Origin of the sequence: Rhizobium etli CFN 42 (genome assembly GCF_000092045.1) — a bacterium.
GTDB lineage: Bacteria > Pseudomonadota > Alphaproteobacteria > Rhizobiales > Rhizobiaceae > Rhizobium > Rhizobium etli.
This window is the reverse complement of record NC_007761.1, coordinates 3,455,608-3,512,214: the sequence shown is the minus strand read 5'-3', so window position 1 is coordinate 3,512,214 and position 56,607 is coordinate 3,455,608. Positions and strand designations below refer to the sequence as shown.

55 protein-coding genes and 1 pseudogene (2 of these 56 cut by a window edge) are annotated in these 56,607 nt (G+C 61.1%); 37 read left to right on the top strand and 19 right to left on the bottom strand.

Annotated elements, in window-relative coordinates:
- Positions 1-428, top strand: partial view of an IlvD/Edd family dehydratase gene (locus tag RHE_RS17115; RefSeq protein WP_011426579.1) — the end only. The gene continues 1,357 nt to the left of window position 1, outside the view; only the last 428 of its 1,785 coding nucleotides appear in the window; its start codon lies beyond the left edge, outside the window; the stop codon is at positions 426-428.
- Positions 429-755: 327 nt separating this feature from the next.
- Positions 756-1,604, top strand: coding sequence for a GNAT family N-acetyltransferase (locus tag RHE_RS17110; RefSeq protein WP_011426578.1), 849 nt, complete (start codon positions 756-758; stop codon positions 1,602-1,604).
- Between the two features lie 3 nt (positions 1,605-1,607).
- Here RHE_RS17110 and RHE_RS17105 read toward each other — a convergent pair whose 3' ends face one another.
- Positions 1,608-2,525 (bottom strand): DMT family transporter, encoded by a 918-nt coding sequence (locus tag RHE_RS17105; RefSeq protein ID WP_020922115.1) that lies wholly within the window; start codon positions 2,523-2,525, stop codon positions 1,608-1,610.
- Between the two features lie 191 nt (positions 2,526-2,716).
- Here RHE_RS17105 and RHE_RS17100 point away from each other — a divergent pair, with 191 nt between their 5' ends.
- Positions 2,717-4,015: an adenylosuccinate synthase gene (locus tag RHE_RS17100; RefSeq protein ID WP_011426576.1), complete on the top strand. Its 1,299-nt coding sequence runs from the start codon at positions 2,717-2,719 to the stop codon at positions 4,013-4,015.
- Between the two features lie 60 nt (positions 4,016-4,075).
- Positions 4,076-6,562 (top strand): RodZ family helix-turn-helix domain-containing protein, encoded by a 2,487-nt coding sequence (locus RHE_RS17095; protein ID WP_011426575.1) that lies wholly within the window; start codon positions 4,076-4,078, stop codon positions 6,560-6,562.
- Between the two features lie 223 nt (positions 6,563-6,785).
- Here the strand turns inward: RHE_RS17095 and rpoH are convergent, their stop codons facing one another.
- Together rpoH and RHE_RS17085 are read right to left on the bottom strand one after the other, a co-directional pair.
- Positions 6,786-7,694 carry an RNA polymerase sigma factor RpoH gene (gene rpoH / locus RHE_RS17090; protein ID WP_011426574.1) on the bottom strand — a complete coding sequence of 303 codons (909 nt, stop codon included), beginning with the start codon at positions 7,692-7,694 and terminating at the stop codon, positions 6,786-6,788.
- A 190-nt stretch (positions 7,695-7,884) separates the two neighbouring features.
- Positions 7,885-8,910 (bottom strand): RluA family pseudouridine synthase, encoded by a 1,026-nt coding sequence (locus RHE_RS17085; protein WP_042118958.1) that lies wholly within the window; start codon positions 8,908-8,910, stop codon positions 7,885-7,887.
- 41 nt (positions 8,911-8,951) lie between these two features.
- On the opposite strand from RHE_RS17085, the gene RHE_RS17080 reads away from it, so the two are divergent.
- A complete protein-coding gene (locus RHE_RS17080; protein ID WP_011426572.1) occupies positions 8,952-9,335 on the top strand; it encodes a hypothetical protein in 384 nt (127 codons plus the stop codon).
- 6 nt (positions 9,336-9,341) lie between these two features.
- Positions 9,342-10,163 (top strand): TrmH family RNA methyltransferase, encoded by an 822-nt coding sequence (locus tag RHE_RS17075; RefSeq protein WP_011426571.1) that lies wholly within the window; start codon positions 9,342-9,344, stop codon positions 10,161-10,163.
- A 3-nt stretch (positions 10,164-10,166) separates the two neighbouring features.
- Here RHE_RS17075 and RHE_RS17070 read toward each other — a convergent pair whose 3' ends face one another.
- Both RHE_RS17070 and RHE_RS17065 read right to left on the bottom strand, forming a co-directional pair.
- Positions 10,167-11,327: a coiled-coil domain-containing protein gene (locus RHE_RS17070; RefSeq protein ID WP_042118956.1), complete on the bottom strand. Its 1,161-nt coding sequence runs from the start codon at positions 11,325-11,327 to the stop codon at positions 10,167-10,169.
- Positions 11,328-11,443: 116 nt separating this feature from the next.
- Complete coding sequence (locus RHE_RS17065) at positions 11,444-12,031, bottom strand: DUF1134 domain-containing protein (protein WP_011426569.1); 588 nt, start codon at positions 12,029-12,031, stop codon at positions 11,444-11,446.
- A gap of 194 nt (positions 12,032-12,225) precedes the next feature.
- On the opposite strand from RHE_RS17065, the gene chpT reads away from it, so the two are divergent.
- Positions 12,226-12,873 (top strand): histidine phosphotransferase ChpT, encoded by a 648-nt coding sequence (gene chpT / locus RHE_RS17060; RefSeq protein WP_011426568.1) that lies wholly within the window; start codon positions 12,226-12,228, stop codon positions 12,871-12,873.
- A 118-nt stretch (positions 12,874-12,991) separates the two neighbouring features.
- On the top strand, positions 12,992-13,354 hold the full coding sequence (locus tag RHE_RS17055) for a response regulator (RefSeq protein ID WP_011426567.1): 363 nt from the start codon (positions 12,992-12,994) through the stop codon (positions 13,352-13,354).
- A 177-nt stretch (positions 13,355-13,531) separates the two neighbouring features.
- Here the strand turns inward: RHE_RS17055 and ctrA are convergent, their stop codons facing one another.
- Positions 13,532-14,233 (bottom strand): response regulator transcription factor CtrA, encoded by a 702-nt coding sequence (gene ctrA / locus RHE_RS17050; RefSeq protein WP_007533606.1) that lies wholly within the window; start codon positions 14,231-14,233, stop codon positions 13,532-13,534.
- A gap of 437 nt (positions 14,234-14,670) precedes the next feature.
- Between ctrA and RHE_RS17045 the strand changes: the two genes are divergently transcribed.
- Positions 14,671-15,024 carry a hypothetical protein gene (locus RHE_RS17045; RefSeq protein ID WP_011426566.1) on the top strand — a complete coding sequence of 118 codons (354 nt, stop codon included), beginning with the start codon at positions 14,671-14,673 and terminating at the stop codon, positions 15,022-15,024.
- A gap of 156 nt (positions 15,025-15,180) precedes the next feature.
- Here the strand turns inward: RHE_RS17045 and RHE_RS17040 are convergent, their stop codons facing one another.
- The gene (locus tag RHE_RS17040) at positions 15,181-15,459 is read right to left on the bottom strand and encodes a GNAT family N-acetyltransferase (protein WP_041678741.1); all 279 of its coding nucleotides are present in this window, start codon (positions 15,457-15,459) and stop codon (positions 15,181-15,183) included.
- 136 nt (positions 15,460-15,595) lie between these two features.
- On the opposite strand from RHE_RS17040, the gene RHE_RS17035 reads away from it, so the two are divergent.
- Positions 15,596-16,063 (top strand): paraquat-inducible protein A, encoded by a 468-nt coding sequence (locus tag RHE_RS17035; protein ID WP_042118954.1) that lies wholly within the window; start codon positions 15,596-15,598, stop codon positions 16,061-16,063.
- 19 nt (positions 16,064-16,082) lie between these two features.
- Here the strand turns inward: RHE_RS17035 and sciP are convergent, their stop codons facing one another.
- Entirely contained in the window at positions 16,083-16,358 is a 276-nt protein-coding gene (gene sciP / locus RHE_RS17030; RefSeq protein ID WP_007533628.1) for a CtrA inhibitor SciP, read from the bottom strand.
- Positions 16,359-16,464: 106 nt separating this feature from the next.
- On the opposite strand from sciP, the gene RHE_RS17025 reads away from it, so the two are divergent.
- The gene (locus RHE_RS17025; RefSeq protein ID WP_011426562.1) at positions 16,465-16,914 is read left to right on the top strand and encodes a hypothetical protein; all 450 of its coding nucleotides are present in this window, start codon (positions 16,465-16,467) and stop codon (positions 16,912-16,914) included.
- 99 nt (positions 16,915-17,013) lie between these two features.
- Here RHE_RS17025 and RHE_RS17020 read toward each other — a convergent pair whose 3' ends face one another.
- Positions 17,014-17,736 carry a sugar transferase gene (locus tag RHE_RS17020; RefSeq protein ID WP_020922107.1) on the bottom strand — a complete coding sequence of 241 codons (723 nt, stop codon included), beginning with the start codon at positions 17,734-17,736 and terminating at the stop codon, positions 17,014-17,016.
- A gap of 557 nt (positions 17,737-18,293) precedes the next feature.
- Entirely contained in the window at positions 18,294-19,091 is a 798-nt protein-coding gene (gene cysQ / locus RHE_RS17015; protein WP_011426560.1) for a 3'(2'),5'-bisphosphate nucleotidase CysQ, read from the bottom strand.
- Positions 19,092-19,626: 535 nt separating this feature from the next.
- On the opposite strand from cysQ, the gene RHE_RS17010 reads away from it, so the two are divergent.
- From RHE_RS17010 to RHE_RS16985, 6 genes are all read left to right on the top strand, one after another.
- On the top strand, positions 19,627-20,529 hold the full coding sequence (locus tag RHE_RS17010) for a branched-chain amino acid ABC transporter permease (RefSeq protein ID WP_011426559.1): 903 nt from the start codon (positions 19,627-19,629) through the stop codon (positions 20,527-20,529).
- Positions 20,530-20,533: 4 nt separating this feature from the next.
- Positions 20,534-21,925, top strand: coding sequence for a high-affinity branched-chain amino acid ABC transporter permease LivM (gene livM / locus RHE_RS17005; RefSeq protein ID WP_011426558.1), 1,392 nt, complete (start codon positions 20,534-20,536; stop codon positions 21,923-21,925).
- Entirely contained in the window at positions 21,925-22,800 is an 876-nt protein-coding gene (locus RHE_RS17000) for an ABC transporter ATP-binding protein (protein WP_011426557.1), read from the top strand. The genes livM and RHE_RS17000 overlap by 1 nt, the downstream gene beginning before the upstream one ends.
- Positions 22,800-23,543 (top strand): ABC transporter ATP-binding protein, encoded by a 744-nt coding sequence (locus tag RHE_RS16995; protein ID WP_011426556.1) that lies wholly within the window; start codon positions 22,800-22,802, stop codon positions 23,541-23,543. Before RHE_RS17000 ends, RHE_RS16995 begins: the two co-directional genes overlap by 1 nt.
- 19 nt (positions 23,544-23,562) lie before the next feature.
- Positions 23,563-23,916, top strand: a complete 354-nt coding sequence (locus RHE_RS16990; protein ID WP_011426555.1) for a DUF6867 family protein — start codon at positions 23,563-23,565, stop codon at positions 23,914-23,916.
- 120 nt (positions 23,917-24,036) lie between these two features.
- Positions 24,037-25,158: a branched-chain amino acid ABC transporter substrate-binding protein gene (locus RHE_RS16985; protein WP_011426554.1), complete on the top strand. Its 1,122-nt coding sequence runs from the start codon at positions 24,037-24,039 to the stop codon at positions 25,156-25,158.
- A gap of 176 nt (positions 25,159-25,334) precedes the next feature.
- On the opposite strand, the gene RHE_RS16980 is transcribed toward RHE_RS16985, so the two are convergent.
- Together RHE_RS16980 and RHE_RS16975 are read right to left on the bottom strand one after the other, a co-directional pair.
- Positions 25,335-26,252 carry a response regulator gene (locus RHE_RS16980; protein ID WP_011426553.1) on the bottom strand — a complete coding sequence of 306 codons (918 nt, stop codon included), beginning with the start codon at positions 26,250-26,252 and terminating at the stop codon, positions 25,335-25,337.
- Positions 26,245-29,629, bottom strand: a pseudogene (locus tag RHE_RS16975) (hybrid sensor histidine kinase/response regulator). Before RHE_RS16975 ends, RHE_RS16980 begins: the two are co-directional and overlap by 8 nt.
- A 178-nt stretch (positions 29,630-29,807) precedes the next feature.
- Between RHE_RS16975 and RHE_RS16970 the strand changes: the two are divergent.
- From RHE_RS16970 to ureG, 19 genes are all read left to right on the top strand, one after another.
- Positions 29,808-31,712 (top strand): acid phosphatase, encoded by a 1,905-nt coding sequence (locus RHE_RS16970; protein ID WP_042118950.1) that lies wholly within the window; start codon positions 29,808-29,810, stop codon positions 31,710-31,712.
- A gap of 181 nt (positions 31,713-31,893) precedes the next feature.
- Positions 31,894-33,186: an urea ABC transporter substrate-binding protein gene (urtA, locus tag RHE_RS16965; protein WP_011426551.1), complete on the top strand. Its 1,293-nt coding sequence runs from the start codon at positions 31,894-31,896 to the stop codon at positions 33,184-33,186.
- A gap of 109 nt (positions 33,187-33,295) precedes the next feature.
- Positions 33,296-34,912, top strand: a complete 1,617-nt coding sequence (urtB, locus tag RHE_RS16960; protein WP_011426550.1) for an urea ABC transporter permease subunit UrtB — start codon at positions 33,296-33,298, stop codon at positions 34,910-34,912.
- Complete coding sequence (gene urtC / locus RHE_RS16955; protein ID WP_011426549.1) at positions 34,909-36,072, top strand: urea ABC transporter permease subunit UrtC; 1,164 nt, start codon at positions 34,909-34,911, stop codon at positions 36,070-36,072. Before urtB ends, urtC begins: the two co-directional genes overlap by 4 nt.
- 5 nt (positions 36,073-36,077) lie before the next feature.
- Entirely contained in the window at positions 36,078-36,833 is a 756-nt protein-coding gene (gene urtD, locus RHE_RS16950) for an urea ABC transporter ATP-binding protein UrtD (RefSeq protein WP_011426548.1), read from the top strand.
- Between the two features lie 75 nt (positions 36,834-36,908).
- A complete protein-coding gene (locus RHE_RS16945; protein ID WP_011426547.1) occupies positions 36,909-37,427 on the top strand; it encodes a hypothetical protein in 519 nt (172 codons plus the stop codon).
- Between the two features lie 19 nt (positions 37,428-37,446).
- A complete protein-coding gene (gene urtE, locus RHE_RS16940; protein WP_011426546.1) occupies positions 37,447-38,142 on the top strand; it encodes an urea ABC transporter ATP-binding subunit UrtE in 696 nt (231 codons plus the stop codon).
- 147 nt (positions 38,143-38,289) lie between these two features.
- Positions 38,290-39,111, top strand: coding sequence for an urease accessory protein UreD (locus RHE_RS16935; protein ID WP_042118949.1), 822 nt, complete (start codon positions 38,290-38,292; stop codon positions 39,109-39,111).
- Between the two features lie 28 nt (positions 39,112-39,139).
- Positions 39,140-39,442, top strand: a complete 303-nt coding sequence (locus RHE_RS16930; protein ID WP_011426544.1) for an urease subunit gamma — start codon at positions 39,140-39,142, stop codon at positions 39,440-39,442.
- A gap of 9 nt (positions 39,443-39,451) precedes the next feature.
- Complete coding sequence (locus RHE_RS16925) at positions 39,452-39,703, top strand: DUF1272 domain-containing protein (RefSeq protein ID WP_011426543.1); 252 nt, start codon at positions 39,452-39,454, stop codon at positions 39,701-39,703.
- Between the two features lie 10 nt (positions 39,704-39,713).
- Positions 39,714-40,019 (top strand): urease subunit beta, encoded by a 306-nt coding sequence (locus tag RHE_RS16920; protein ID WP_011426542.1) that lies wholly within the window; start codon positions 39,714-39,716, stop codon positions 40,017-40,019.
- 17 nt (positions 40,020-40,036) lie between these two features.
- Positions 40,037-40,441, top strand: coding sequence for a lysozyme inhibitor LprI family protein (locus tag RHE_RS16915; RefSeq protein ID WP_011426541.1), 405 nt, complete (start codon positions 40,037-40,039; stop codon positions 40,439-40,441).
- Positions 40,442-40,457: 16 nt separating this feature from the next.
- Positions 40,458-41,081 carry a Urease operon accessory protein gene (locus tag RHE_RS16910; RefSeq protein ID WP_187331731.1) on the top strand — a complete coding sequence of 208 codons (624 nt, stop codon included), beginning with the start codon at positions 40,458-40,460 and terminating at the stop codon, positions 41,079-41,081.
- A gap of 3 nt (positions 41,082-41,084) precedes the next feature.
- Entirely contained in the window at positions 41,085-42,797 is a 1,713-nt protein-coding gene (ureC, locus tag RHE_RS16905; protein ID WP_011426539.1) for an urease subunit alpha, read from the top strand.
- A gap of 32 nt (positions 42,798-42,829) precedes the next feature.
- A complete protein-coding gene (locus tag RHE_RS16900; RefSeq protein ID WP_011426538.1) occupies positions 42,830-43,501 on the top strand; it encodes a TIGR02117 family protein in 672 nt (223 codons plus the stop codon).
- Between the two features lie 331 nt (positions 43,502-43,832).
- Entirely contained in the window at positions 43,833-44,696 is an 864-nt protein-coding gene (locus RHE_RS16895; protein ID WP_020922092.1) for a GGDEF domain-containing protein, read from the top strand.
- 88 nt (positions 44,697-44,784) lie between these two features.
- Positions 44,785-45,366 (top strand): urease accessory protein UreE, encoded by a 582-nt coding sequence (gene ureE, locus RHE_RS16890; RefSeq protein ID WP_020922091.1) that lies wholly within the window; start codon positions 44,785-44,787, stop codon positions 45,364-45,366.
- A gap of 5 nt (positions 45,367-45,371) precedes the next feature.
- Positions 45,372-46,043, top strand: a complete 672-nt coding sequence (locus tag RHE_RS16885; protein WP_011426535.1) for an urease accessory protein UreF — start codon at positions 45,372-45,374, stop codon at positions 46,041-46,043.
- Positions 46,044-46,131: 88 nt separating this feature from the next.
- Positions 46,132-46,743: an urease accessory protein UreG gene (gene ureG, locus RHE_RS16880; RefSeq protein ID WP_011426534.1), complete on the top strand. Its 612-nt coding sequence runs from the start codon at positions 46,132-46,134 to the stop codon at positions 46,741-46,743.
- Positions 46,744-46,841: 98 nt separating this feature from the next.
- Here the strand turns inward: ureG and RHE_RS16875 are convergent, their stop codons facing one another.
- The 6 genes from RHE_RS16875 to RHE_RS16850 all read right to left on the bottom strand — a co-directional run bounded on the left by RHE_RS16875 (position 46,842) and on the right by RHE_RS16850 (position 55,859).
- Entirely contained in the window at positions 46,842-50,162 is a 3,321-nt protein-coding gene (locus RHE_RS16875) for an efflux RND transporter permease subunit (RefSeq protein WP_011426533.1), read from the bottom strand.
- A 13-nt stretch (positions 50,163-50,175) separates the two neighbouring features.
- The gene (locus RHE_RS16870; RefSeq protein WP_011426532.1) at positions 50,176-51,366 is read right to left on the bottom strand and encodes an efflux RND transporter periplasmic adaptor subunit; all 1,191 of its coding nucleotides are present in this window, start codon (positions 51,364-51,366) and stop codon (positions 50,176-50,178) included.
- A 388-nt stretch (positions 51,367-51,754) separates the two neighbouring features.
- A complete protein-coding gene (locus RHE_RS16865; protein WP_020922088.1) occupies positions 51,755-52,726 on the bottom strand; it encodes an ABC transporter substrate-binding protein in 972 nt (323 codons plus the stop codon).
- A gap of 59 nt (positions 52,727-52,785) precedes the next feature.
- Positions 52,786-53,913, bottom strand: a complete 1,128-nt coding sequence (locus RHE_RS16860) for an ABC transporter permease (RefSeq protein WP_011426530.1) — start codon at positions 53,911-53,913, stop codon at positions 52,786-52,788.
- Positions 53,910-54,839, bottom strand: coding sequence for an ABC transporter permease (locus RHE_RS16855; protein ID WP_011426529.1), 930 nt, complete (start codon positions 54,837-54,839; stop codon positions 53,910-53,912). The genes RHE_RS16860 and RHE_RS16855 overlap by 4 nt, the downstream gene beginning before the upstream one ends.
- 234 nt (positions 54,840-55,073) lie before the next feature.
- Positions 55,074-55,859 carry an ABC transporter ATP-binding protein gene (locus RHE_RS16850; RefSeq protein WP_011426528.1) on the bottom strand — a complete coding sequence of 262 codons (786 nt, stop codon included), beginning with the start codon at positions 55,857-55,859 and terminating at the stop codon, positions 55,074-55,076.
- A 94-nt stretch (positions 55,860-55,953) separates the two neighbouring features.
- On the opposite strand from RHE_RS16850, the gene RHE_RS16845 reads away from it, so the two are divergent.
- Positions 55,954-56,367 (top strand): cupin domain-containing protein, encoded by a 414-nt coding sequence (locus RHE_RS16845; RefSeq protein ID WP_011426527.1) that lies wholly within the window; start codon positions 55,954-55,956, stop codon positions 56,365-56,367.
- A 58-nt stretch (positions 56,368-56,425) separates the two neighbouring features.
- Here the strand turns inward: RHE_RS16845 and hydA are convergent, their stop codons facing one another.
- Positions 56,426-56,607: the 3' portion of a dihydropyrimidinase gene (hydA, locus tag RHE_RS16840; RefSeq protein ID WP_011426526.1), read on the bottom strand. Its footprint extends 1,273 nt past the window's final position; the window shows 182 of its 1,455 coding nt (coding positions 1,274-1,455); its start codon lies beyond the right edge, outside the window; it ends in the stop codon at positions 56,426-56,428.

Below are 56,607 nucleotides of genomic sequence, written 5' to 3'. Positions count from 1 at the left end.
TCCGCGGCGCGGGGCCGCTCGGCTGGCCGGGTTCGGCCGAGGTCGTCAACATGCAGCCGCCGGATCATCTGTTGAAGCGCGGCATCCGCAGCCTGCCGACGATCGGCGACGGCCGTCAGTCGGGCACCGCCGACAGCCCCTCGATCCTCAACGCATCACCGGAAAGTGCGGCCGGGGGCGGCCTCGCCTGGCTTCGCACCGGCGATATCATCCGCATCGACTTCAACCAGGGGCGCTGCGACATGCTCGTCAGCGACGCCGAGATCGAGCGGCGCAAGGGTGACGGTATTCCGCCGGTGCCGGCGGATGCGACGCCGTGGCAGCAGATCTACCGCCGTTCGGTCACGCAACTGTCGGACGGCGCGGTTCTGGAAGGGGCTTCGGAGTTCCGCCGGATCGCAAAAAAACCGCCTCGGCACAACCATTGATCTGGCGCAGGGCAGCGATAGTGGCTGATTCCGAAATGCTTCCTCGTCCTCCGGGTTGAGTAAGCGAGAGATTTCGGCGCGACATTTATTCGCGCCGGCAGGAAGATTATTGGGCGCCAAGTAATTTTCTTGAGCTTGCAACGGCATTGTTTCATGGTAATGCGGAAACGAAGCTTACTGCATTGCATCGAAAACGTTTATACGCGTGGTCAGGACCATCGGCGCTGCTTCTCGATCATTCTCAGGTGCGATCGGGGAGCGGTGATCTGACAATTGCTTTGCCGTTGGCGGGATGGACTTGCGGGACATTCAATCTGGGAAGGTCGCATGAATTCGGAATTTGCCGTTCGTTCGATGCGGCCCGGCGAATTGGAACTCGTGCTCGAATGGGCGCGTCAGGAGGGGTGGAATCCGGGTCTCGACGATTCGTTTGCATTCCTCGAAGCCGATCCGTCGGGATTTTTCGTCGGCTCCGTCGGTGAAGTCCCCGTCGGCTCGATCTCGGTCGTCAAGTATGGCGACAGCTTCGCCTTTCTCGGCCTCTACATCGTTCACCCGGATTTCCGCGGCAAGGGTTACGGCAAGGCGATCTGGGAAGCGGGGATCGCCACGGCGGAAGGTCGGACGATCGGTCTCGACGGCGTTGCCGCGCAGCAGGGGAATTACCGAAAGGCGGGCTTTGAGCCCGCCTATTCCACTATTCGCTACGGCGGCGTTCCCACCTCGCTGCCGGGCTCGACCCTCGTCGCGCAGCCGGTGCTGGATTCACGCCTGGAAGGGCTGCAGCGTTATGATGCGGCGATCTTTCCGCAGCCGCGGGATGCCTTCCTCGCCGCCTGGTGCACCGGCCGTAAGGGGCGCCGCACGGCCGTGGTCCGCAAAAGCCACAAGATCCGAGGCTACGGCACGATCCGCCGCTGCTACGAGGGCTATAAGATCGGCCCGCTTTTCGCCAGCGATGCAGACAGCGCCGCGGCGCTGCTTGCCGAATTGATCCCCGAAGCAAACGGCGCTCAGATATTCATCGATATTCCCGCCGAAAATCGCGAGGCGATCGCGCTTGCCGAAAGCATGCGCCTTCAGCCGGGGTTCGAGACAATGCGGATGTATCGCGGACCGGCCCCGGCGATCCCGCTGAGACACGTCTTCGGCGTGACGACGCTGGAGCTTGGTTAAGCTCTAATCCACTGGTGAGGCAGGCACGGTGGGGGCGGACGCTTTCGGCCGGCCCTTTTCGGCGATTGCGATGCCGCCGAGCGTCAGCATCAGGGCTACCATATGAAAGGACTGAAGCCTTTCTCCGATCAGTACGACAGAGAGGAGTGTTCCGAACACCGGCACGAGATTGATGAAGAGACCGGCGCGGTTGGCGCCGATAGCCTCGACGCCTTTGATATAAAGGATCTGCGCCAGCAATGAGGGGAAGATCGCCGTATAGAAGGTGATGCTCCAGCCGGCTTGGTCCGGCCACTGCGCAGCGCCGCGGCCGATCTCCCAAAGAAGCAGCGGAAGCGAAGTGAGCATGGCGGCGAGGGCGGGGAAGGCCATCAGCGTGCGCCAATCGACCGTCGGTTTCCAGCGCAGGAAGATGGTGTAGAGCGCATAGGCGGCAATGGCGATCAGCATCAGCCCGTCGCCGCGGTTGAGCTGCAACTGCAGCAGCGTGGCGAGGTGGCCATGGGCGGCCGTCAGCGCCACGCCCAGTAGCGTCATGCCGAAGCCGAGACATTGCGCCAGCGAGATGCCGGTGCGGAAAAAGAAGAAATTCAACAGGAAGATCAGCATCGGAATGCCGGCTTGCTCGATGGCGACGTTGATCGCCGTCGTATATTGCACCGCCGAGTAGAGCATGGCGTTGAAGAGTGTATAGCCGATGGCGCCGTAGCAAAGGAGCAGCGGCAGGTTTTTCCTCGCCACGGGCCAATCCTTCTTCAGTTGCGGCACGGATATCAAGGCGATGAGCGCGACGGCGAGGAACCAACGCAGAAAGGTCAGCATCATCGGGCTGATATGGCCGACTGCAAGTTTGCCGGCGACGGAGTTGCCGCCCCAGCAGAGGGTCGCGATGACGAGGCAGATATAGGCTGTGGCTTGCAAGAGCGTTCTTCCTCGTCTTCTGCGATCGATAATCGGCTTTTTCCCAGGGGAAATAGACTGCCGGCTGCTGATTTGTCACGTAAAAAGCCCAATCGGCTGTGACAACAGGGTCGCTTTCCCAAAAACAAAGCTTTATAGATGCGCGGGTTTGAGCAGGTGTGCGGTTTTCCGCCGGTAACAGGAAGAGTTGGATGACGAACGTAGTCGTGGTCGGTTCGCAATGGGGTGACGAAGGCAAAGGCAAGATTGTCGATTGGCTTTCCGAACGTGCGGATATTGTCGTGCGCTTTCAGGGCGGACATAATGCCGGCCATACGCTCGTCATCGACGGCACGAGCTACAAGCTCTCGCTGCTGCCCTCCGGCGTCGTGCGCCCCGGCAAGATGGCGGTGATCGGCAACGGCGTCGTCGTCGATCCGCACGCGCTGATCGCCGAGATCGAAAAGCTGTCCGCCCAGGGCGTGACGATCACCCCTGATAATCTGCGGATCGCCGACAATGCGACGCTCATCCTGTCGCTGCACCGCGAGCTGGACGCGATGCGCGAGGATGCGGCGTCCAACAGCGGCACCAAGATCGGCACGACGCGCCGCGGCATCGGCCCGGCCTATGAAGACAAGGTCGGGCGCCGCGCCATCCGCGTGATGGATCTTGCCGATCTCGACAGCCTTCCCGGCAAGGTCGATCGGATCCTCACGCATCACAACGCACTTCGCCGCGGCCTCGGTGTCGCCGAAGTCAGCCACCAGACCATCATGGACGAACTGACCTCAGTCGCCGAACGGGTGCTGCCGTTCCGCGATACCGTCTGGCTTTTCCTCGACAAGGAGCGCCGCAAGGGCGCCCGCATCCTCTTCGAGGGTGCACAGGGCAGCCTGCTCGATATCGATCACGGCACCTATCCTTTCGTCACCTCCTCGAACACCGTGGCTGGTCAGGCGGCGGCCGGTTCCGGCATGGGGCCGGGTTCACTGGGCTATATCCTCGGCATCACCAAGGCCTATACGACCCGCGTCGGCGAAGGCCCGTTCCCGACGGAGCTGACCGACGAAATCGGCCAGTTCCTGGGTGAAAAGGGGCATGAGTTCGGTACCGTGACGGGGCGCAAGCGTCGCTGCGGCTGGTTCGACGCAGCACTGGTGCGCCAGTCGGTTGCCACCAACGGCATTACCGGCATCGCACTTACCAAGCTCGATGTGCTCGACGGTCTCGAGGAGTTGAAAATCTGCGTCGGTTATATGCTCGACGGCGAACAGATTGATCATCTTCCCGCAAGCCAGGGAGCGCAAGCTAGGGTCGAACCAATCTATGTCACGCTTGAGGGATGGAAGGAATCGACCGTCGGCGCCCGCAGTTGGGCGGATCTTCCGGCACAGGCGATCAAGTATGTTCGCCAGGTCGAAGAATTGATCGGGGCACCGGTCGCGCTCCTTTCCACCAGTCCGGAGCGGGACGACACGATACTTGTGACCGATCCGTTTGAGGATTAAGGTCACCGGTCACTGTGGAGGACAGTTCGGCAGAAGGCCGGACTTCTTGAGAAAGTACTGATGGCGGATTTTATTGCAGTCATTCGGCGGGCCGTCGACGGCCTGGCCGAAAATACCCCCGAGATGCGGGTGAAAGTCTACGAACGTGCTCGCGGCGCGGTGCAGCGGCAGCTCGAGAACATGAAGCCGCGTCCGCCGGAAGCCATGCTGCAACGCCAGCTCGAAAAGCTCGAGGCCGCCATTCGCGAGGTGGAGGCTGAACACTCCGAAGCGTTGCCCCTCGATGAGGCAACCGACGCCGGTGCTGCGCCGGAAACCTTGGAAGAACAAGCGGTTGCTGACGAAAGCACGTCGCCGCCTGCGCCCCAGACAACTGTCGACGAGCCGGCCGGTGAAGCGGATGTGGGATCGCCGACGGCCGAGGCAACCCGCGAGCCAGACCACCTGGAAGCCGACGCACGGCAGGAAACTGAGGAGGAGGTCGCGGCCGAGGAGCCCCTTTCCGCGGAACCTGAGCCCGAACAAACACCTGTTTCCGCTGAGACAGCTGCACCCGTCGAGACCTATTGGCATCCCTCGCATGAGGAGGAGGCGCCGGCCGAGGAATGGCATGCCGGCGAGGCGCGTGACGTCGCCGCCGAAGAAATGCAGCCGGAACATCACGGCTTCGAAACGCCGCCTGCCGATCATTCCTACGAGGAAGCCGACGAGCATCGTGCCGATGAGCAGCATCCCGTGGCGGCCGAGGAGATCGCGGCCGAACCGGCGATGGCGGAAAGCCATGAGCCGAAGGCCGAGGCGGCTTACGAGTCCATCGAGTCGTTTCAGCCGATCACACGCGGCATGGAGCATGCATCCAACCGGCTCGTGGAGCCGGTCGCCGATTTCGATCGTGCGCAGGAATTCGTCGAACATAGCCGCGAGGAGCCGCTGCAGGCCGATGCTGCCGGACATTTCGATCCTGTCTGGGCCGAGCCTGCCGTCGAGACGCCGGCTCCGGCGCCCAAGGATGCCGAGACCGAATGGGCCGAACAGGAGCTCCGGCAATATTCGGAAACGGCGCCGGTTACCGCCGACGCTTCGGCGCGTGCCTTCGAAGACGTGATATCGAGTCTCGAGAAAATGACGCCCGCCGCTGTCATGCCGGTCGCCAAGGAAGCTTTTTCCTGGGAGAAAGCTGCCTTCGACGACCTGCCGCCGATCGAGGCGGGCACCGACAAGAAAACGCCGGTTTCCTCGCATTTCGACGACGTTGATATCTTTGCGGAGGTGCACGACGGCAAGCCTACACCCCCCGCCGGCGCGCCGAGCGAGGGGTGGCGCGAAGCGAAGGCGCTGCGTGGCTATGACCGCCGCGGTCCGATCGCCACTGACGATGACGACGCCAATCCGGCGATGGATATCGATCAGATCGTCGCCTCGAAGCTGCAGGGCAAGAATTTCCGCATGGAACCGAAGCGACGCCGCTTCGGCATCGGCACGATAATCACTCTCCTCTTCGCACTTATCCTGATCGGTGGCGGCGCCTATGCCGGCTGGATGAACAGAGAAGCGCTGGTGGCGATGGTCGATGGGCTTGTCAGCTCGGCGCCATCGCAAGCTACGAGGAACGAGGCGGCAATGACGCCGGCGGGGTCCGAGACGCCGGCCCAGACCACGCCGACGCCAGCTCAGCCAGCTGCGCCGGAAGCGCAGAATACGCCGCCGGCACCGGCACAGCCGAACCAGCAAGTGGCGTCATTGAACAATGACGGCGCGGCGGCCAATTCCAAATTTACGCAACGACTGCTTTCCGACGGGACTGAAGTCGACAGCGGCCCGGCGACGGTGCCGGGAACGCCGACTGCTGAAGGCAAATCGGTGGCCGAACAGAACGTCGCGGCGGCGGATACGCCGGCCGCCAGTGCGCAAGGCGATGCGGCCCCGCCCGAGACACTGACGCCGAATGGTCCTGCGGCTTCGCCGCAGCAGGCTGCGCCGGTTGGCTCGTCGGAAAAAATGTTCCTCTACGAGGAGCGTATCGGGCAGAGCTCGCCGACGGCGATCGAGGGAACTGTTGTCTGGAGCGTCCAGCACGAGGCCGGCCAGAACGGCCGGCAGGAAGCGACGATACAGGGCAATGTCACCGTTCCCGAGCGCAACCTTTCGGCTCTCGTCACCTTCAAGCGCAATTCCGATCCGTCGCTGCCGGCGAGCCATCTCGTCGAGATCGTCTTTTCGGTGCCGCCCAACTTTGAAGGCGGCAGCATCGAAAGTGTCCAGCGCATCTCGATGAAGCGCACCGAGCAGGATCGCGGCGACGCGCTGATCGCGGTTCCGGCCAAGATTACCGATGATTTCCACATGATCGCGCTCAACGACTACCCCGATGCGCGCAAGGCAAATCTCGATCTGCTGTCGACCCGCAACTGGATCGATATTCCGATCACCTACCGCAACGGCCGCCGCGCGCTGCTGACGATGGAGAAGGGTGGCACGGGAACGAATGCCTTCAATACAGCCATCAAGGAGTGGACTGCACTCGGGGATGTCTCGACGAGCCAGTGATGGCGGATGCTTCGTTTTTCTTGAGACATTTGTTGTCGGGCGAACTTAACCGCTTGCTCCCTCTTCTCCCCGCTGGGGAGAAGAGATTCGTTGTAACGTCCTGCCTTGCTAAGACATCTGCGGACAGGTTGGATGATGGCGCACCGCACGTTCCAATTGACAAAACAAAAACGCCACCTCCCGCATCCGGAAGGTGGCGTTTCCAACTGTACGTTCAATTCTATCAGGCCGTGGCTTCGACGACGCGGATGGCCTTGGCGCGTTCCAAGGCCTCCTTGCGAACAGCATCCTGCACCTTTTCAAAGGCGCGGACTTCGATCTGGCGGACGCGTTCGCGGCTGATGTCGAACTCGGCTGAGAGATCTTCCAGCGTCACCGGATCCTCGGCAAGGCGGCGGGCCTCGAAGATGCGGCGCTCGCGTTCATTCAGAACACTCATCGCTTTCGCCAGCATGCGCCGGCGGGTTTCGAGCTCATCCTGTTCGATCAGCACGTCTTCCTGGCTCTCGTGGTCGTCCACAAGCCAATCCTGCCATTGACCGCTGTCGCCTTCGGCCGCCTTGATCGGCGCGTTCAGCGAGGCATCGCCGGAGAGACGGCGGTTCATCGAGATGACCTCCTCCTCCGAGACGTTCAACTTAGTGGCGATTTCGGAGACGTGTTCCGGCTTCAGGTCGCCGTCGTCGATCGCCTGGATGCGGCCCTTCAGCCGGCGCAAGTTGAAGAACAGGCGCTTCTGGTTGGCCGTCGTGCCCATTTTCACCGCCGACCACGACCGCAGGATATATTCCTGGATCGAGGCCTTGATCCACCACATGGCGTAGGTGGCGAGGCGGAAGCCGCGTTCGGGATCGAATTTCTTGACGGCCTGCATCAGACCGACATTGCCTTCAGAGACGACTTCGCCGATCGGCAGGCCGTAGCCGCGATAGCCCATCGCGATCTTCGCGACGAGGCGAAGATGGCTGGTGACGAGCTTATGGGCAGCGTCGCGGTCGCCATGCTCGGCATAACGCTTGGCCAGCATATATTCCTGCTGCGGCTCCAGCATCGGGAATTTGCGGATTTCGTCGAGATAACGGTTGAGACCGGCTTCGCCGGCGGTAATGGACGGCAAGGTATTTCGGGCCATAGTGCACCCTCCTAAAGTGAATTCCGGCTCCCAATGGAAACGCGCCCCCGCGTTAAAAGGCGAACCGGGACGTGCGGCTTTTGTTCCAAGCCCGCACTAAGTCCATATACAGATAAGTATGGCGAAACCGCGGTTCAAGGTGCCGCTCACGCAGGTGTGAGGCGGCGAGAGCGGTGTCCCGAAGCCGCCTTTATCGCCGCAGTGCCGCCACCAGTTTCACCATATCGTCCGGCAGCGGTACTTCGAAATGCATGAGTTCGCCGGTGCGGGGATGCTCGAATTGCAGCATGAAGGCATGCAGTGCCTGGCGGCCGAAACCATTGACGACCTTGCGGATCTCTTCAGGCAGAAGATTGGCCTTGGTCCTGAAGCCGGCGCCATAAACGGTGTCGCCAACGAGCGGATGACCGATATGGGCCATGTGCACGCGGATCTGATGGGTGCGGCCGGTTTCCAAGTGGCACTCGACCAGCGAGGCGAGCGCGGTCGCGTCAGGGTTCTCCTGGAAGCGCTCGATCACTTCGTAATGCGTGATCGCCGCGTCGGCATCCTGGCTGTCGGGGCGTTTGACGGCCCGACGGGTGCGGTCGCCGGTGGCGCGGCCGAGCGGCGCATCGATTGTTCCTGACAGAGTGCGGGGACGGCCCCAGACGACTGCCCGGTAGGCCCGCTCCAGCGGCATGGTGCGGCCGTGGTCGGCAAATTGAAGCGAGAGGTGGCGATGGGCGACGTCGTTCTTGGCGACGACCATGACGCCTGTCGTGTCCTTGTCGAGACGATGGACAATGCCGGGACGGCGCACGCCGCCGATGCCGGAGAGCGTATCGCCGCAATGATGGATCAGCGCGTTGACCAGCGTCCCTGTCCAGTTACCGGAGCCGGGATGGACGACCAGACCCGCCGGTTTCGATATGACGATAAGATCATCGTCCTCATGCAAGATTTCGAGCGGGATATCCTCGCCCTTTGGGGTCGGGTCCTCCGGTTCGGGCAGGGTGATCTCGAAACTGTCGCCGACGCGCACCTTGCGCTGCGGATCGGTAACCTGCTCGCCTCGCAAAGAAACCTGCCCGTCCTTGATCAGCGCCTTGATGCGGCTGCGGGAAAAATCCTCACCGACCTGCGCCGTCAGCCAGGCGTCGAGCCGGCCTTCGGCGGTTTCATCGGCGGTCAGGACTTTTCTAATGCCGGCTGCTTGTTTAAAGGGGTCGCTCAAGACGCTTCTTCTCCGACGTATTTTTAGAACGGAACGCACAGATGACAGCAATCGAGCCAGACGACCAGGAAGAGAAGCCCCTTGATCCGGCGATGGAAAGTGTCCGGCGCAAGATGGTCCGCCTGCAGATTGTGTCCGGCGCCATCATGTTCGTCAGCCTTATGGCGGTCTTCGGCGCTGTTGTCTACAAGACGATGCGCGAGCCCAAGGAGACCACGTCCACCGCCGCAGCCTCCGGTGTGCCTTCGGATGCACCGCTCGCTGCGACCCTTTCCCTGCCGATCGGGTTCAAGGTGCAGTCCACCTCGTTTTCGGCGGGACAGATCCTGTTCTATGGGGAAACGGTTGAACGCACGAGGAAGGCGCTGGTATTCGATCTGAGGACCGGCCGCACGGTCGCCGACGTCACCGTCGCGGGGGATTGAGGCGGGATGGCCGCCCCGATCGTCATCGACAGCGCCAACGATCCACGCATCGCTGAGTTTCGCGATATAAGAGAGCGTGACCTGACGGGCCGCGAAAACCGCTTTATTGCCGAAGGCACTGTCGTGCTGCGCATGCTCGCCGAGGCGCATGCGGCACGTCGCGGCTTCTCGGCCGAGAAAATCCTGCTGCTGCGCAATCGCGTCGATGGCCTGCAATCCGTCCTGGAACGGTTTCCGGCTAGTGTGCCGGTCTATGTCGCCGAGGCTAAAGTGCTCGATGGCGTCGTCGGCTTTCATCTGCATCGCGGCGTTCTCGCCCTCGGCAAGCGAGAGGACCGCGGCGAGGCAGCACTTCTCGACGCATTACCGGAACGGGCACTGGTGCTGGTCGGCTGCGGCATTTCCAACCATGACAATGCCGGCTCGATGTTTCGCAATGCTGCCGCCTTCCGGGCGGATGCCGTGCTGCTCGACGAAACCTGCTGCGATCCGCTCTATCGCAAGGCATTGCGTGTGTCGGTCGGCTCGGTGCTGAGCGTTCCGCATCGGCGCGGCGGCAAGGCGCTGGACCTGCTCCTCGCGCTTGCCCAACGTGGCTTTGCCATCTGGACGCTTTCGCCGCATGGGAAGACAGACATCCGCGCCATTCCGGCTGCGGCACGCATGGCGCTCGTCATCGGCACGGAGGGGGAGGGCCTGCCGGAGGCACTGCTGGCGCGCTTTCAGAGCGCCCGTATCCCGCAATCGGACCAGCTCGACAGTCTCAACGCGGCGACTGCGACGGGGATCGCATTGTTTTCCATGGCCTCGACCATGGGGCGGCTATGAGCTTTAACGCAGCGGATGGGCGATGATGGCGGCCGCCCTGTCGGCAAGGCTGACGCGATCGCTCGGATTCTTGTTGCCGGTATCCGGCAGCAGTGCGCGGATCGGTGAGGAAGGGCCTTCGTTGAGTGCGGTCAGCGCCACCATATTCGCGGCGATTGAGGCGATCTCCTCGCGGATCGCGCCATCGCGTCCGGTGACGGACTTTGCCTTCTGCAGGCGCTCGGCAAGGGCGGCGCTGCGTTTGCGGACGTCCTCGCCTATCTCAGCCGTGACAGCGGCCGTGTCGAGCGCGGATGCGGTCGTGTCTTCGGCCGTCAATTCCGCCGGTAGTTCCGTCGCTATCTTGGCCAGGCCGGCGTCGCGCAGCACCCGGTTGATCTTGCGGATCTCGGCATTGGCGGCTTTCAACTGCTCCTTCAACTTGACGATCTCCTGCTGACGGCGGGCGAGCTGCGTTTCCTTCTCGGCGGCGGAAGCGCTTTCGCGCGCAGCCTTGTCCTCCAGGCGGATCACCATATGCTGCTGCTGCGTCAGTTTCTGCTCGGCATCCCTAGCCCGCTTCTGCAGCAGGTTGACGTCCTGGCGCAATGTGTCGCGTTCGTCGCGCAGCGCGTTGGCGCGGAATTTCAGACTTTCCGCTTCGGTCTCACGCGCGGCGAGATCGATTCTCAGCCCATCGGCCTGTTCGCTGAGTTTGCTCAGTCGCGTCCGCATTGCCGCCAGTTCGCTCTCCTTGTTGGCGGCGGATTGTTCGGCAATATGCAGATTGGTCTTCAACTGGCTGATATAGTTCTCATCCTTGCGCAGATGCGAGCGCTGCTCGGCCGCCTCGACATGCATCTCGACGATCTGGGCCTGCAATTCGCCGATCTCTGCGGCCAGCCTGCCGGCATCGACGGCGAGCGCATCGTGGCGCAGCTGGAGCGACAGAGATTTCTCGCGCTCACGCAGAAGGTCCTGGGTGGTGCGGGCATTTTCGGCGGCATGAAGCGCGCGCACCATATCCTTCTGGGCGCGAACCTCCTGCGGGCTCAGCGGCATCGTCGCCTTGAGGCGGTTTTCGGTATACCAGACAATGCGGCGATGAACGGCCGGCGAGACGAGAAAGACGAGGAAGGCCGCGGTCAGGAAGCCCAATCCGAACAAGAGAGCGTATTCGATCACGGCGCGGCCATCGATTCGACAGTTAATGCGGGGTCAGCCGCGATGATTATGCAGGCATGGCACGCATGGCAAGGCCGCCGATGCCGGCGGCGGCCGATTCCTGCCGCTTTACGGCCTCAGAAGGGATTCCAGGTCGGCGCCTGGGTGATTTTGAGATAGCCGACATTGACACCAAGGCGGGCGCCAACACCGGTGCGGATCGGCACAACCAGGACATCGTTGTTTTTCAGCACCGTCATGCCGAAGCCGGCGATCACATAGGCCGAGCCGCTGACGCCGCCGAAGCGGGCATAGATGCCGTCTATAGAGGGCAGATCGTAGACCAGCATCATGACGCGCGAACCCTGGCCACCGTAATCGATGCCGAGAGACGGCCCCTGCCAGTAGAGTGGATGCTCGCCGGCGTTCTTGGTGTTGAGTTGGCCTTCGCCGTAGGTGAGACCGGCGATGAAGGCGCCGCCGCCTTCCTGCCCGAGAATATAACCGTTCGGCAGACCGTATTTCTGGAAGGCGCTCTCGACCACCTTGGCAAGGCCGCCGCTGGCAGAGCCGAAGAAGGAGTGGCCGGTATCGATGATTTCCTGCATCGTATACTGACCGTTGTTCTGGGCGGCGGCTGGCCCGGCGATCATCAACGAGGAGAGGACGAGGGCCGAAAGCAACCTGCAGAAGCCAATGAATCGGTGCGGAAATCGAGGGCGCATGATGTCATCCGTTCGTCGTTTGGCTGGAGCGGGCACCCGCTCGCGTCGATTGCTGCATTTTGCGCCGATGATCTTAACAATCGGTTTACCAAATATGGTGTCATTATGGCACTCAATACGATCGCAAACTTCGCGCAATTTTGATGAAGCATATTCGCGGGCGCGATGAGATTGCCGCCCTTCAGGAGACGATGATGTCCAAGAACCCGAACCTCACCCTGTCCGGCCCGGATCTGGCCGCGCTTCTCTGCAGCCGCGTTTGCCACGATGTCATCTCGCCCGTCGGCGCGATCAACAACGGCCTGGAACTTTTGGATGAGGGCGGCGCTGATTCCGATGCAATGGATCTGATTCGCACCAGTGCGCTCAACGCCTCCGTCCGCCTGAAATTCGCGCGCCTCGCCTTTGGTGCGTCCGGTTCCGTCGGTGCCTCGATCGATACCGGCGAGGCAGAGCGAGCCGCCAAGGATTTTGCGATCGCCGAGAAGAAGACCGAAGTAATCTGGAACGGACCGCGTGCCATCGTGGCCAAGAACCGCGTCAAGCTGCTGCTCAACCTCTTCCTCGTCGCCTATTCGGCGATTCCGCGCGGCGGCGTGCTCGAGGTAACGCTCGAAAATCCCGAATTCGACGCCAAGTTCACGCTCACGGCGAAAGGCAAGCTGATGCGTCTGCCGCCGAAATTCGTCGAGATATCGACGGGCACGATCGAGGAAGCGATCGACGCCCATTCGATCCAGCCGTACTACGCCGTGCTTCTGGCCGAGGAGTGCGGAATGACGCTTGACCACAGCGCCAGCCCTGACGAACTGGTGTTCACGGCGACGGTTGCTGCGGTCTGATTTCGGCGTGCAGCAGCATGCTCTCGCCCGTCTGGTAACGATTCCTTAGCCTGATGGACCTATTCTCTTAGGTTGTGGAAGACCCCTCGTTGCGACGAATGCGGGGAAAGGAGTAGTCATGCAAAGGTTCATGATCACCGATAATTCGGACATTGTCCGCAAGGTCGGCAAGCGCATTCTCTCCGAACTCGACTTTCTCGTCAGTGAGGCCTCCAATGCCGCCGAGGCGCTGCAGCGCTGCCAGACAGAGTTGCCGGAATACCTGATCGTCGATTCCGGTATGGAAGGGGCACTCGACCTCATCGCGGCCATCCGCGCCATGGACGGCGGCAAAGAGGTCAAGATCTATTACTGCGTCATCGAGGCGGATCTGAAGAAGCTCATGGCGGGTAAGCGAGCCGGCGCAACCGATTTCCTGCTGAAGCCGTTCGATCGTAAGATCCTAACCGCCGTTTTCGGAAATCGTGCGATTGCCGCCTGACGGCAGCTTTCTTCCCGCCGCATCGGCCGTCCCTGAGCATAGTGCCGAAAGCGCCGCCGGGTTCCGGCTGATGCTGCGCTTTTCCTTGACCGGGATTCGACCGGTTCGGCCGGCAGTGCAAACGAAAAATCCCGCCGAGAGGGCGGGATTTCGTCATCCGATAAGGGGGTCGGAAGATCAAGCGGTTTCCGCATATTCTGTGCCATCCGGCTCGCGAAGAACGTAACCACGACCCCAGACGGTTTCGATGTAGTTGGCGCCGCCGGCGGCGTTGGCGAGCTTCTTGCGCAGCTTGCAGATGAAGACGTCGATGATCTTCAGTTCCGGCTCGTCCATGCCGCCGTAAAGGTGGTTCAGGAACATTTCCTTGGTGAGCGTGGTGCCCTTGCGAAGCGAAAGCAGCTCCAGCATCTGATATTCCTTGCCCGTCAGGTGGACGCGCTGGCCGCCGACTTCGACGGTCTTGGCGTCAAGATTGACGATCAACTCGCCGGTCATGATGACCGACTGGGCGTGACCCTTGGAGCGGCGAACGATAGCGTGGATGCGGGCGACCAGTTCGTCCTTGTGGAACGGCTTGGTCATGTAGTCGTCGGCGCCGAAGCCGAGGCCGCGAACCTTGTCCTCGATGCCTGCCATGCCCGATAGAATGAGGATCGGTGTCTTGACCTTGGACAGCCGGAGAGTGCGGAGCACTTCATATCCGGACATGTCGGGCAGGTTCAGATCGAGAAGGATGATGTCGTAATCATACAGCTTGCCCAGATCGACGCCTTCTTCACCGAGATCGGTGGTGTAAACATTAAAACTCTCTGATTTGAGCATCAATTCGATGCTCTGCGCCGTAGCGCTGTCATCCTCGATGAGAAGTACCCGCATAATTATCCCCTTTACCGCCGCCGAAAGGTGGTCTGGCCCCCTACACGCTACCCGAACAAGCTACGTGATTTGGAAGCTGCCACGAAATGGTTAACAAATTCTAATTCACTCTGGCAAGGAGTATCGAATTTATTAAATAATTTTTCCATTTCTCTGTTTTCCAATAGGAATCTCAAAAAGGCGTTCCTCAACGTTAACTTTAGGAAACGGCGCTAAGTGATTCATCCGACTCGCCAATGAAAAGGTTCGAACTTCATGCCATGGCATTTACCGACCCTTAAATCATCGGGCCTATCATTAACGATGCCCGTAAACGAAAGGTTACCAGCGGTAGGTTTTTGTTAATATCGCAGGAAATTTTTTAGCAAACCGTGTCAAAGCGGCGCGCAGGGCGGTTTCAAGTTGAGCCGGGGTCTCGCATCACGGGAGTTATGCGTATGAAGTCGCGAGAAAGTCTCGTTCGCCTGAAAGAGTTTCAGGTGAACGAAAAACGACGTCAATTGCAGCAATTGCAGATGATGATGTCCGAATTCGAACGGATGACGAAAGATCTGGAGAGCCAGATCGTCGTCGAGGAAAAGAAGTCCGGTATATCCGACCCGAATCACTTTGCTTATCCGACCTTCGCCAAGGCCGCGCGTCAGCGGGCCGACAACCTGCAGGTTTCAATCAAGGAACTGAAGATGCAGGAAGAGGCGCTGGAACTGGCGCTTGAGGAAATGCAGGCGGAATATGCAAGGGCGACGGCGCTGGAAGAACGTGACAGCGGCGCCCGCGCTGCCAGGGCCTAAACGGAAATGCGGGCGCCGGCGTCGGCGCCCGGGGAATCGCCACAGAGAAGCCATGTATGATGGGCATGTCGTCCGTCATACATGGCTTTTGGTGTTTCCCGCGTGTTGCGTCCGCACGCCGCCGCTCCACGCGGCGACCGCTTCAGGCGTCGCGAATCAGTTCACGATATCCTGCCATTCCGGATGACGTTGCGCCTGCGCCTTGAAGAACGGGCAGAGCGGAATGATCTTCCAACCGCCAGCGCGAGCCGATTCCACCGCGTGCAGCGCCAATGCCTGGCCGACACCCTTGCCGCGCAGGGCATCGGGAACCGCCGTGTGATCGATGATGACGAGCTTCGGCGAGGTGCGCGAATAGGTCATCTCCGCCTCGTGCCCCTCGACGTCCACGGCATAACGGCCGCCGGATGCGCCTTCCTCATTTCGGATATCCATCGTCTTTCCTCGTACACAGATATTTATCGCAGCCGACGGTGACACGGTGGCGCGGTCGTGCCAAGCCGGTGGAACAGTTCCTAAGGGAGACGCAGTGTTCATGAAAAATGTCGGATCGGCGCGAGGTTTTGGGGCAATGAGCGCGCTTTCGATCCTCCGCCCCGCTCTTCTCGTGGCCGCGCCTTTCCTCCTGGCGCTCGGCCTGATCTTGCCGCTGGTCCGTTTCGAGACGCTGTATTTCTTCGATCAGACCCCTTCGCTCATCGAAATCGTCGTCTCGCTCTGGCAAGGCGGAGATGGGCTGCTGGCGGCGATCGTCGCGCTGGTCTCGATCGTGCTTCCGTTTCTAAAGATGATCGGAATTGCGGCGGAAGCGACGGCTGCCGGCAGCGGGGCCGGGAGCCTGTTCTATTGTCGCGTCGTGCCGCATCTGTCCAAGTGGTCAATGATGGACGTGCTGCTGGTCGCGATCGTCATTGCTGCGGCGAAGACAACGGGGTTGGCGGATGCCTTCACGCAGCCCGGCCTCTGGTGCTACGCCGCCTCGTCAATAATTTCGGGCCTTCTTCACTCCCTGATGGGAGATGCGTCCGGCCCGAAATAAATGGCGAGATGGGGCGCGATCAGTGGCGATATTGCTGGATGCGCGTGGTGCGCAGGCCGGCGAGGCCATGGCTGTTGATCGACGACTGCCATGAAAGGAACTCTTCGACCGTGAGCGTGTAACGCTCGCAGGCCTCTTCCAAGCTCAACAGGCCACCGCGAACAGCCGCGACAACCTCTGCCTTGCGGCGGATCACCCAGCGCCGTGTATTGGGCGGCGGAAGGTCCGCGATGGTCAGGGGGCTGCCATCGGGGCCGATGACATATTTCACTCGGGGACGTATCATTTCGGTCATTGGACTCTCTACACAACGCAAGACCACGAGCGCCACTCTAGCCTGCCACATTTAAAAATTGCCTAAGCCCAACGTAAGACTTTGATAACAAATTTAGACGCCCGGAGTGGCCGGTGAACGAGCGAAGCAGAATCCCGCCGGCTCTCACGAGCACGTCGATCTTTTCTTTGGCATCAAACCGCTGACGGCGATGAAGCGGACGGTTCCGCCGATCTTCTGTAAGGAGGGATCGATTGCGGGCGGTGTTTCCGATCAGGAAAATTGCCGCCGCGGCACGCTCGTCCAGGTGTTCGGCCCGAAGAACGGCTTCGCCTTCGCATTGCACGACACTGACCTGAAACAATACATTTTCGCTACTCGGGCAGCCAGGTCGGCACGGGAGCATTCTGTGGCAATGCGCTATGGCTGCGTGAGCTTCTGGATCAGCTCTCACGCAACAGCAATCGAAAATGGCTCGCCGGAAACGTCTACCCGGCGCCAGATCGAAGAGCTGCGCTGTCGGCGAAACGCAGGAGCAGCGATGAGATTGCGATCATTCTCGATCTCTCGTCGTTAAAGAGCGCGATGTATGCGCCATATATGGTCAACCGCACGCAGGCGGTCGCCAGAACCGCACCGGCCGCCCTGAGGCAGCCGGGCCTTTCTCACAGAAAGCTTAGAAGCCTTTTCCGCCGGTCAATTCGGATACGACGGTTCCGGCGATGATGCGCATATCCATCCAAATCGAGAAATTCCCGACATAATAAAGATCGCAGGCGATACGGGCGCGCGCCTTGGCGGGACGATCGGTCGGACCGCGCAGGCCACGCATCTGGGCGAGACCGGTCATGCCGGGACGCATCGCGTGGCGCTGGTGATATTCCGGCACGAGCTCTTCATAGAGAACGCCGCCGGCGCGCATGCCGATTGCATGGCAGCGGGGACCGACGACCGACATGTCGCCCAACAGCACGTTCAACAGCTGTGGCAGTTCGTCGATGTTAGTGCGGCGCAGAATAGCGCCGATGCGGGTGATGCGCGGGTCGTTCTTCACCGTCTGGGCAACGCCCGAGACATCGCAGAGATCGGTGCGCATGGAACGGAACTTGTAGACCTTGATGGCCTTGCAGTTCTTACCCCAACGGGTCTGCTTGAACAGCACCGGTCCTGGGCTGTCGAGCTTGATCAGCAGGGCGACGAGGAGAAGGAAAGGGGCGAGGACGAGGAGGGCGCTCAACGATGAAACTATGTCGAACGCCCGCTTCAGGGCGAGATCCACCCACGGCGCCTGGGAGGCATCGCTATGGATGACGGGGGTCTGAATCTTCAGGCTCGGCTGCTGGCGGCTCGGGCGGAAGGAATCAGTCGAAATGGTGTTGTTTAATTCCGTGATGCTCAACGATCGTACTCTGTTGTCTTCGAGGGGCGCGGCGGCAATAGGCGATCAATGGTTTGCCCTGTGACCAGGGCTGCACTCAGGTGTTGGTAACCCTACTAAAACGGAAAAATGCGACAATTGTGTAATGGTGTCCAGAGAAATATCGCATCGCAATAAATCTTTCGCACTTGCGTTAAGTTGAGGCAAGCTCATGATATTTCGTTAATAATTGCAATTTCGTCAAGGTTTCTAGGCCTTTGGCGAGGGCTTCCATGGAGCTATCCTCGTGTTGTTTCGACACGCGACCGCGGTTTGGCAGCCGGCATTTTTAACGAATTCCAACGTGAACTTTTTTGCCGGATATGTTCGGCCGTCCTCAAACTGTGTCAGAATATGACAAAATCAAGGCCGAATCGACAGCGTTCATAACTGTGAGGGATGGAGGGGTGTGCCCAGCCCGGAATCACGCGACCCCTTCCGGTTTCTGTCAGGGTCTTGTGCGCCTCAGGCGCGGCAGGCGCAGAACATCATAATGAGCGGGTCGCGCCGTCACGGCATTTGCGAATGCCCGCGGATGGTCACGCCGGTTCGAGGACGCGTTTCCTGCCGCCCCAGGAGATGAAGTTCGGATTGGCAAAGTCGAAATCGGCCGCCGTCCCCGTCTTGCCATAGGTCAGCAGCGCCCCGTCGAGCGTCACCGTCGATCCCCCGGCAGCGCGCAGCACTGCGTCGCCGGCCGCGGTGTCCCATTCCATCGTGCGGGTGAAGCGTGGATAGACGTCGGCCTTGCCTTCGGCCAGCAGGCAGAACTTCAGCGAGGAGCCGATATTGGTGCATCTGGAGATCGCGTGATCGGCGAGGAAGGTTCCCGTCTCCGGGCTGTTGTGACGAAGGCTTGCAAGTGCAAGCCGATCGTCCAACTGCTCGCGCACGGCAATTGCTGTGCGTGCCCCGATGGTGAAGTTCTCGGTGACCTCAAGCCTTTCGGCACGGCTGCGCTCCCCCGAGAAGGCGAGCCCGAGGGCCGGCGCGTAGACGATGCCGGCGACTGGGGCGCCGTTCTCGATATAGGCGATGTTGACGGTGAATTCCTGCCGTCCGTCGACGAATTCACGGGTGCCGTCGAGAGGGTCGACCAGGAAGAAGCTTCGGCCGCTGATGTCGGGCACGTTTCCGGCGGCAACCGACTCTTCTGCCACGATGGGTATATCGGGATAATCCCTGGAGAGATGGGCGAGGATGATGCGTTCGGCCTCCTCGTCGGCAACCGTAACCGGGCTTGCGTCCGCCTTCATGGCAATGGGAAAGCCTTCGCGCAAAACCGCGATGATGGCCTTACCGGCTTCGAGCGCTGCCTTTTCAAATGTCGTCAGCATTGTCCTTTTGCCGTTCGCCGCGTGACGAGCGCTCGCTGTCGCCCGTCGTCAACCATCCCTGTCGCACCAGATATCGATATGGTGGTTCTCGGCGCGCCCCGCACCCCCGATAACGCAGATTGAAGATACTACCATGAGTTTCCGCAGCTGTCAGGCGAGGATGGCGGCATTTACCTGTGAAATACCATTCGCAAAAACTACGGGCTCAAGGGTTGAAATTGCGCTTTCTTCCAGCCTTGTGGAATAGCTTACGCGGGAAGCGACGCAGCAAATCGAAGGCGCTCTTGCCGGATGGTTAAGACGGCAGCAGGTTTTGGCTAAAAATGGCTCTGTCTTTGCCCATTTTCTGTGGATTTTGGTTCAAAATGCGCCATTTAGGCCTGTTCGAACAAGATTCTGCTGGAGTAAACCCTTTTTGTCTTCACATTTTCAACGAAACCGCTATGCATGCGGCCTATGAGGTTCCTTAAACGGGGAACCGAATAACCAAAAAGAGATGCAGCATCTTCGGCTCGCATCCAGGGGAAAACGACATATGGAGTATTTCGTCCAGCAGCTCTTCAATGGGCTGACGCTCGGATCCATCTATGGCCTCGTGGCTATCGGCTATACGATGGTTTATGGTATTATCGGCATGATCAACTTCGCCCATGGCGACATTTTCATGCTCGGTGGTTTCGCCGCTCTTATCGTCTTCCTCGTCCTCACATCCATCTTCGCAGGTCTCCCCGTGGCAATTTTGCTGCTGGCGATGCTTGTCGTCGCGATGTTGATGACGAGTTTGTGGAATTGGACGATCGAGCGTGTCGCATACCGTCCTTTGCGCGGTTCATTCCGCCTGGCGCCGTTGATCACCGCGATTGGCATGTCGATCGTGCTGTCCAACTTCATTCAGGTGACGCAGGGGCCGCGCAACAAGCCGATCCCGCCGATGGTGAGCTCGGTTTACCAGTTCGGCAACATCTCGGTGTCGCTGAAGCAGATCATCATCATCCTGATCACGGTGGTGCTGCTGACGGTCTTCTGGTATATCGTCAATCATACCGCGCTTGGCCGCGCGCAGCGCGCCACGGAGCAGGATCGCAAGATGGCGGCGCTGCTCGGGGTCAATGTCGACCAGACGATCTCGATCACTTTCGTCATGGGGGCGGCGCTGGCCGCCGTCGCCGGGACGATGTATCTGATGTATTATGGCGTCGCTTCGTTCGCCGATGGTTTCACGCCGGGTGTGAAGGCATTTACCGCAGCCGTTCTCGGCGGCATCGGCTCGTTGCCGGGCGCCGTTCTCGGCGGGCTGATGATCGGCCTGATCGAGTCGCTGTGGTCAGCCTATTTCACCATCGCGTATAAGGATGTGGCGACCTTCGCCATCCTCGCTTTCGTGCTGATCTTCAAGCCGACGGGCATCCTCGGACGGCCGGAAGTCGAGAAGGTATAACGTCATGGCAAACATCGAGAATTCTGCAGGCAAGCCCGATGCCGGACTTGTCCGCAAAGGTCTTATCGAAGCCCTTTTCGCCGCCGTTCTCTCCCTCGGCATGTTCGTTCTCTATGTCGGCCTGAAAACCGATCAGAACATCAACAACGAGCTGATCATCGTCCAGCGGTGGGGACTGCTGGCGATCTTTGTCGCTATTGCCGCGATCGGTCGTTTCGCGATGGTCGTTTTCATCAAGCCGAATATCGACCGCCGAAAACTCCGCAAGGCGCGGGAAGGCGATCTCGACATCTCGACTGAAAAGAGCTTCTTCCATCGGCATTTCCTGAAGATCGCATTGATTGCGTTGCTGCTTTATCCCATGGTGATCGTGGCGCTCGTCGGCGCTCAGGGCTCCCTGAAATGGGTCGACAATTTCGGCATCCAGATCCTGATCTACGTGATGCTCGCTTGGGGGCTGAACATTGTCGTCGGCCTCGCGGGCCTTCTTGATCTCGGCTATGTCGCCTTCTATGCGGTTGGCGCCTATTCCTACGCCCTGCTGTCCAGCTATTTCGGCCTGTCCTTCTGGGTGCTGCTGCCGCTTTCCGGTATCCTCGCAGCGCTCTGGGGCCTCATTCTCGGCTTCCCGGTGCTGCGTCTGCGCGGCGACTATCTCGCCATCGTCACGCTCGCCTTCGGTGAGATCATCCGCCTCGTCCTGATCAACTGGACCGACGTGACCAGAGGAACCTTCGGCATCTCAAGCATTCCGAAGGCGACGCTCTTCGGCATTCCATTTGATGCGACGGCCGGCGGCTTTGCCAAGCTCTTTCACCTGTCGATGTCTTCCGCCTACTACAAGATTTTCCTCTTCTACCTGATCCTGGCGCTGTGCATGCTGACGGCCTACGTCACCATCCGCCTGCGGCGCATGCCGATCGGGCGTGCCTGGGAAGCACTGCGTGAAGACGAGATAGCTTGCCGTTCGCTCGGCATCAACACGGTGACGACCAAGCTGACGGCGTTCGCGACGGGAGCCATGTTCGGTGGCTTCGCGGGCTCGTTCTTCGCCGCTCGCCAGGGCTTCGTCTCGCCCGAATCCTTCATCTTCCTGGAATCGGCCGTCGTTCTCGCCATCGTCGTTCTCGGCGGCATGGGTTCACTGACCGGCATTGCGATCGCCGCGATCGTCATGGTGGGCGGTACCGAAGCGTTGCGCGAAATGGATTTTCTGAAAGCAGTCTTCGGGCCCGACTTCACGCCGGAACTCTACCGCATGCTGCTCTTCGGTCTCGCAATGGTGGTCGTCATGCTGTTCAAACCGCGCGGTTTTGTCGGATCGCGTGAACCAACCGCCTTCCTCAAGACACGCAAGGCCGTATCCGGAAGCTTCACCAAGGAGGGCCACGGTTGATGAGCCCCGTCACCAATACGATGTCGAGCGACACGCTTCTCAGGGTCGAGCACCTGTCAATGAAGTTCGGCGGCCTGATGGCCATCAACGACTTCTCCTTCGAGGCCAAGCGCGGCGACATCACCGCGTTGATCGGTCCGAACGGCGCCGGCAAGACCACAGTCTTCAACTGCATCACCGGCTTCTATAAGCCGACGATGGGGATGATCACGCTTAATCAGAGAAGCGGCAAGCAGTACCTGCTGGAGCGTCTGCCGGACTTTCGCATCACCAAGGAAGCCAAGGTGGCGCGCACCTTCCAGAACATCCGGCTGTTTTCCGGCCTGACCGTTCTTGAAAATCTGCTCGTTGCCCAGCACAACAAGCTGATGCAGGCGTCGGGTTATACCATTCTCGGTCTCATCGGCATCGGCCCTTATCGGCGAGAAGCCGCAGCAGCCGTCGAGTTGGCGCGTCATTGGCTTGAAAAGGCCGATCTGATCGAGCGTGCCGACGATCCGGCAGGCGATCTGCCTTATGGCGCCCAGCGCCGTCTCGAGATCGCGCGTGCAATGTGCACAGGCCCGGAATTGCTTTGCCTGGACGAACCGGCCGCAGGCCTCAACCCGCGCGAATCTGCTAAACTGAACGAGCTTTTGCAGGGCATTCGCGCCGATACCGGAACCTCCATTCTCCTCATCGAGCATGACATGTCTGTGGTTATGGAAATCTCCGATCACGTCGTCGTCCTCGAATATGGCCAGAAGATTTCCGATGGCACGCCGGATCACGTGAAGCACGATCCGAAGGTCATTGCGGCCTATCTCGGCGTCGAGGATGAAGAAGTGGAAGAGGTGATCGCAACCGTCGAGCAGCTCGAAGGAGGCGCAAACTGATGGGCGATGCAGTCATAATGGGTCAACCGCTCCTTCAGGTGAACGGCGTCGAAACCTACTACGGCAATATCCGCGCGCTGGCCGGCATCGATGTCGAGGTCAACAAGGGCGAGATCGTCAGTCTGATCGGCGCCAATGGCGCCGGCAAGTCGACGCTGATGATGACGATCTGCGGCAGCCCCCAGCCCCGTAAGGGCTCGATCGTCTTCGAGGGTCGCGAGATCACCCGTATGCCGACCCATGAAATCGCGCGCCTGCGCATCGCGCAGTCGCCGGAAGGGCGTCGCATCTTCCCGCGCATGACGGTCATGGAAAACCTCCAGATGGGCGCAGGTCTCGACAATCTCAAATATTTCGCCGAGGACGTCGAGAAGATCTTCACGCTCTTCCCGCGTCTCAAGGAACGTCACGCCCAGCGCGGCGGCACGCTTTCGGGCGGCGAGCAACAGATGCTGTCGATCGGTCGCGCGCTGATGGCGCGCCCGAAGCTGCTGCTGCTCGACGAACCTTCGCTCGGCCTTGCCCCGCTGATCGTTAAGGGGATTTTCGAAGCAATCCGAAAGCTCAATGAGCAGGAAGGCCTCACGGTGTTCCTCGTCGAGCAGAACGCATTCGCGGCCCTGAGACTCTCGCACCGCGCTTACGTAATGGTGAACGGCAAGGTGACGATGAGTGGCTCCGGCAAGGAACTGCTCGCCAATCCGGAAGTCCGCGCCGCCTATCTCGAAGGCGGAAGACATTAGGTCGAAGGAGGAGTTTGATATGCAGGGACTTTTCTTCGAAAGCGATGACGGCGTCCGAGTTGTCATTCGCGCCCTCGTCGTACTGATTGGCTTCTGGACGGCTTGGCGAGCCGGCAAGGCGGTTGCGGACGGCTGGAACAATTATCCGCTCGCCGTGGTCTATACCTTCCTCCTTGCCTGGGCGATGCAGTTTCTACACCACGCCCTGTTCAATGGGCCGATGCTCAGCGCGTTCTATTATGGCATCGACTTCGTGACCTTGCTGGTCTTCTCGACGGCCGGCTTCCGCTTTCGCCGTACCAATCAGATGGTCAACAACTATTACTGGCTGTACGAAAAAACTTCCGCGTTTTCGTGGAAGGACAAACATTGACAGTCCGTTGAAACTAGGCATGAATTGCCTTCAGAGTGGAACAGCTTTCCTGGCGCAGTCAATGGTGGGTAATGCGCCGGGCCTTGGACCGGAACCCGCCCAAAAATTGGGAGTAACAATATGAAGAAGTCTCTTCTGTCGGCAGTGGCTCTGACGGCGATGGTCGCCTTCAGCGGCAACGCTTGGGCCGACGTCCTCATCGCTGTCGCTGGCCCGCTGACCGGCCCGAACGCCGCTTTCGGCGCTCAGCTTCAGAAGGGTGCCGAGCAGGCAGCCGCCGACATCAACGCTGCTGGCGGCATCAATGGCGAGCAGATCAAGATCGAGCTCGGCGACGACGTTTCCGACCCGAAGCAGGGCATTTCGGTCGCCAATAAATTCGTTGCCGACGGCGTCAAGTTCGTCATCGGCCACTTCAACTCGGGCGTTTCGATCCCGGCTTCAGAAGTCTATGCCGAAAACGGCATCCTCGAAATTACCCCGGCCGCCACGAACCCGAAGTTCACGGAACGGGGCCTCTGGAACACGTTCCGCACCTGCGGCCGTGACGACCAGCAGGGCGCCATCGCCGGCAAGTATCTCGCCGACCACTTCAAGGACGACAAGATCGCCGTCGTGCACGACAAGACCCCCTACGGTCAGGGTCTTGCAGACGAAACCAAGAAGGCGATGAATGCCGCCGGCCTGACAGAAGTCATGTACGAAGGCATCAACGTCGGCGACAAGGACTTCTCGGCCCTCATCGCCAAGATGAAGGAAGCCGGCGTCTCGATCATCTATTGGGGCGGTCTGCACACGGAAGCCGGTCTCATCATCCGTCAGGCCGCAGACCAGGGCCTGAAGGCAACGCTGGTTTCCGGTGACGGTATCGTTTCGAACGAACTGGCCTCGATCGCTGGGGACGCTGTCGCCGGTACGCTCAACACCTTCGGCCCCGATCCGACGCTGAACCCGGCGAACAAGGAGCTGGTCGAAAAGTTCAAGGCCGCCGGTTTCAACCCGGAAGCCTATACGCTCTATTCCTACGCTGCGATGCAGGCGATTGCCGGTGCCGCCAAGGCTGCCGGTTCGGTGGATCCTGAAGCCGTTGCCACGGCCATGAAGGAAAAGGGTCCGTTCCCGACGGTTCTCGGCGACATTTCGTTCGACGAAAAGGGCGACCCGAAGATTCCTGGCTACATCATGTACGAATGGAAGAAGGGCGCGGACGGCAAGTACACCTATGTCCCGCAGGGCATGTAAGCTTCGCTTGCCTGTCGGTAACATGATCTGATCGAAGCCCGGTTCCGGCCGGGCTTCTTTCTTTTTCGGGACATCTCAATGGTGGTGCGCCTTCTCGAGGCGAGGGACGTGCCGGACCGGGTTGTTCGAAAGCTTGCAGCCGACATCGTGCCGGTGGCGCCCCGTTTCAATATCCCTCATATCTCATGCAGAACATGCGTTGCCTTCACGGCCGCCGACGCCCGGTTTTCGACGCCGAGTTTCACGTAGATCTGTTCGAGGTGTTTGTTCACGGTGCGCGCCGACAAACCCAGTATTTCGCCGATGTCACGGTTGGCCTTGCCCTTGGCGATCCAGAGCAGCACTTCGGATTCTCGTTGGGTGAGCGCAAAACGCTGGCGCAGCATCTCGTCGTCGCTACGCTGGCTGGCGGCGGTGAGGCGGAAGAGATATTCATCCGGGCCGATCGAACCGAGGAAGGCAAGCTGCAGCGCCGCCTGGCCGGCATGGGTGATTGAGATGATGCCGTCGCGCCCTGCTGTCGTGCGGTCGCGCATCCAGCCGGCGATATGACGAACGACGATCTCCATGCCATCGTCACTGCCCATGGCGGCATTGACCAGCCGGGTCGCCTGCGGCGTCGACCAGTGGATCGCACCGTCGCCCTTGACCGCCAGCAGATGACGGCCGGCAGCGTCCAGCGCGACGCGGGCGCTCCGGGCCGAGCGGGCATTGCGCAGATGAACGCGGATGCGGGCGCGCAGTTCGTCGATGTTGATCGGTTTGGTGAGGTAATCGACGCCGCCGGACTCCAGCGCGTGCACGACATGCTCGGTCTCCGTCAGGCCAGTCATGAAGATAACCGGCACCTGGGCCACAGTGACATTTGCCTTCAGCCTGCGGCAGGTCTCGAAGCCGTCCATCACGGGCATCACGGCGTCGAGCAGGATGAGATCAGGCGTGATCCGCTCGACGATGCCGAGTGCTGCCGGGCCAGAGGTGGCGATGAGAACGGAGAAGCCGGACTGTTCGAGCGCATCTGTCAGGAAACCCAGCGCTTCCGGCGAGTCGTCGACCAGCAGAACGATGTCGCGAGGGAGGGCCGGCTCAGCCAATGGATTCCACCTTTTCGTCGAAGTCGTGCAGGAAGGTCATGAAGCCGGTCAGATCGAAGGCGGCCACATAGGGTCGAAGAGCCTCCGTGAATGGCCGATTTGCCTCCACTTTGGCAAGGTCCGAAAGCTTGGCTTCGATGCCCCTGATGTAGCCGATCTCGCCGAGCCGCAGCAATTCCTGCACATTGGCTGCACCCGGGCTTAGCAGCTGCGCCTCGGTCTTTGCAGGAGCGGCGGGCGCGTCATCGGCATAGATCCAGTTCAGGCCGAGATGCAAAGCGAGCTTGTCGCGCAGCTGGCGGATGTCGACTGGTTTGCCGATCGCATCATTGTGGCTGTCGTCGCTGTCACTCAGAACCGTTGCATCGCCGATATTGGCCGAAAGCATCAGCACCGGTGCCGTCTGGCCAGCCTCACGCAGACGCGAGACGAGCTGCCAGCCGCTCATGCCGGGCATCAGTATATCGACGAGGAAGAGATCCGGCAGGATGCCGTCGATCAGTGTCAGGCATTCGGCGCCGCCTGCCGCCCGTTAGCACGATGAAATCGAGCGGCGCCAGGATTTCGCGCATCATCTCGCGGTGATCCTCATTGTCGTCGACGACGACGATGGTGCGGCGTGGACCGTCGTAACTGACGATGCGTTTTTCCTGCGGCGGCGCGGCGGCGCGCATGACGGCGGACAGCATCAGCCGCACACGGAATGCCGAGCCTTCGTCCTTGACGCTCGAGACCGCAATCTCGCCGCCAAGCGTGTTGGTCAGAAGCCGGGTGATGGTGAGGCCGAGGCCGAGGCCCGGCATCGGCCGCACGCTGTCTGCCTCGCCCCGCTGGAAAGGTTCGTAGATACGCGTCAGGTCCTTCTCGGCGATGCCGCGGCCGGTATCGGTGACGGTGAAGGTCGCGACCTGACTGCGATAGGCGACATCGAAGGTGACGCTGCCTTCGTCGGTGAACTTGATGGCATTGGAGAGCAGGTTGACGAGAATCTGGCGCAGGCGCTTTTCATCGGTGCGGACGAATTGCGGCAGGGCCGGCGACCGCTCATGGATGAAGGCAAGTCCCTTTGCCTGTGCCTGCGGGCGAAACAGCTCGATGATCTGGTCGAGGAAGTCCTGGATGTTGATCTCGTTCGAATAGACCTGCAGGCGGCCGGCCTCGATCTTGGAAATATCGAGCAGGCCGTCGATCAGCCCCGAGAGATGTTCGGCGCTGCGGCGGATCACCTTGATCGAGGATTGGCGCGGCGCGGGGATCGTTTCGTCGCGTTCGAGGATCTGGGCATAGCCGAGCACGGCATTCAGCGGCGTGCGCAGTTCGTGGCTGAGGCCGACGACATAGCGGCTCTTGGCGCGGTTGGCAGCCTCGGCCGTCTCCTTAGCGTTCTGCAGGGCCGCATCGGTTTTCTTGTGGGCGGCGATTTCCCTGAGCAGCAGCGTGTTCTGGCGCGAGGATTCCTCCTCGGCGACGACGCGACTGTCATGGGCGAGCACATAGAACCAGCAGACGACGCCTGATATCACCGAGAAGACGAAGAAGACGATCAGAATGGTGCGATCGACAACCTCTGCCGTTTCCGGCGAGGCGGAGGCAACCTGATGGGCGATCATCGCCAGGATCGCGCCGATGGCGGTCAGCGCCAGCGCAACGGCGATGGCGTAACGGCCGAGGCGCGTCGTCAGCTTGCCCAGAATACTCTCCGGCAGCAGCGTCCTCGCGACGGTGCCGACCTGGGCGTTGAAATGCGCGGCCGGCTTGCACATGTCGTGGCAGCGGCTGTCGAGCGAACAGCAGAGCGAGCAGATCGGTGCGGCGTAGGCCGGGCACCAGGCCATATCCTCCGGCTCGAATGGGTGCTCACAGACGGAACAGGTGATGTTCGTCTGGTTCTTCCAGCTCTGGCGAGGCTTGCGGGCAAGGTAGAATTTTCCCTTTGTCGCCCAGGCGAGCGCCGGCGTGGCGATAAGGGCTATGACGAGGGTGATATAGGGGGCGAGCGAAGCGGCTGTCTCGCCGAAGGTGCCGAAATGGGCGACCAGCGATATCGTCGCCGACAGCGTCATGGCGCCGAGGCCGACCGGGTTGATGTCGTAGAGATGGGCCCGCTTGAACTCGATGCCGGGAGGGGCAAGTCCCAGCGGCTTGTTGATGAAGAGATCGGCCGAGATCGTGCAGAGCCAGGCCATGGCGATGATCGAGAAGATGCCGAGCGTCTCTTCCAGCAGCCGGTAGATACCGAGCTCCATTAGGAGCAGGGCGATCGCGACATTGAAGACAAGCCAGATGACGCGGCCGGGATGGCTGTGGGTCAGCCGTGAGAAGAAATTCGACCAGGCCAGCGAGCCGGCATAGGCGTTCATCACGTTGATCTTGAGCTGCGAAACGACGACGAAGGCGGCCATCAGCAGCAGTGCGGCGTTATGCCAGGGCACCATGTAACCGAAGGCGGTCAGATACATCTGCGCCGGATCGGCGGCACGGTCGAGAGGCACGCCCGAGGCGAGGGTCAGCACGACGAGGAACGAGCCGGCAAGCAGCTTCGGTGCGCCGATGATGACCCAACCGGGACCGGCGAGGAAGACGGCGAGGCGATGGCGCCACTTGCGCTGCGAGACCGGCGGCAGGAAGCGCAGGAAATCGGCCTGTTCGCCGATCTGCGACATCAGCGCCAGGATGACGGCGGAGGCGGCGCCGAACTCAACCAGATCGAAGCGTGCGACGGTGCCGGGAGGACCGGAGGCATGCCGGATGCCGGCGAAGGCACGCCAAAGGTCGAACTTTCCCCAGTCCATGATGGCAATGAAGATGAAGGGCAGGATGTTCAGCACGATCCAGAAAGGCTGGGTCATCAGCTGGAACTTGCTGATCAGCCGCACGCCGTGTGTCACCAGCGGGATCACCATGACGGCGCTGATGATATAGCCGATCCAAAGCGGAATGCCGAGGGTGAGCTCGAGCGCCCCGGACATGATCGAGGCCTCGATCGCAAACAGCATGAAGGTGAAGCCCGCATAGATCAGCGAGGTGATGGTCGAGCCGATGTAGCCGAAGCCGGCGCCGCGCGTCAGAAGATCGATGTCGACGCCGTGGCGGATGGCGTATCGGCTGATCGGCAGACCGATCGCCAGCATGGCGATCGAGGCGACGATGATGGCGTAGAAGGCGTTGGTGGTGCCGTAGGAGAGGGTGATCGCGGCGCCGATCGCTTCGAGCGCCAAGAAAGAAATCGCGCCGATCGCCGTCTGCGAAATGCGTTCGGAGGAAAAATGGCGGGCGCTCTTTGCGGTGAACCGCAGCGCGTAATCTTCCAGCGTCTGATTGGCGACCCAGCGATTATATTCGCGTCTCACCGGAATGATGCGTTGGCGCGCTGTCATGCCTTCTTTCCGGCACTCTCGTTGGGCTCATGTTTCCACAGCAGTTTTGGCGGGATCAACAGGAAAGGCAAGAGGCGGAGCACTGGCGGATTCGCAGAACAGTAATATTTTTGAAACGGCGCTGTCACATAAGCGCTCTAACCCTCCTGCCGTTCGTTCAATCATTTCGGGTACACTCATGTCTGTTTCAAAATTTTGCCGCCTGAGCACCGCTCTTGTCTGCCTCATTTCGATCGTGCCATCGCTTGCCGCCGCCGAGCAGCAGACGGCCGCGAAAGCGCCTTATGCTGAAACAGGAAACACCAATAAGCGCGGGGACGCCTGCTTCTCGACGGTGGACACCAATGCTGCCGTCCATCTTCTCTCCGGCTTCCTCGAAATCTGGACCCCACGCACGCCTTTCGTCGATGCCGCTGTGGAAGCCGCAGCCAAGGACAATTGTCCTGCAGTGGCCAAGACGGATTGGGACGGCATCCCCTTCAGCAAGACCGACGGCCAGATAGTCAACAAGCTCGTCCATGATGCGAACATCGCCTATGTCGTCAAGGCGACGCGGGCGCGGACCGCCGAGCAGGCGGTTGCCGCCTATCTCGACGACCGGCGCGGCAAGAATGCCAGCATCGTCGATGGTCTCGGTCCGCTGACGGATGCCTGGAAGGCCGGTTCCAAGCAGATCACCACGATCACTGAGGTCGCGGCCGACGCGACGACGGTCAAATATGACGACAAGGGTAACAATCGCGGTGCCGGCAGCAAAGCAGATACGGAAAACAAGACCGATGCCAATCCGGACATGGGCCTCGCCATCGACTTCATCAACGCCGCAAGCGGCGATGGCTCGACGGAGCCCGCCAAGCGCTATTTCAAATATGCCCGTCCCTATCGCTGGAGCCCGGACGTCTCGGTCGTCCCGGCGCTCGAGCCCGCCAAAAGCAGCAAGCCGGTCGAGGACGGTGGCTTCCCCAGCGGACATACGGCGGAAGCCTGGCGGGATGCGCTTGCCATGGCCTATCTGGTGCCGCAGCGATTCCACGAAATGATCGCGCGCGCCAGCGAAATGGGTGAAGACCGCATCCTTGCCGGCATGCACTCCCCCCTCGACGTGATGGGCGGCCGCATGCTCGGCACCGCCACGGTCGTCTATAACCTGAACAAGTCCGACAATGCAGCGCTGAAGAGCGCTGCCTACGCCCAGGCGCAGTCATGGCTGATCGCCAAGTCGGGTGTTGCTGATGCGGGTGCGCTCGAAGTCGCCGCCCATGCGGCGCCGCTTCCGGCGGACCGTTTCGCCGATCATGACGCCAATCGCGCCTACGTGCTGCAGCGACTGAGCTATGGGCTGCCGACGATCCATGCGACCGACCAGCCAGCTCGCGTGCCGCAGGGCGCCGAAGCGCTTCTCGAGACCCGTCTGCCCTATCTCGACGGCGAGCAGCGCCGCGAGGTGCTTCGCACAACGGAAATCGCCTCGGGCTATCCGCTTCTCGACGACGCGGAAGGCTACGGCCGCCTTAATCTGTTTGCCGCCGCTGATGGCTATGGCGCTTTCGACCAAGATGTGACCGTGACGATGGATGCGGCAAAGGGCGGCTTCAATGCGATCGACACCTGGCGCAACGACATCGGCGGCAAGGGTAAGCTGGTGAAGCGCGGTAGCGGCATTCTCGGTCTTTCCGGAGCCAACAGCTATGCCGGCGGCACCGTGCTGGAAGAGGGCGTGCTGGTAGCCGGCTCTCCCTTGGCCCTCGGCGCCGGCGGGCTCACGGTGAATGGCGGTTCGCTCATCGTGACGGCCGACAAGCCCCTGGTCGTGGGCGGCGACTATCAGCAGCTCGCCAGTGCGACGGCGAAGCCGACGCTCGGCGCAAATGGCGCCGGCACGCTGGTCGTTGCAGGCAAGGCGACGCTCGCCGGCGATCTTGACGTGGCGCTTGCTCATGGTTTTGCGCCGGCCCCAGGAACGAAGATCGAAATCCTGAAGGCTGCCGCCATTACCGGCACCTTCGGCAAATTCACCATCTCCGGCCACAGGGCGACGCTATCCTATGGCTCGACTTCAGTCACCCTGACGATCGACGACTAATATCGAACCGACAGGGCATCCCCTCTGGTGGGGATGCCCGTGCTTTCCCGGCCTGCGCATTCGACCCCTGCGCCTACGTCATTTTGCGTATGTGTTTTTGCGCTGCAGCGCCCGATAGTCCCCTCGGCAACAGTTAACTCCGTTTCCGGCCTGTTGCGGAACAAGAGAGGGGATCAACCATATGAATCTCAAATCCACGATTACGAGTGCCGCGATCGGCGCCGTCATGGCGGCGTCGGCTGCCTTCAGCGGTGCGGCTGCGGCCGATGATACGATTAAGGTCGGCGTGCTGCATTCGCTTTCCGGCACGATGGCGATTTCCGAAACCACGCTGAAAGACGCCATGCTGATGCTCATCGACGAGCAGAACAAGAAGGGCGGTCTTCTCGGCAAGAAGCTCGAGGCCGTCGTCGTCGACCCGGCTTCCGACTGGCCGCTCTTTGCTGAAAAGGCACGCGAGCTGATCGAAAAGGACAAGGTCGCCGCCGTCTTTGGCTGCTGGACGTCGTCCTCGCGCAAATCCGTCCTGCCGGTTTTCGAAGAGCTGAACTCGCTGCTTTTCTACCCCGTGCAGTATGAGGGCGAAGAATCCTCGCGCAACATCTTCTATACCGGTGCTGCGCCGAACCAGCAGGCGATTCCGGCGGTCGACTACCTGATGAAGACCGAGGGCGTGAAGCGTTTCGTGCTCGAAGGCACCGACTACGTCTATCCGCGTACAACCAACAAGATTCTGGCAGCCTATCTCGAATCCAAGGGCATCCCGAAGGAAGACATTCTCGTCAACTACACGCCGTTCGGCTTCTCCGATTGGCAGACCGAAGTCGCTAAGATCAAGGAGTTCGGTTCTGCCGGCAAGAAGACCGCCGTCGTCTCCACGATCAATGGCGATGCCAACGTGCCCTTCTACAAGGAACTCGGCAACCAGGGCATCAAGGCAACCGATATTCCGGTTGTCGCCTTCTCGGTCGGCGAAGAAGAGCTTGCCGGTCTCGACACGAAGCCGCTCGTCGGCCATCTCGCCGCCTGGAACTACTTCGAGTCGGTGGAAAGCCCGGCCAACAAGAAATTCATCAAGGAATGGCATGCGTTCACCAAGAACGACAAGCGCGTGACCAACGACCCGATGGAAGCCGCGTATATCGGCTTCAATGCCTGGGTGAAGGCCGTTCAGGCCGCCGGCACCACCAATACCGACGCCGTTCTCGACAACATCATCGGCGTCACCGTTCCGAACCTCTCCGGCGGCTATGCCACCGTCATGCCGAACCACCACATCACCAAGCCGGTGCTGATCGGCGAAATTCAGGCCGACGGCCAGTTCGAAATCGTGCAGCAGACGCCTGCCGTCGTCGGCGACGAGTGGTCTGACTATCTGCCCGACTCCAAGGACCTGATCTCCGATTGGCGCAAGCCTCTCTCCTGCGGCAACTTCAACGTCGCGACCGGCAAGTGCGGCGGCAAGGGCTCCTGACGCACCCGATCCGTCAACAGACTGAAGACTTCCGCCCGGACTTCATCCGGGCGGAAGCTCCGTCCTACCGCTGCGCCGCAAGGCCGATGACCATCGAGGCGAGAGAGCGATGTTTCGCGCCATGAAGATTTTCCTTTTGACTTTTTGCCTGATGCTTTCCGGACTGGCGACTGGGCTTCGGGCCGCGGACGACGTGCACATCCTCGTCGACGCGCTCGGCGCCGGCGGCTTTCCCGAGCGTGATGCAGCCATCCGGGCGCTTGTCGCCTCCGGAAATTCGCACGTCAGCCAAATTCTGCAGCAGCTGAGCGACGGCCAACTCTACGTGAACTCCGAAGGCGGCCCCGTTCTGGTGCAGGGCGGTACGGAGGACGAGCCGACCTATTCCGATCCGATCACCGGCGAGACGGTCGCCGATGTCGATCCCGACGCGATGTCGAAGGTCAAGATCAACAATGCACTGCGCACCACCATCACCACAATGATGAGCCAGCTGACGCTGCTGAGCCCGGATCGTTCGGCGCGGCTCGCAGCCGCCGAAGGTATGCTCAAGGATGCCGATCCCGCTAATCTCGATCTGCTGAGTTCGGCTCTTTCGGCCGAAAAGGACGGCGAGATCAGGAGCACGATGGAAGCGGCGCGCGCCGTAATGATGTTGAAGAGCGACTCAGCCATCGAGGACAAGAAGGCGGCAATCGATACGATCGCCGCCCGCGGCGGCCGCAATGCGCTGATGATTTTGACGATGGCTAGGGCGACCGCGCCTGACGACCTGAGACCCGCTATCGAGGCTGAAATCAATTCGATCAACCGCAGCCTGGCGCTTTGGGACATTGTCCAGAACGTCTGGTACGGCCTGTCGCTCGGCTCGGTTCTGCTGCTTGCAGCGATCGGCCTTGCCATTACCTTCGGCGTTATGGGCGTCATCAACATGGCGCATGGCGAGATGGTGATGATCGGCGCCTATACGACCTATGTGGTGCAGGAAACGATCGCCTCGTCCTTTCCCTCGCTCGACGATTATTCGCTGGCCTTCGCAGTGCCGGCAGCCTTCCTCTTCACCGGCCTCGTCGGCCTCGTGATCGAACGTTCGGTGATCCGCTATCTCTACGGCCGGCCGCTGGAAACGCTGCTCGCCACCTGGGGCGTTTCGCTGATCCTGCAGCAGGCGATCCGCAGCTATTTCGGCCCGACCAATCGCGAGGTCCGCAATCCGAGCTGGATGTCGGGCGCCTTCGATCTCGGAGGGCTCGTCATCACCTGGAACCGGCTCTGGATCATCGTCTTCTCGCTGGCCGTCTTCCTGACGCTGCTGATGCTGCTCAAGCGCTCAGCCTTCGGCCTGCAGATGCGGGCAGTCACCCAGAACCGGCGCATGGCCTCCTCCATGGGTATCCGCACCGGCTGGGTGGACGCTTTCACTTTCGCGCTCGGCTCGGGCATTGCCGGCATGGCCGGTGTGGCGCTCTCGCAGATCGACAACGTCTCGCCGAACCTTGGCCAGAATTACATCATCGACAGCTTCATGGTGGTCGTCTTCGGCGGCGTCGGCAACCTCTGGGGCACGCTGGTCGGCGCGCTCTCGCTCGGCGTCGTCAACAAGTTCCTTGAGCCCTTCGCCGGCGCCGTGCTCGGGAAGATCCTGGTGCTCGTCCTCATCATTCTTTTCATCCAGAAGCGTCCGCGCGGGCTCTTCGCACTCAAAGGAAGGGCGGTGGAAGCATGATAACGGCTTTCCTTCTCCGGTCTCTCGATCGCAGGATTTCGGTCGCCGTGGCGCTGCTGCTGGCGATCGCCATCCTCGTGCCGATCTTGAACCTTGCGACCAGCCCGAGCCACCCGCTGCACATCCCGACCTACATCATGGCGCTGTTCGGCAAGTATCTGACCTATGCGCTGCTGGCGCTGGCGCTCGATCTCGTCTGGGGTTTCTGCGGCATCCTCTCGCTCGGCCACGGCGCCTTCTTCGCGCTCGGCGGTTATGCGATGGGCATGTATCTGATGCGCCAGATAGGCTCGCGCGGCGTCTACGGCGACCCTGTTCTGCCCGATTTCATGGTGTTCCTGAACTGGAAGGAACTGCCCTGGTTCTGGTACGGTTTCGACCAGTTCTGGTTTGCGGCGCTGATGGTGCTCGCCGTGCCGGGCCTGCTCGCCTTCGTATTCGGCTGGTTCGCCTTCCGCTCGCGCGTCAACGGCGTTTACCTCTCGATCATCACCCAGGCGATGACCTATGCGCTGTTGCTGGCCTTCTTCCGCAACGACATGGGCTTCGGCGGCAATAACGGCATGACCGACTTCAAGGATATTCTCGGTTTCAACATCCAGGCTGACGGCACGCGCGCGAGCCTTTTTGCCGCGACCGCGATCTTCGTGGCCCTGTCGCTGACGATCGCCTCGGCAATCGTGCGGTCGAAATTCGGCAAGGTGCTCGTCGGCGTGCGCGATGCCGAAGGCCGCACACGCTTCCTCGGTTACCGGGTCGAGCATTTCAAGCTCTTCACCTTCGTCGTCTCGGCCATGATGGCGGGCATTGCCGGGGCGCTCTACGTGCCGCAGGTCGGCATCATCAATCCCGGTGAATTCGCGCCTGCCAACTCGATCGAAGTCGTCATCTGGACGGCGGTCGGGGGGCGAGGGACGCTCATCGGGCCCATCATCGGGGCGATCCTCGTCAACGGCGGGAAGACGATCTTCACCGGCCTCTTTCCGGAGTTCTGGCTGTTTGCCCTCGGCGGTCTCTTCGTCGCCGTCACGCTGTTCCTGCCAAGGGGCGTCGTCGGCACGATCTCGCACTCTTTCGCCAAGCGGCAGAGCACTACCGAGGCTGCGCCGCCGGCGGCGCAGGAAGACGGCGCCGAGCCGAAAATCCAGGCAGCGGAGTGAAGGCTATGATCCCTGACGTCAAACCCACCAGCGTGCTCTATCTCAGCGGCGTCTCCGTTTCCTTCGATGGATTCAAGGCGCTGAATTCGCTGTCGATCGTCATCGAACCGGGCGAGCTTCGCGCCATCATCGGCCCGAACGGCGCCGGCAAGACGACGATGATGGATATCATCACCGGCAAGACAAGGCCCGACGAGGGCCAGGTGTTTTTCAACGGCACGATCGATCTCACCAAGAAGGACGAAGCAGATATCGCCCAGCTCGGCATTGGCCGCAAATTTCAGAAGCCGACGGTCTTCGAAAGCCACACGGTCTGGGACAATCTGGAGCTGGCGCTGAACCGCCGGCGCTCCGTCTTTTCGACGCTGTTCTACCGGCTTGCAGATGAGGATAAGGCGTGCATCGAGGGAATCCTCGAAACGGTGCGGCTGACGCACCGCCGCGACGAACTGGCAGCCAATCTTTCGCACGGGCAGAAACAGTGGTTGGAGATCGGCATGCTGCTCGCGCAGGAGCCGAAGCTGCTGCTCGTCGACGAACCGGTGGCCGGCATGACGGATGCGGAAACGGCGGAAACGGCGATCCTGCTCCAGGACATCGCCAAGACCCGTTCGGTCGTTGTCGTTGAACATGATATGGGCTTCATCCGCGATCTCGGCGTCAAGGTGACATGCCTTGCCGAAGGCTCCGTGCTGGCGGAGGGCTCAATCGATTTCGTAAGCTCCGATCCGAAGGTGATCGAGAACTATCTGGGGCGGTGACGAATGCAACTACAGGCTTGAACCCGATGAGAGAACAAGCTCTAAAACGAGCGGGGTTTATCGCGGGGTTTCAACATGGCTTTTCTCGGTATTCTGGTCATGGCGATCAGCGGCGCGGCTGTCTGGTACTGGCGATTGAAAATGATGCGTGAGGCGGGAAGCGAGATCATCGATTCCGTTGAGCGCATGCGGGGCGCCTATAAACGCGGAAAGTTGCGCAAGCAGGCCGAGGCAGCGCCACTGGCCTCGATCGCCGATCCGGCGATTGCGGCGGTGGCCTTCTTCTTCTGCCTTGCCAAGGAAAAGCCGATCCATCTCGACGCGGCGAAAGACGTCGTCCGCAATCGCATGAAAGGCATCATCCGCCCAGGCGACATGGAAGAGGTGCTGGTTTTCGGCGAGTGGGCGTCCAAGAACGTCACCAGTCCCGAAGATCCGATCCGCCGATTCCGGGATCTCTGGCTAAAGGCGCTCGACGTGCAGGAGCGTCAGCAACTGATCGGCATTGCCGAGGACGTGGCCGCGGCCGGCGGCGAAAGAACAAAAGAACAGGAATACGCCTTGCAGACGCTGAGGCGCACGCTGATGAACTGATGGGGAATGGGGTGAACGAATGCTGACAGTCGAAAACGCAAATCTGCATTATGGCGCGGCGCAAGCGCTGCGCGGCATCTCGATCAAGGCGGAGATGGGCAAGATCACCTGCGTGCTCGGGCGCAACGGCGTCGGCAAGAGTTCGCTTCTGCGCGCCGTGACCGGGCAGCATCCGCTGTCGGCCGGCACCATCACCTTCAATGACATAAGGCTGAACGGCCTGCCGCCCTTCGCTCGCGCCAAGCAGGGCATCGGCTACGTGCCGCAGGGGCGGGAAATCTTCCCGCTGCTGACGGTGAAAGAAAATCTCGAAACCGGCTTTGCGCCGCTCGGCCGTCGCGACCGCAACATCCCCGATGATATATTCAGCCTCTTCCCGGTGCTGAAGTCGATGTTGTCGCGGCGCGGCGGCGATCTCTCCGGCGGGCAGCAGCAGCAGCTGGCGATCGGGCGCGCCATGGTGACGCGCCCGAGGATACTCGTGCTCGATGAGCCGACCGAAGGCATTCAGCCGTCGATCATCAAGGATATCGGCCGGGCGATCCGTTACCTGCGCGATTCCACAGGCATGGCGATCCTGCTCGTCGAGCAATATCTCGATTTCTGCCGGGAGCTGGCCGACTATGTCTACATCATGGATCGCGGCGAGATCGTGCATGAAGGACATGCGGAGACGCTGGATACGCCGGAGGCTCGCCGTCATCTGACCGTCTGACCGGCAGATGCCGCATTTTACGGCAGGAGGCGCAATGCTTTGCCGATCTCCCGTGGCGGCTGACGGTTTTCGCAGGCGGCATGGGAATTGCTTCCTTTCCAATCTGCGCGATTGAATGGAAGCGGTGGCGCGACCGAAAGGAACGATATGACGATTGTGGCGACAGCCACGCGACCGCAAAGAGCGGAGGGGCGCGGACATCTGGCGGCAAAGCTGCTCGATGGCCGTACGCGCATCCGTGAGCTCTATCAGGAGGGTGCGGCGAAGATCCGCCTGCCGAATACGTTCGACGCCTCGATGGAAGCCGTCATCATCAACACCGCAGGCGGGCTGACGGGCGGCGACCGGATGGATTGGAGCGTCGTTGCCGGCGCCGGCACGAAGATCGACGTCACCACCCAGGCCTGCGAAAAGATCTACAAGGCGTCAGCCGGCGTCGCCGAGGTGACGACCCGCATTGAAGCGGGCGCGGGGGCGCGGGTCGACTGGCTGCCGCAGGAAACGATCCTCTTCGACCGGGCAGCACTCTTTCGCCGGCTCGATGTCGATCTCGACGAGAGCGCCGAATTCCTGGCCGTCGAAGCCGTGCTGCTCGGCCGCAAAGCGATGGGCGAAACGGTTGACACGGGTCTCTTTCGCGACCGCTGGCGCATCCGCCGCTCAGGCCGACTGATCCATGCCGAGGAGCTCAGGTTTTCCGAGGGTGTTGCGGCGCTCTCGGCGCGCCAGGCGGTGCTCGGCGGGCAGGTTGCCTTTGCGACGCTGCTTTATGCCGGGCCGCTGGCGGAAGCCTATCTCGGCCGGGTCAGGTCCCTCCTTGAAGGAGCGATGGGTGGCGCAAGCGCCTGGGGCGACAAGCTGGTCGTGCGCCTTGCGGCGGCCGACGGTTTCACGCTGAGAAAAATCCTGATCCCTGTTATTTCCGTCTTGCGCAATGGTGCGCCTGTGCCGAAAGTCTGGAATCTCTAAAGCGAAGCATCAAGCAGATGGGCAAGCAATGAACCTCACTCCGAGAGAAAAAGACAAGCTGCTGATATCAATGGCGGCGATCGTGGCGCGGCGGCGGCTCGAGCGCGGCGTCAAGCTGAACTATCCCGAAGCGATCGCGCTGATCAGCGACTTCGTCGTCGAGGGCGCTCGAGACGGCCGTCCGGTCGCCGAACTGATGGAGGCCGGCGCCCATGTGATCAGCCGCGATCAGGTGATGGAGGGCATTGCCGAGATGATCCACGACGTGCAGGTGGAGGCGACATTCCCCGATGGCACCAAGCTCGTTACCGTTCACGAACCGATCCGGTGAGGAAAAAGAATGTTGGAGCTCAGACCCAATTGCGAGTGCTGTGACAAGGATTTGCCGCCTGAAAGCGCCGAGGCGCGGATCTGCACCTATGAATGCACCTTCTGCGCCGATTGCGTAGACGGCGTGCTGAAGGGCGTTTGCCCGAATTGCGGCGGAAATCTCGTCGCGAGGCCTATCCGCCCGGCAGCCATGCTCGCCAAACATCCGGCGTCGACGAAACGCGTGCTAAAGGCCGAGGGCTGCGCGCCCAGGGCCGCTTGAGGAGAATGAGATGATTCCAGGCGAAATCATTGCCGCAAGCGGCGATATCGAACTCAACGCCGGCGCGCCGACGGTGACGCTGGAGGTTTCCAACACGGGCGACCGGCCGGTGCAGGTGGGCAGCCACTATCATTTCGCCGAGACCAATGCCGGCCTCTCCTTCGATCGCGCCGCCGCGCACGGCAAGCGGCTCGATATTCCCTCGGGAACGGCCGTGCGTTTCGAGCCGGGGCAGACGCGCTCGGTGACGCTGATCCCGCTTTCCGGCAGGCGCGAGGTCTATGGCTTCCGCCAGCTGGTGATGGGCAAGCTTTAGAAGAACGGGAGAGGTGAATGCGTCTGAATATTTGCCTCGGGGCGGCGATGCTGTTTGTGGTCGACGGTGCGTCCGCGCAGGATGTCGATTGCAAGAATCCGCAGACGCAATCGGACATGACCTCCTGCGAAGAGGCACGCCATGAGGCTGCCGACAAGGCGCTGAACGAACAATATAAGAAGACGCGTGCCGCCATGGCGGCGATCGACAAGGATCTCGACGGCGACATGAAGGGCGCGGAGAAGGCGCTGGTCAAGGCGCAGCGCGCCTGGATCGACTATCGCGACGCAGAATGCGATGCCTTCGGCTTTCAGGCCCGTGGCGGCACGATGGAGCCGATGCTGGTTGCCGGATGTCTGGCGGAAGAGACGGACAAGCGCACCAAAGAGCTGAAAGAGCTCGAAGAAACGATGGGCAACTAAGGTGATCAGGAAGATCGTGATCGTCGGCAACGGCGAGGTTGGAGAGAGAGAGGCAGGCATCATCGATGCCGCCGATTTTGTCATTCGCTTCAACGATTGCCTTTCCTATGGTGCCGGCGGCAGCCGCACGGATGCCGTCGCGGTCTGCAATACCGGAAGGCCGGCAAAGGCGATGCTCGGTTCGCCGGAGTGGCGCGCTCATCCCGGCATCGTCTCGGCCCGCGAAATTTGGAGCGTGCGTGATCCGGAGAAATTCGCCGCGATGCGGGCGCCGCTTGCCGTCGTGCATCCCGAACTCGACGATTTCTGCGACGACTATACCGAGGCGTTCGGCGCCTTCTGCGCCGAGACCGGCAAGAGGCATGTGGTGATCGACAAGTCGGTCCACGAGGCCGTCGATGCTTCGCTTTCGGCCTTTGCGCCCGCGCCCTATGTCGTGCCGAGCAGCGGCATGATCGTCATCGCCGAGGTGCTCAGCAAATATGCCGAGGCCGAGGTGGCGCTGGCCGGCTTCGGTCACGCCGGCTGGGAATGGCACCCCTTTGCCGCCGAACGACAGCTTGTCGATGGTTATATTGCCGCCGGCCGCCTAAGGCGGCTCGGCGGAAAAACGCTTGTCTCTTCCTCCTACGGAGCCTGATGGATGCCCTATAAGATCTCGCGCGCCGCCTATGCCGGCATGTTCGGACCGACCACCGGCGACAAGGTGCGCCTTGCCGATACGGAGCTCTTCATCGAGATCGAGAAGGATTTCACCACCTATGGCGAGGAGGTGAAGTTCGGCGGCGGCAAAGTGATCCGCGATGGCATGGGCCAGAGCCAGGTGACACGGGCCGACGGCGCGGTCGATACCGTCATCACCAATGCGGTGATCGTCGATCATTCCGGAATCTACAAGGCCGATATCGGGCTGAAGAACGGGCGCATCGCAGCGATCGGCAAGGCAGGCAATCCCGATATGCAGCCCGGCGTCAACATCATCGTCGGCCCGGGCACGGAGGCGATCGCCGGCGAAGGGAAGATCGTCACCGCCGGCGGCATGGACAGCCATATCCATTTCATCGCGCCGCAGCAGATCGAGGAAGCGCTGATGTCGGGCATGACGTGCATGCTCGGCGGCGGCACGGGACCGGCGCACGGCACGCTTGCCACCACCTGCACGCCCGGCCCCTGGCATATCGCCCGCATGATCGAGGCGGCCGACGCCTTCCCGATGAACCTCGCTTTTGCCGGCAAGGGCAATGCCTCGCTGCCGGGGGCTTTGACCGAGATGGTGCTTGCCGGCGCCACCTCGCTCAAACTGCATGAGGACTGGGGCACGACGCCCGGCGCCATCGACTGCTGCCTGTCGGTCGCCGACGACTATGACGTGCAGGTGATGATCCACACCGATACGCTGAACGAAAGCGGCTTCGTCGAAGATACAATCGGTGCGATCAAGGGCCGCACCATCCATGCCTTCCACACCGAAGGGGCGGGCGGCGGGCACGCACCCGACATTATCAAGATCTGCGGCCAGCCGAACGTCATCCCGTCGTCGACCAATCCAACGCGGCCCTATACGGTCAATACGATTGCCGAGCATCTCGACATGCTGATGGTCTGCCATCATTTGTCGCCGTCGATCCCCGAGGATATCGCCTTTGCGGAAAGCCGCATCCGCAAGGAGACGATCGCGGCCGAAGACATTCTGCACGACATCGGCGCTTTCTCGATCATCTCGTCCGACAGCCAGGCCATGGGCCGCGTCGGCGAGGTGGCGATCCGCACCTGGCAGACGGCCGACAAGATGAAGCGCCAGCGCGGCCGGCTGAAGGAAGAGAACGGCGACAACGACAATTTCCGCGTCCGCCGCTATATCGCCAAATACACGATCAATCCGGCAATCGCCCATGGCCTCAGCCATGAGATCGGCTCGGTCGAGACCGGCAAACGCGCCGACCTCGTGCTGTGGAACCCGGCCTTCTTCGGCGTGAAGCCCGACATGGTGCTGCTCGGCGGCTCGATCGCGGCGGCCCCCATGGGCGATCCGAACGCCTCGATCCCGACGCCGCAGCCGGTGCACTACCGGCCGATGTTTGCCTCCTACGGCAAGAGCCTCACCAATTCCTCCGTCACCTTCGTCAGCCAGGCCTCGCTCGATGCCGGCCTGAAAGGCAGGCTCGGAGTCGCCAAGGAACTGGTGGCGGTGAAGAATACGCGCGGCGGCATCTCCAAGGCATCGATGATACATAACGACCTGACGCCGGAGATCGAAGTCGATCCGGAGACCTATGATGTCAGGGCGAATGGCGAACTGCTGACCTGCGAGCCGGCGACGGTGCTGCCGATGGCGCAGCGCTATTTCCTGTTTTAGGCCTGATCATCCATGCGCTCTGGACGGTTCCGATGAAATCAGGCATCCGCTGGCTGTTGCGGATCACGATCCTGCTCATTGCTCTGGCAGCGGGCGGAACCTTCATTCCCCAGCCGCTGATTGCCCCGGTCAAGGCCTCGTCCTCGGCGGCGACCCATCGGATTCTGCTCCTGTCGGGACCGATCCATACCGATATTGCCATTCCGCTTGACGAGGAAACGCGGGCCGTCTTTTCCTTCCTCGACGATCCCGGTTTTCCGCTCGATCATCCGAACGCGGAATGGCTCGTCGTCGGCTGGGGCGGCCGCGCCTTCTATCTGGAAACGCCGACTTGGGCGGACCTGAAGCCGCTGCCGGTACTACGGGCTCTGACGATCGACCGTTCGGTGCTGCATGTGGATCTCGCCGGCCATATCACCGAGGCGCAGTCGGCCGTGACGGCTTTCGATATTGGTGATGATGAATTGGCGCGGCTGCGCCAATTCATCGCGGACAGCTTCGTCCGCAACGCGGGCGAGATCGCGCCGATCCCGGATGCGGGTTACCGGGAGATCGATCGGTTTTTCGAAGCCAAGGGATACTTCAATGCCCTCTTTGGCTGCAACACCTGGACTGCCGCTGCACTCCGTTCTGCGGGGCTTCGGACTGGCTTATGGAATCCGCTTCCACAATCACTGCGATCGTCTGTCGGTGTCTACAATTGATGCACTCGCCGCCCCGTCCGCGCTTAAACGAAATTGTGAACGGAACTCTCTCCATTCGGTTGTAAAAATCAATTGGGGAAACCTGCGTTCCTCGATTAGATCATTCTGAAACAGCTCAGCCGAAGATTCCAAGAAAGCTGTTATATATCAGCCGATTAGGTGCTTGCATGCGTTGTTCGATTCAGGGATTGGAGGCTTGCAGCCCATGCTAGAAAAAATCTCTCCACCGAATCGTCTGAAATCATTCCAATTTTAGCGAGTCGATTAAGACACCCGCAGCAATTAGGCTCTTATCAATGCCTTGAAACGCCGGGCAGGAAGGTCGATTCTCATGAGAAACTGGATGTCGCTGCAGGCCGATTTTGGCGACTTTCAATATCGCAGTCACGTCTATGTCTTTGCGTTGAAGATGAGCTTTCTCGCCGTCATTTTCTCCGGCGTCATCATTGCGCTGACTATACCGCCACTCGGTTTTCTCGGGTTGCTGCCGGTGACCCTTTCGCACGCGATCAGCTTCGGCGCTATTTTTTCCTGGCTTATCGGCGGCACGGTTTCTGGAATGCTGTCGCTGGCCACAGGCTTCACCATGCATGAGTTGATGCTATCACGGGCGGAGTTCGAAAAGCTCAGCCGCACCGATACGCTCTCCGGTCTCCTGAACCGGCGCGCCTTCACCGAAGCGCTGGACAGGACCGAAGGCGATGCCTCGCTCGTCATCTTCGATGTCGACCGTTTTAAGGCGATCAATGACCGCTTTGGTCATGCCTGCGGCGATGCCGTCATTACGGCGGTCTCGGCGGTGCTGCTCTCCGCCTTCGACGAATTGTCCGTCGTCGCGCGCCTCGGCGGTGAGGAGTTCGGCGTCATCGTCTCCGGCGAACCGTTGGAGGCGCGGCTGGAGCGGATCGAAGCCGTGCGGGCTAGTATCGCCGGCAGGCCGATCGTGGCGGAGGATTGTCAGATCGCCATCACCATTTCCGGCGGCGTTGCCGATCTCATCGCCGGACGCAACAAGCAGCAGGTCTATGCTTCGGCAGACCGGGCGCTCTATCTCGCCAAGGCGCTCGGGCGCAACCGGGTCGTCCACGAGCGGGAAGGGCTGCATCATGCCTGGCACGGACTTGCCGAAACCGGTGCCAACGCCGAGGGCAGGGGGCTAGGCAGCGACAACGTGATGCATGCCTACGGAATATAAAAGCCAGCCTCCCAAACTAAAGATCATTGGTGCTTGCATCGGGAAGGGCTATTTTGCATGGTCGTCGTCTCATCAAAACGGACATATCATGCAGCGCGTCACCTCCTATCTTCCCGCCGGAACTCCTTCCTCCCATCCGACCGCCCAGGTCAAGCTGCCGCATGATCTGCGGCATTTGCGCCGCAAGCTCCTGCATCTGGAAAATGGCGAGATGGTCATGCTCAACCTCAAGGATCCGGTGCTTTTCGCCAATGGCGACCTGCTCGTGCGCGAGGATGGCGAACTGATCGAGATCCTTGCGGCCGACGAGAAGCTCTTCGAAATTCGCGGACGCGACCGCACGCATCTCATCGAGCTCGCCTGGCATCTCGGCAATCGGCATCTAGCAGCCCAGATCGAGGAAGACCGCATCGTCATCCTGCGCGATCATGTCATCCGCTCCATGCTGCAGGGCCTCGGCGCCACAGTGCTCGATATCGAAGAGCCCTTCCAGCCGGCACGGGGAGCCTATCATTCCCATGGTGGACATTCGCATGACCACGGGCATAATCATAACCCTGGACATGACCATGATCACGCGCAGGGCCATGACCACAAGCATGATCACACCTGCGACCATGATCACGACCATGGTCATGGTCAGGGGCATCACGGCCACAAACACGACTGAGGCCGATGAGCGAAGATCGTGAATTGCAGGCACTGCTGCGCCTGACAGCATGGCTTTCACCGGCCTTTCCGATCGGCAGTTTTGCCTATTCGGGCGGGTTGGAGCGGGCGGTGGCCGATGGGCTCGTCACCGACGCGGCCTCGCTGGCGAACTGGATCGGCACGCTGATCGGCCATGGCTCGGTCTGGAACGATGCGGTGCTTCTGACGGAGAGCCACAGGCGCCAGGCCGAGGCTCCAGGCCTTGCCGAAATCGCTGCGCTTGCCGAAGCGCTTGCCGGATCGCGCGAGCGCCATCAGGAAACGATGCTGCTCGGCGAGGCCTTCCTCTTGGCGGCGCGAGCCTGGCCGGATGAAGTTTTCGAAAGGCTGCCCGGCAAGACCGCCTACCCCATCGCAGTCGGAGCGGTTGCGGGCGCCCATGGCATAGGGCCTGAAAAGGTGCTCGCGGTCTTCCTGCATGCCTATGCCTCACAGGCAGTCTCATCAGGCATCCGTCTCGGCGTCGCCGGGCAGAAGGATGGTGTTGCCGTACTTGCCGGGCTTGAAGAGCAGATTGCGGGGACCGCGCGGCGGGCGGCAGCCTCAACGCTCGACGATCTCGGTTCGGCGACGGTGCAGGCCGATATCGCCAGCCTGCGCCATGAAACCCAGACGACCAGGCTTTTCCGCTCGTAACTTACCGAATTATCCCGCAACTGCGTCATTTGACGGTGGCGCGCGCCGGCGGCGTCGCTATGATCGGAATCCTATTGGAGTACGACATATGAAATCAAGAAACGGACCCTTGCGCGTCGGCATCGGCGGGCCGGTCGGCTCGGGCAAGACCGCGCTGACGGAAAAGCTCTGCAAGGCGATGCGCGACGACTATTCCGTCGCTGTCGTCACCAACGACATCTACACGACGGAGGACGCCGAGGCGTTGGTGCGCATGCAGGCACTGCCTTCCGATCGCATCGTCGGCGTCGAGACGGGCGGCTGCCCGCATACCGCCATTCGCGAGGATGCGACGATCAATCTGCAGGCGATCGCCGGCCTCAACGAGCGGATTCCCGATCTTGACGTCGTCTTCATCGAATCCGGCGGCGACAATCTGGCGGCAACCTTTTCGCCTGATCTCGCCGATATCACCATCTATGTCATCTCCGTCTGCCAGGGCGAGGAAATCCCGCGCAAGGGCGGCCCGGGCATCACCCGCTCGGATCTGCTCGTCATCAACAAGAAGGATCTGGCCCCCTATGTCGGCGCCGATCTGGAGGTGATGGACCGGGATGCGACGCGCATGCGCGCCTCACGGCCCTTCGTCTTCTCCGACATGAAGCGCGGCGACGGCGTCAGCTCGATCGTCAACTTTCTGAGAGAGCAGGGCGGCCTCTGAGTGTCGGGCACAGGTCGAAATCGCTGCGGGCGGCAAGGTCGGAAAGAAGAAACGGGCCGGGAGATCACTCCCGGCCCGTTTTCTAACCTGGGCTTTGCTCACTCCGCCGCAAACGGCGGCAGGCGGAGCACGTTGGTGTCGTTGGCGCTTTTGCGCTTGCTTTCGGGCTTTTCGATCGCAGTCAGGCGCTCGTCGAGCGAATCGATGTCGCTGCGGTTCTCGCGAGTGACGCGGGTGAGATCTTCGCGTGACAGCGGCAGGTCCTCCTCGTCCTTCCTGCCGACCAGGCGGCCGAACATCCAGCCGAGCAGGCGGGACAGATCGTCCATGATCAGGAAGAAGGAAGGCACGACGACGAGCGAAAGCACCGTCGAGACGATGATGCCGCCGATCACCGCGATCGCCATCGGCGCGCGGAAGGAGCCGCCTTCGCCGACGCCGAGGGCCGAGGGCAGCATGCCTGCCGACATGGCGATCGAGGTCATGATGATCGGCCGGGCGCGTTTGCGACCGGCTTCGACCATGGCCTCGACACGGGTCATTCCCTGGTGGCGCGTCTCGATCGCGAAATCGACGAGCAGGATGGCGTTCTTGGTGACGATGCCCATCAGCATCAGAATGCCGATCATCACTGGCATGGACAGCGGATTGCTGGTGATGATCAGGGCTGCGGCGACGCCGCCGATGGCGAGAGGCAGCGAGAACAGGATGGTGAAGGGCTGGATCACGTCCTTGAAGAGCAGGATCAGCACCGTCAACACCAGCAGGAGGCCCATCAACATGGCGTTGACGAAGCTCTGCTGCATCTCGGTCTGCACCTTCGTATCGCCGCTTTCGGCAAGATGCACCGCCGCGGGGATCTTGGCCGCGTTGACGATCTCGCGGAACCGGGCCGAGGCCGTATCGAGGGCCACGCCCTGCGGCAGGTCTGACCCGATCGAGACGACGCGGTAGCGATTGTTGCGCTTGATCGAGCTTACGCCTTCGGAATAGTCGATATTGGCGACGCTCGAAAGCGGAACGGTGCCTCCGCTGGCGGTCTGGATCTTCAGCGCCCGGATCGCCGCGAGATCGCGCCGCATGTCGAGCGCCGCCTGTACGCGAATCGGGATTTGGCGATCGTCGAGCGAGATTTTCGCGAGAGCCGCGTCGACATCGCCGATGGTGGCAACGCGAATCGTCTCGGAGATCTGCTGCGGTGTGATGCCAAGGCGGGCGGCCTCGTCCTTGCGCGGATAGACCTGAAGTTCAGGACGGGGCAGGGCGCCGTCGGCGCTGACGTTGGCGAGCAGCGGATCGGCGCGGAGCTTCGATTCCAGAATGCCGACGGCTTCGTTCAGGTCCTTCTCGTTCTTCGAGAGGAAGTTGAAAGAAAGGTCGCGTTCGCCGCGGTCATTCAGCTTCAGGATATGGACGTCGGGAATGTCGCGCAGCTTGGCGAAAACTTCCTTTTCGATATCCCACTGCGGGCGTTCGCGGCCCTGGACTTCCACCTTCGGCAACATCGGCCCAATGGCCGGAATACGGCCGAATACATCGTTGACCACCTTCTTGACCAGCGACTGGTCGAGCTTGTGAAGCGCCAGTGTGATGGTCGCACGGCGCAGTTCGAGATCACCCTTCGGCGATGCGCCGCCGAGAACGAAGACGCTTTCGACGCCGTTGATGTTCTTGACCCTGTCATAGATCGCCTTCGTCGTCTTTTCAGTGTCGTCGAGCCGCGCATTGGGCGGCAGTTCGACGGAGAGAACGATGCGCGACGCATCTTCCGGCGGCAGGAAGCTGCCCGGAACTTTCATCAGCAGGAAAACGGAACCCACGAGGAAGCCAACCGCCGCAAGCAGGGTCAGATATCGCGAATACTTGTGCCCGGTCGTGCCGCGGATCAGGCGCGTATAACCCTTCATCAGCAGACCGTCATTGTCATGATGGTCTTCCATGCCATCTTCGGCACGCATGAGATAAGCGGCCATCATCGGGGTAATGAGGCGCGCCACCATCAGCGAGAAGAAGACGGAGAAGGCGACGGTCAGGCCGAACTGGATGAAGTACTGGCCCGGAATGCCCGGCATGAAGGAAACCGGCACGAAAACCGCGATGATGGTGAAGGTGGTGGCGATGACGGCGAGGCCGATTTCATCCGCCGCCTCGATCGCCGCCCGATAGGGCGTCTTGCCCATCTTGATATGGCGGGCAATGTTCTCGATTTCCACAATCGCGTCGTCGACCAGGATACCTGTCGCGAGCGTCAGGGCGAGGAAGCTGACGAGGTTCAGCGAGAAGCCCATCATGTCCATGACCCAGAAGGTCGGGATTGCAGCGAGCGGCAGCGCAATGGCCGAGATCAGCGTCGCCCGCCAGTTTCGGAGGAACAGCAGAACGACGATGACGGCGAGCAGGGCACCTTCGAGCAATGTATGAATGGCGGCTTCGTAGTTGCCGTAGGTGAAATACACCGAATCGTCGATCATCTCGATCTTCACGTTCGGATTTTCGCTTCGCACCTTATCGAGGCTCTGCGCGACCGTCTCGGCGACGCTGACCTCGCTGGCGCCCTTTGAGCGGAAGACGCCGAAGGTAACAACAGGCGTGTCGTTGAAGCGCGAAAAGGATTTCGGCTCCTCATAGGTGTCCTTGATGACGCCGAGATCGGATAGCTTGACGAAGCGTCCGCTCGGTAGCGCAATCGTCGTGTCTGCAAGTTCGGCGACGTTGCGGGCATCACCAAGAACGCGAATTGCCTGTTCGCTGCCCGCCACCTGGCCGCGGCCGGAGCCGAGATCGACATTGGTGCCGCGCAGCTGATCGTTCACGCTTGCAGCGGTGATGCCGTAAGCATCGAGCTTGCCAGGCGCGAGTTCAATGCGCACTTCGCGCTCAGCGCCGCCGTAGCGGTCGACGCGGCCGATGCCGGCCTGGCCCTGCAGGGCGCGCTTGATCGTGTCGTCGACGAACCAGGAGAGTTCTTCCAACGACATGTCGGGCGAGGACACGGCGAAGGTCTGGATCGCTTGGCCCTCGACATCGACCTTGGTAACGATCGGTGCTTCTGCCGTCGCCGGCAAATCGCTGCGGATACGGTCGATCGCGTCCTTGACGTCCTGTACGGCCTGTTCCGTCGGCACTTCCATCCGGAACATGACATTCGTCTGCGAGCTGCCGTCGGTCACCGTCGACTGAATTTCGTCAATGCCGGTGATGGAGGCGATCGCATCTTCGATCTCCTTCGTCACCTGCATCTCGAGTTCGGCCGGCGAGGCGCCACTCTGCGTGACGCTGATCGAGACGAGCGGTACGTCGATGTTCGGAAAGCGCGTGATCGGCAGCGTGTTGAAGGACTGAATGCCGATGAAGATCAGCAGGCAGAAAGCCAGCAGCGGCGCGATCGGGTTTCGAATGGACCAGGCTGAAAAATTCATCGGATGGTCTCTTTTAGTTGGAAGCGGAGGGCTGTTCACGCACCGGCGTGATGTGATCGCCGTCGCGAACATAGGCGCCAGCCTTGGCGACGACCTCGTCGCCGCTCTTCAATCCGTTGACGATCTCGACATAAGCGCCGTCCTGGATGCCGGTCTCGATTTTGGCGAATTTCACCACGCCATCTTCGACCTTGCGGGCGGAGGAGCCTTCGTTGCCGGTGAGCACCGCCGTGAGGGGAAGCGAGACGCCCTCGGTTTCGCGGACGATGATCTCGGCGCTGCCATACATGCCGGAACGCGCCTTGCTGTCATCGTCGATGGAGATATGGACGAGGCCGAGGCGGGTCACCGGATCGACGGTGGGAGACACCAGGCGCACGGCGCCAGAAAGCTTTTCACGGCTGCCGGAAAGGGAAATGGTCGCCTTCTGGCCGGCCGTGATCCTGACGATGTCGCTTTCGGCGACTTCGGCGACCAACTCGATATCGCCATCGCGAATGATGGTAAACAGCGGATCGCCGTTGCCGGCAGCGATCGCGCCGACCTTGGCGTTCTTTGCAGACACCACGCCGGCAACCGGCGTCTTCACGTCGGTGCGGGCGAGCTTCAGATCGGCGTCGGCGATCTGGCTGTCGTAGACCTTGAGATCGGCTTCGGCGACTTCGATCGCCTGTTCGGCGGAGACGACGCGGGCATTGGCGGCGGCGGCGGTTGCATCGGCTTGCTCGACCTGGGCGGTGGAAACCGTGCCCTTCTTGACCATTTCCTGGGCACGGGCCTGCTGCTGCCTTGCCTGTTCGGCATTGGCCTGCGCCTCGATGAGCTGCGCGCGCAGCTGGGCGAGGCTGGCCTCGCCCTTGGCCTTGGTCGCCATCATCTGGCTCTTCTCCAGGACCAGCGCGTCATCGTTCAGCGTCGCCAGGGTGCTTTCGGCCTGAACCTTATCGCCGATATCGGCTTTCAGCGTGCGAATCGAAAGCCCCTCGACCTGTGGCTGGATATAGACTTCTTCCACGGGCTTGACCGTTCCGGTGCCGATGACACGGTCGACAAGGGTGCGCTTGACAGCTGTGGTGACGACGATCGCCGGCAGGTTCTGCTGCGGCTTTGCGACCGGCGCCTCCTGCGAAAAGGCGGTGGATGCAACCAGCGCCGCTGCAAAAAGGATGGATGTGCTTAAAATTCCAGTCGGCTTGCGTGCCATGCGTTTTCGTCCAATCTCATAATAAGGTTAGCCGAATTCGCGCGTCTGCCATTGAGCTCGCGACCAGGCCACTGCCTTTCCTGCATTCTCAGGGGTATCACACATCATTTGCCGTTCCTCGCCGGCAAATCGGCTTCTAGTTGGTATCGATTTGCTCGATATGCAAGCCTCGCAGAAAACAATTCCCCATGAGCCGATAATAATTACCATCAGAACCTGAATCAATCATCGTAGGGTTATGCGAACATGACGATGATTGATCCTGCTTCTCCCTCAATGACGTTTGACGCCAGATAAATGCGACAGCTGCAAGGCTTTTTTTATCAGGGGGAAAAAATGGAACGCGCGGGAAATATTCCCCGCGCGTTTGCCTCAAATTTAGCCGTCCTTACTTGGACGCGGCGTCTGTGATCTCGTGCGTCCAGGCCCCCGATGGCTCCTTGCTGATGATCTTCTGATCGAGCAACGCCTTTGCCGTGCGGGCATAGAGTGCTTCGTCCAGCTTTCCGGAGCCGTCGCCGACGAGCTTGGCGACTTCGCCCATCATGCGCTTCTGGTGGTTTTCGTCCTGGCCGCCATTGTCCACGACGATCTCTGCCGCCTCATCCGGGTTCTCGGTCGCATATTTCCAGCCCTTCATCGAGGCGCGGACGAATTTGACCATCTTCTCCTTGAAGGCCGGGTCCTTCAGCTTGTCTTCCATGACGTAAAGGCCGTCCTCGAGCAGGTCGTTGCCCATTTGCGTATAGTTGAAGACCGTCAGTTCCTCCGGCTTGAAGCCGGCATCGATCGCCTGCCAATATTCATTATAGGTCATGACGGAGATGCAGTCGGCCTGCTTCTGGACGAGCGGCTGCACATCGAAGCTCTGCTTCAGCACGGTGACGCCGTTCGGGCCGCCTTCGGTGGACAGGCCCAGCTTGTTCATCCAGGCGAAGAACGGATATTCGTTACCGAAAAACCAGACGCCGAGCGTATGGCCCTTGAAATCGGCCTCGCTCTTGACCGGGCCATCCTTGCGGCAGACCATTTCCAGGCCGGATTTCTGATAGGGCTGGGCAATGTTGACGAGCGGAACGCCCTTTTCTCGGGCAACCAAAGCGCCGCCCATCCAGTCGACGATGACATCGGCGCCGCCGCCGGCGATCACCTGCTCGGGGGCGATATCGGGGCCGCCCGGCTTGATCTCGACGTCGAGGCCCTCCTCCTTGTAAAAGCCCTTGTCCTTGGCGACGTAATAACCACCGAACTGGCTCTGCGTGACCCATTTCAGCTGCAGAACCACCTTGTCGGCGGCCATCGCGTGGGCCGCTGCCAGCGACATGGCGCTCGCCATCATTGCAACCATCAATTTTTTCATTTTCTTGTCCTTACCCTCTGAAGTTATGCCCGGGTCTCATTTGCGAAGCCAGAGCGCGCCTAGCCACCACGGATAGACGGATGCCAGAACGTCACCGCCCGTTCGGTCAGGGCGATGACACCGTAGAAGATCGAGCCGGCCAGCGCCGCGACAGCGATTTCCGCCCAGACCATGTCGACATTCATGCGGCCGATCTCGGTGGAGATGCGGAAGCCCATGCCGACGATCGGCGTCCCGAAGAATTCCGCAACGATGGCACCAATCAGCGCCAGCGTCGAGTTGATCTTCAGTGCATTGAAAATGAAGGGCATGGCTGCCGGCAGCTTGAGCTTGAACAGCGTCTGCCAGTCGCTCGAGGCATAGGTGCGCATCAGGTCGCGCTCCATGCTGCCGGAGGCGGCAAGGCCGGCGACGGTGTTCACCAGCATCGGGAAGAAGGTCATGATGATGACGACGGCGGCCTTCGACTGCCAGTCGAAGCCGAACCACATGACCATGACGGGCGCGATGCCGATAATCGGCAGCGCCGACACCATGTTGCCGATCGGCAAGAGACCGCGGCGCAGGAAAGAGACGCGGTCGGCCAGTACCGCGACGACGAACCCGCTGAGGCAGCCGATGACATAACCGATCAGTACCGCCTTGAAGATCGTCTGCCTGACATCCGCACCGAGAATCGGCAAGGAGGTCATGATGCGCGCGCCGATGGCGCTCGGCGGCGGCAGGATGATGAAGGAGATGCCGGCACCGCGCGTGATCGCCTCCCAGAGGATGAGGATCCAGGCGCCGAAAATCGCGGGAATCAGCAGTTCGAGCACCGACGCGCCGAAGGCGGCGGCAGGCTGCGCTTTCGAAAGCTCGGTGACGCATCGCCAGGCGAGCAGCCAGGCGGCGAAGAGCAGCAGGAAGTAAGCTCGGCTTGCGGTGCCCTCGTTGCCGGAAAGAGCCGCAAGCAGCAGCCAGGCGGCACCATGCGCGCCGATGAACAGCACGGTGGCGCGATAGGCCGGCGGTTGCGGTGCGAAGGACAGGAGAGCGGCCGCGGCGATGACGATGAAGATGAGGCTCGCGGTGCCTTCGGTTAAGGGACGAGCCGCGCCCTCGGCCAGAAGCGGCAAGTTAGCCAGTGCTGCGACGCAGTAAAGAAGAGCGGCCGCGCCTTGCCAGGAGAAGCTCAGACGTCTCATGCCGGCCTCCCACCCATGGCGCGGTCGACGATCTTCGCCGCAAGGCCGACAATCGCGACGAGAACGCCTGCAAGCAGCGAGCCGGCGACAAGCGCTGCCCAGATATCGATCGTCTGGCTGTAATAGGAGCCGGCGAGCAGCTTCGAACCAATGCCGGCAACCGCGCCCGTCGGCAATTCGCCGACGATGGCGCCGACGAGGCTTGCTGCGATCGCGACCTTCATCGAAGTGAAGAGAAAGGGGATCGAGGCAGGGACGCGCAGTTTCCAAAAGGTCTGCATCGGACTGGCGTTATACGTGCGCATGAGGTCGAGATAGAGGATTTCGGGCGACCGCAGCCCCTTCACCATGCCGACGGCGACCGGAAAGAAGGAGAGGTAGGTGGAGATCAGTGCCTTTGAGACGAGACGGGAGGCGTCGGAATCGAGATTCAGCAGATGCGCCAGCGCATTATCGCCGGTCAGCACGTTGTAGGAGATGATGACGATCATCGGCGCGATGGCGAGAATCGGTATCGTCTGGCTTGCCACCAGCCAGGGCATCAGCGAGCGGTCCATGGCGCGGTTGTGCACGATCAGCACGGCGAGAAGAATGCCGAGCAGCATGCCGAAACCGAAGCCGAGCAGGGTAGAAGAGAGTGTCACCCAGCTGTGATAGACGAGACTGCGGCTGCTCGAAAGGCTGCGCAGGACAGTGTTCTCGTAGATGTTCTGCGCCACCTGATGCGGCGCCGGCAGGATCGGCTTCGGCTGCGCCAGTGTCTTGCCAATGAATTCCAGCGTGGTCGGCGTGACGCCGCCGCGGCTGTCCATGTCGCGCTGGAACGGCGCGTTCATGAGAATGGCGGCGACATACCAGATGGCGATGAGCGCGAGCAGGATGGTGGTGACGGGGACGATCTTGTTTTTGAAGGTATCGGGTTTCATAGGGTCTGCCCCCATTTTGGGGCGTCGAATGCGTAGCCACCCCCCTCTGCCCTGCCGGGCATCTCCCCCACAAGGGGGGAGATTGGCAAGCGGATAGCGCATCGGTCCCCCGTGCTCCGACGCTGGATCAGGGGGCTTTGATTGTTTGGGGAAGCCGGTTCGGCATATCGATCTCCCCCCTTGTGGGGGAGATGCCCGGCAGGGCAGAGGGGGGTAACCCTCGGACTCAACCGCCTATACCTCATGGCTATGCCCCGTCCTCAGCCCCTCGCGGACGCGGTGGGCGATTTCCAGGAATTCCGGGGTGTCGCGGATGTCGAGCGGGCGTTCGGCCGGCAGGGTGGAGTCGATCACGTCGGTAACGCGGCCGGGGCGCGGCGACATCACCACGATCTTGGTCGAGAGGTAGACGGCCTCGGGGATGGAGTGAGTGACGAAGCAGATCGTCTTGTTGGTGCGGGCCCAGAGCTTCAGCAGCTCTTCATTCAAATGGTCGCGGACGATCTCGTCAAGCGCGCCGAAGGGCTCGTCCATCAATAGCAGGTCGGCGTCGAAGGCGAGCGCGCGGGCGATCGAGGCGCGTTGCTGCATGCCCCCGGAGAGCTGCCAGGGGAATTTCTTTTCGAATCCGGAAAGGCCGACGAGGTCGAGCGCCTCGGCGATGCGCCTCGTCCGATCAGCGCCGCCATAACCCATGATTTCCAAGGGCAGAGCAATATTGTTTTCGATGGTGCGCCAGGGATAGAGCGCCGGCGCCTGGAAGACGTAGCCGTAGGCGCGGGCCTTGCGGGCCTCTGCCGGTGTCATGCCATTAATTGAGATCTCGCCCGAGGTGCTCTTCTCGAGATCGGCGATGACGCGCAGGAACGTCGTCTTGCCGCAGCCGGACGGGCCGATGAACGAGACGAAATCGCCTTTGCGGACATCGAGATTGACATCGCTCAGCGCCCGCACCGGGCCATCATTCGCCTGGTAGGTGAGACAGAGGTCCTTGGCGGATACGACGGAGGGTGCTTGCATCAATGCGACCGATCTTGTTTTCCCCGCTTGAAGGCGGTTTGCATGTTACCATCGCTGCCGGCCCTGCCGGCGGCGCAATTCTTGGAGGAAGAAAATGGACGCGACATCAAAACCCACCTGCCACATCGTTCGTCCCAAGCACGCCTATGACGGCAAGCAGGGGCTTAGCTATTTCGAAGGGATAGCGGCCGAGACGGTTGGTGCCACCGGCATCTGCATGCACCTCCTGACGATCCCGCCAGGCGTACGAGCCAAGGCGCACCTGCACGAAGCGCATGAGACGGCGATCTACGTGCTCTCCGGCGAGGCTCATACCTGGTACGGGGACCGGCTGGAGCATCATGTCATTACCCATGCCGGCGAGCTCTTCTACATCCCGGCCGGCGTGCCGCATATGCCGGCAAACCTCAGCAGCACGCCCTGCACGGCGGTCATCGCCCGCACCGATCCACACGAGCAGGAAAGCGTCGTGCTTCTCCCGGAGCTGGACGCGCTGGTGCCGGCGTGAGGTCATCCGCATGAAGGCGTCATTCCCCGGTTGATGGCCGTATCATCATGCTCCATCGTCATACGCCGGTTGCCGGAATGCCGCTTCGTTCCACCTTGCGCGGAGAGGTGATCTCCTTCCAGGTGGATAGTGCCTTGCTGACGGCAGTTACCGGTTCGCGCCGGACGAACTCGCCGTGGCCCTCGCGGGTCTTGATGTCGCTTTCCTCGATGGCGACGACGCCGCGGGTCAGCGTGTAGC

Bases quoted from the DNA above. Each gene is read 5' to 3' on its own strand.
- RHE_RS16900 (WP_011426538.1), top strand. From the start codon at position 42,830: ATGAAATCAGGCATCCGCTGGCTGTTGCGGATCACGATCCTGCTCATT.
- RHE_RS17010 (WP_011426559.1), top strand. From the start codon at position 19,627: ATGGAGTATTTCGTCCAGCAGCTCTTCAATGGGCTGACGCTCGGATCC.
- urtE (WP_011426546.1), top strand. From the start codon at position 37,447: ATGCTGACAGTCGAAAACGCAAATCTGCATTATGGCGCGGCGCAAGCG.
- livM (WP_011426558.1), top strand. From the start codon at position 20,534: ATGGCAAACATCGAGAATTCTGCAGGCAAGCCCGATGCCGGACTTGTC.
- RHE_RS17040 (WP_041678741.1), bottom strand. From the start codon at position 15,459: ATGGATATCCGAAATGAGGAAGGCGCATCCGGCGGCCGTTATGCCGTG.
- urtC (WP_011426549.1), top strand. From the start codon at position 34,909: ATGATAACGGCTTTCCTTCTCCGGTCTCTCGATCGCAGGATTTCGGTC.
- RHE_RS17110 (WP_011426578.1), top strand. From the start codon at position 756: ATGAATTCGGAATTTGCCGTTCGTTCGATGCGGCCCGGCGAATTGGAA.
- RHE_RS17065 (WP_011426569.1), bottom strand. From the start codon at position 12,031: ATGCGCCCTCGATTTCCGCACCGATTCATTGGCTTCTGCAGGTTGCTT.
- RHE_RS16935 (WP_042118949.1), top strand. From the start codon at position 38,290: ATGACGATTGTGGCGACAGCCACGCGACCGCAAAGAGCGGAGGGGCGC.
- RHE_RS16870 (WP_011426532.1), bottom strand. From the start codon at position 51,366: ATGGCACGCAAGCCGACTGGAATTTTAAGCACATCCATCCTTTTTGCA.
- RHE_RS16990 (WP_011426555.1), top strand. From the start codon at position 23,563: ATGCAGGGACTTTTCTTCGAAAGCGATGACGGCGTCCGAGTTGTCATT.
- chpT (WP_011426568.1), top strand. From the start codon at position 12,226: ATGTCCAAGAACCCGAACCTCACCCTGTCCGGCCCGGATCTGGCCGCG.
- RHE_RS16850 (WP_011426528.1), bottom strand. From the start codon at position 55,859: ATGCAAGCACCCTCCGTCGTATCCGCCAAGGACCTCTGTCTCACCTAC.
- RHE_RS17055 (WP_011426567.1), top strand. From the start codon at position 12,992: ATGCAAAGGTTCATGATCACCGATAATTCGGACATTGTCCGCAAGGTC.
- urtB (WP_011426550.1), top strand. From the start codon at position 33,296: ATGTTTCGCGCCATGAAGATTTTCCTTTTGACTTTTTGCCTGATGCTT.
- RHE_RS17035 (WP_042118954.1), top strand. From the start codon at position 15,596: ATGAGCGCGCTTTCGATCCTCCGCCCCGCTCTTCTCGTGGCCGCGCCT.
- ureE (WP_020922091.1), top strand. From the start codon at position 44,785: ATGCAGCGCGTCACCTCCTATCTTCCCGCCGGAACTCCTTCCTCCCAT.
- RHE_RS17080 (WP_011426572.1), top strand. From the start codon at position 8,952: ATGACAGCAATCGAGCCAGACGACCAGGAAGAGAAGCCCCTTGATCCG.
- ctrA (WP_007533606.1), bottom strand. From the start codon at position 14,233: ATGCGGGTACTTCTCATCGAGGATGACAGCGCTACGGCGCAGAGCATC.
- RHE_RS16855 (WP_011426529.1), bottom strand. From the start codon at position 54,839: ATGAAACCCGATACCTTCAAAAACAAGATCGTCCCCGTCACCACCATC.
- RHE_RS16865 (WP_020922088.1), bottom strand. From the start codon at position 52,726: ATGAAAAAATTGATGGTTGCAATGATGGCGAGCGCCATGTCGCTGGCA.
- RHE_RS17000 (WP_011426557.1), top strand. From the start codon at position 21,925: ATGAGCCCCGTCACCAATACGATGTCGAGCGACACGCTTCTCAGGGTC.
- RHE_RS16920 (WP_011426542.1), top strand. From the start codon at position 39,714: ATGATTCCAGGCGAAATCATTGCCGCAAGCGGCGATATCGAACTCAAC.
- urtA (WP_011426551.1), top strand. From the start codon at position 31,894: ATGAATCTCAAATCCACGATTACGAGTGCCGCGATCGGCGCCGTCATG.
- RHE_RS16875 (WP_011426533.1), bottom strand. From the start codon at position 50,162: ATGAATTTTTCAGCCTGGTCCATTCGAAACCCGATCGCGCCGCTGCTG.
- RHE_RS16845 (WP_011426527.1), top strand. From the start codon at position 55,954: ATGGACGCGACATCAAAACCCACCTGCCACATCGTTCGTCCCAAGCAC.
- RHE_RS16985 (WP_011426554.1), top strand. From the start codon at position 24,037: ATGAAGAAGTCTCTTCTGTCGGCAGTGGCTCTGACGGCGATGGTCGCC.
- RHE_RS17095 (WP_011426575.1), top strand. From the start codon at position 4,076: ATGGCGGATTTTATTGCAGTCATTCGGCGGGCCGTCGACGGCCTGGCC.
- sciP (WP_007533628.1), bottom strand. From the start codon at position 16,358: ATGACCGAAATGATACGTCCCCGAGTGAAATATGTCATCGGCCCCGAT.
- RHE_RS16970 (WP_042118950.1), top strand. From the start codon at position 29,808: ATGTCTGTTTCAAAATTTTGCCGCCTGAGCACCGCTCTTGTCTGCCTC.
- rpoH (WP_011426574.1), bottom strand. From the start codon at position 7,694: ATGGCCCGAAATACCTTGCCGTCCATTACCGCCGGCGAAGCCGGTCTC.
- RHE_RS16995 (WP_011426556.1), top strand. From the start codon at position 22,800: ATGGGCGATGCAGTCATAATGGGTCAACCGCTCCTTCAGGTGAACGGC.
- RHE_RS17075 (WP_011426571.1), top strand. From the start codon at position 9,342: ATGGCCGCCCCGATCGTCATCGACAGCGCCAACGATCCACGCATCGCT.
- RHE_RS16885 (WP_011426535.1), top strand. From the start codon at position 45,372: ATGAGCGAAGATCGTGAATTGCAGGCACTGCTGCGCCTGACAGCATGG.
- ureC (WP_011426539.1), top strand. From the start codon at position 41,085: ATGCCCTATAAGATCTCGCGCGCCGCCTATGCCGGCATGTTCGGACCG.
- RHE_RS16860 (WP_011426530.1), bottom strand. From the start codon at position 53,913: ATGAGACGTCTGAGCTTCTCCTGGCAAGGCGCGGCCGCTCTTCTTTAC.
- RHE_RS17045 (WP_011426566.1), top strand. From the start codon at position 14,671: ATGAAGTCGCGAGAAAGTCTCGTTCGCCTGAAAGAGTTTCAGGTGAAC.
- RHE_RS16895 (WP_020922092.1), top strand. From the start codon at position 43,833: ATGAGAAACTGGATGTCGCTGCAGGCCGATTTTGGCGACTTTCAATAT.
- RHE_RS16925 (WP_011426543.1), top strand. From the start codon at position 39,452: ATGTTGGAGCTCAGACCCAATTGCGAGTGCTGTGACAAGGATTTGCCG.
- RHE_RS16930 (WP_011426544.1), top strand. From the start codon at position 39,140: ATGAACCTCACTCCGAGAGAAAAAGACAAGCTGCTGATATCAATGGCG.
- RHE_RS17100 (WP_011426576.1), top strand. From the start codon at position 2,717: ATGACGAACGTAGTCGTGGTCGGTTCGCAATGGGGTGACGAAGGCAAA.
- RHE_RS16915 (WP_011426541.1), top strand. From the start codon at position 40,037: ATGCGTCTGAATATTTGCCTCGGGGCGGCGATGCTGTTTGTGGTCGAC.
- cysQ (WP_011426560.1), bottom strand. From the start codon at position 19,091: ATGCTGACGACATTTGAAAAGGCAGCGCTCGAAGCCGGTAAGGCCATC.
- RHE_RS16945 (WP_011426547.1), top strand. From the start codon at position 36,909: ATGGCTTTTCTCGGTATTCTGGTCATGGCGATCAGCGGCGCGGCTGTC.
- urtD (WP_011426548.1), top strand. From the start codon at position 36,078: ATGATCCCTGACGTCAAACCCACCAGCGTGCTCTATCTCAGCGGCGTC.
- ureG (WP_011426534.1), top strand. From the start codon at position 46,132: ATGAAATCAAGAAACGGACCCTTGCGCGTCGGCATCGGCGGGCCGGTC.